Consider the following 57,671-nt stretch of genomic DNA (forward strand, 5'->3'; position numbering starts at 1 on the left):
GTGCGCACGCCGACGCGCAATCCAACGCCTTTCCCGCGGCGGGTCAAATATTTCTGGACGTGCTGTGCTGCCTTTTCGGTCAACGTAATTGCCATAGCGTTTCTCATTGCGCGGCGCGCGCGGCGCACGTTTTAAAGAAACCGTGCTGCCGGCTACGCGCTGCTACCCTGCCTGCTCAAATATCGCTCTTGCGAAATGGCGTGATGCTCATGGCCTGCCCGGCCCGTGCCATCCGCTTCTCGATTTACGCGACGTACCCGAGCGTGCTCAAGCGTGCTGCTTGTCGCCTTCGACCGCCGCTGCTTCGCCGTGACGTTGCTTGTAGTCGGCCACCGCTGCCTTGATCGCGTCTTCCGCGAGAATCGAACAGTGGATCTTGACCGGCGGCAGCGCCAATTCTTCGGCAATCTGCGTGTTCTTGATCGACATCGCCTCGTCCAGCGTCTTGCCCTTCACCCATTCGGTGACAAGCGAGCTCGACGCAATGGCCGAACCACAGCCGTACGTCTTGAACTTCGCGTCTTCGATCACGCCGTCCGCGCCCACGCGGATCTGCAACTTCATCACGTCGCCACAAGCCGGTGCGCCGACCATGCCGGTGCCGACCGTGTCGTCGTCTTTCGAGAACGAACCCACGTTACGGGGGTTTTCGTAATGGTCCAGAACCTTGTCGCTATAAGCCATGATTACACTCCTTGATCCGTTTCAACCTGCAAATGTCCAATCGATGCCATCCACGCGGCGCGTCAGTGCGCTGCCCACTGGATGCTCGAAATATCGATGCCGTCTTTATGCATTTCCCACAGCGGCGACAGATCGCGCAGCTTCGAAATCTTGGTCTTCAACAGGTTGATCACGTAATCGACATCCTGTTCGGTCGTAAAACGGCCCACCGTGAAGCGGATCGAACTGTGCGCCAGTTCGTCGTTGCGGCCGAGCGCACGCAACACATACGACGGTTCCAGCGACGCCGACGTGCACGCCGAACCCGATGACACCGCCACGTCTTTCACAGCCATGATCAGCGATTCGCCTTCGACGAAATTGAAGCTGATGTTCAGGTTGTGCGGCACACGCTTTTCCATGTCGCCGTTCACATACACTTCTTCCATTTCCGACAGGCCGCGCAACAAGCGGTCGCGCAGCATGCGCACACGTTCGTTTTCGGTGGCCATTTCTTCACGCGCGATACGGAACGCCTCGCCCATGCCGACGATCTGGTGCGTGGCCAGCGTGCCCGAACGCATACCGCGCTCATGACCGCCTCCGTGCATCTGCGCCTCGATACGGATACGCGGCTTGCGACGCACATACAGCGCGCCAATGCCCTTCGGACCGTACGTCTTATGCGCCGAGAACGACATCAGATCGACTTTCAGTTTTTGCAGGTCGATTTCGATCTTGCCGGTCGCCTGCGCCGCGTCGACGTGAAAAATAATGCCTTTTTCACGGGTAATCTCGCCAATCGCCTCGATGTCCTGCACCACGCCGATCTCATTGTTCACCGACATGACCGACACGAGAATCGTGTCCGGGCGCAGTGCCGCCTTGAACTTGTCGAGGTCGATCAGCCCGTCGTCCTTCACGTCCAGATAGGTGACGTCGAAGCCTTCGCGCTCGAGCTCGCGGCAGGTGTCGAGCACAGCCTTGTGCTCGGTCTTCACCGTGATGATGTGCTTGCCCTTGCTCTTGTAGAAGTGCGCGGCGCCTTTGATCGCCAGGTTGTCCGATTCCGTTGCGCCCGACGTCCAGATGATCTCGCGCGGATCGGCGTTGACGAGCTTCGCGACGTTTTCGCGCGCTTCTTCGACTGCACGCTCCGCGTCCCAACCATATGCATGGCTGCGCGATGCGGGGTTGCCGAACTGCTCACGCAGGTACGGAATCATCTTGTCCACCACGCGCGGGTCGACCGGAGTCGTGGCGCTGTAGTCCATGTAAATGGGCAGATGGGGAATGTCGTTATTCATCTATCGCTCCGGGGACGTCATATGCTCTGGCTTCTGGATTTCCTGATCGGGCGGCTAACTGCCCGACACCTGGGAACCGGCCATGTTAAAAACGGAATTGGGCCCTTTCGGCGTGACGCGCACTGGCTCGACCGCCGGCGCCTCGCTGCGACGATCGCGCAGCACTGCCGGCGCGCCTTCGCGCGAACGCTGCTGGTCGACCAGATCCTTGAGAGACACCGAATCCAGGTACTCGACCATTTTCTGATTCAGCGTGGACCACAGTTCGTGCGTCATGCAGTGGCCGTCATGCTGCTTGGTGCCCTCGCACGAGCCTTTGCCGCCGCATTGGGTGGCGTCAAGCGGCTCGTCGACCGCGATGATGATGTCGGCCACGGTCACCTCTTCAGCGCGGCGGGCGAGATTGTAGCCGCCGCCCGGTCCGCGCACGGACTCGACGATTTCATGGCGACGCAGCTTGCCAAACAGCTGCTCGAGGTAGGACAGGGAGATATGTTGGCGCTGGCTGATACCCGCAAGCGTCACCGGGCCCTGCTCCTGGCGAAGCGCCAGGTCAATCATCGCCGTGACGGCGAAACGGCCTTTCGTGGTGAGTCTCATATATAGGGGAACCGCAATTCTCGACAAGTTTGGTCAAGTATAAATACATGAGCGATTTAGTCAAGTATCCCTATCGCGATTTGGGTCATTTGCTTAACTGCGTGCGGCGCGTTAAGTGTGCAGCGCGCTCAGCGTGCACCGGCGGTCGGCGGGCGGCTTGGCGGTCGGCTCGGCGTAGGCGCTCGGCCTGTGGCGGAGTTCGCCTACGTAATCAACTGCGGCCGCAATGCGGCGATCAGTCCGCGACACGCTGCTTCGCACTGATCCAGCACCTGTTCGAAGCCCGCTTCCCCGCCGAAATATGGATCGACCACTTCTCGTGCACCATCCCAGCGCTCGTCCGCTTCAGGAACGAATTCCATCAGCAGACGAATCTTGTCGCGCTGTGAAGGTGGGCAGATTTTGCGCAAAGCCGCGACGTTTGCGTCATCCATTGCGATCAGCAGGTCGAAGCGCTCGAAATCCGCCGCGCCAATCTGACGGCCGCGCAATGCGCTCAACTCGTAACCACGGCGACTGGCTGCACGTTGCGCGCGGTCATCCGGCGGCGCGCCGATATGCCAGTCGCCGGTGCCGGCCGAGTCGATCAGAATGCGTTCCGCAAGCTTCGCCTCCCCGACCAGATGGCGCATCACGCCTTCCGCAGTCGGCGAACGGCAGATGTTCCCAAGGCAGACGAAACAGATGGACACGGTTTTCATTGAACGCTTCGGGCGCCTTTACGCGCGTTGACCGGCAGTTGTCAGACGGTGCAGCGATTATATAAAGTTGGACTTTTTTCTGCCCCGGGCGGCGCCGCTGATTAGTCACCACGCGCCGGGATGACGCGAGCGGGGCCTCCCGGCTCACTGGCCGTTGCCACCTGGGACGGCAGACGCCGCGGCGGCCATGAACGAGCGCAGTTTTCCGACGCTCAGGATGCTTCCGGGACAGCCATCACCGGCGCGGTTCGCATTGGCTTGCCGCGCAGCGCCGACGAATCATCGCCGACCATTCCGTACGAAACGGCATGTGCCAATTCTGCCGTGAATTGTTCAGCGGCAAGCGGTGTCTGCGACGCGCGCGACGCGGCATCGCTGCAAATGTGAAGGTAAGCCGCCGCCGCGAGCGGCAGCACGATGGCGAGAGGCCAGTACACCGATATTGTCTTTTTCATGATGTCGATTTCCGATAGAGGGCTTGTGAGCGTATGGCCCGCTATGTCCAGTCGAAATCTTATAGAGATTTTCAATCGGGAAAAAGCCGCTCTTGCGGGATGGACTGTTGCTGAAGGCGGAACAGTCGGTGCCGGCGTGCGCGGTAGGACTGCGGGCCGGCAGCTCGGTCCCGTGTAGATTTCCTTACAAACGCATACAAAGCTCCCGTGACGGCCAGCGATAATGACGGTCTTACAGATACCAAACTTCGCATGGTCGATTACATGAAACGCTTTGCCTGCGCTGCACCCCTTGCTGGAGTCGTTGTTGCCGCACTACTCGGAGGCTGCGCCGTCTACCCCGACGGCACGCCGGCGTACGGAAATGCGTACGGCAGCGGTTATCAGGGCTATGACGGCTATGCCACAGGTGTGCCCGTCGTCCCGCAAACGAATGTTTACATGGGCTACGGCAATTATTCCGGCCCCGGCCCCGGGTATTACGATGGGCCGGGACGCTATTACGGTCAGGGTCGGGGCGACGGTGGCTACCCGGACCGGGGTGGCCGCCCGAACGACGGCAACTACGGCAACAACGGCAATCATGGGAACAACGGCGGCTGGCAGGGTCAGCCGAACGGCGGCTCGCACGGCGGGCCGCCGCCCCAGGGTGCCGTCGGTGGTCCGCGCGGTCCGAGCGGGTCGAGTGCGCCACGCCCCGGGCCGGGCAGTGCGCCCGCGCAACAGCAGCAGGCGGGTAATCAGGGTGGTCACGGCAACGGCGGCGGCGGAGGCGGCGCCGCGCCGGCACGAGGCGCGCCGGGTCGTCAGTCAGGACAGATGACAGATCACTGACCGGCGCGAAGGCCGCCAGGAGCGCAAGGCAGGCGCCGCTCGACGCTTGCCTGAATCAGGCCGCACCTGCGGCCGTTGCTTTAAGCGCTTTAACCGCTGCTTTAACCGCCTGCTTTGACCGCCTGCTTTAACCGCCTGCTTCGACCGCCTGCTTCGACAGCATTAACCGATATGGGTGCGCTGAGCGGCGTATAACTCGCGGAACGTGCGTCCCACCGGTGCAGGCAGATCGCGCGTGTTCGTCCATCCAGCGCCGCCCAACGGCAGCTTCGCGATGGAACGATTGCGTCCGCCCATCTGTTCAAGCACCCGCACCGCCAATCTGGTCAACAGCGCGTAAGCATCGGGATGCAGCGCGAGAAAGCCCCACATGGCGAGCCCCAATCGTTCTTTCCAGGGCCGCAGACGCCGCTCCACCTGCTTCTCGCGCAATTTTCTCAGCAGATCCGACAACGGAATGCCAACTGGACACACGCTATTGCACTCGCCGCACAAGGTGGCCGCTTGCGGCAGATCGAGCGCCTTGTCGATGCCGACATAACTCGGCGTCAGCACCGAACCCATCGGACCCGGATACACCCAGCCGTACGCGTGGCCACCCACCTTCTGATAGACGGGGCAATGATTCATGCATGCGCCGCAGCGGATGCAACGAAGCATCTCCTGGAAGTCGCCGCCGATCAGCCCCGTCCGGCCGCCATCCACCAGCACCACGTACATATGCTCGGGGCCGTCCTGATCGCCGTCAGCGCGTGGGCCAGTCAGCACGGAGAAATAGTTGGAGGTAGCCTGGCCTGTAGCGGAACGTGGCAACAGACGCATCGCGGTGGCAAGATCTTCAAGGGTGGGCAATACCTTCTCGATCCCGGTCACGGCGACATGCACCCGTGGCATCACGGTGCACATTCCTTCATTACCCTCGTTCGTGACGAGCACGACCGAGCCCGTTTCGGCAACCAGAAAGTTGCCGCCCGTCACGCCCATATCGGCGCTCATGAAGTGCGGCCGCAGCATCTCGCGCGCTTCGCGTGTCATGTCGGTGATTTCGGTGAGACGCGGCCGGTCGTGCGTCCTGGCGAACAGGTCCGCGATCTCATCCTTATCCTTATGAACGACCGGGGCGATGATGTGACTCGGCGGTTCGTTGCCGTTGATCTGCAGAATATATTCGCCAAGGTCGGTTTCGATGGATTGCACGCCCATCTGCCCCAGCACTTCGTTCAGGCGCATTTCTTCCGTCACCATCGACTTCGTCTTGATGACCTTCCTGACCTCGTGGCGCCGCGCGATGTCGCCGACGAGCCGCGCTGCTTCTGCAGTCGTTTCGGCGAAAAGCACCGTCACCCCACGGCGCGCGGCCTCGCGCTCGAAGGTTTCGAGCCACACGTCGAGATTCTCCAGCGCGCGGTTGCGGCGCTCCTTGAGCGCGGCGCGCGTGGCGGGAAAGTCGATCGCCGTAATCGCGGCAGCACGCGCCGACACGAACTTGGTCGACAGCTTGGTGAGGTTCTGCTGCAAGCGTTGGTCGGCAAGTTTCTGCCCGGCGCGAGCCTTGAATTGCATCGAATGAACTTGCATGGCGGCCTTGATTCAGAGTCGGCGGATTCAGCGAATTCCGAAGGGTTCAAACGGTCGAGCGGCAGGACCGGCGCGACGCAAACACGCGCGTCCAGACACTGTGGGCAACGCGCTATACGTCTCCGGCCAACACCTGAGCGATGTGCAGCACCCGTGTGGTGGTGTCGCCAGTGCGCCGCAGCCGCCCCTCGATATTGAGCATGCAGCCAAGGTCGCCCAGCACCACCGCGCCGGTGCCGCTTGCGCTGATGTTCGCGCATTTCTCGTCGACGATCGCCGTGGAAATGTCGCCGTACTTGACCGCGAACGTGCCGCCGAAGCCGCAGCAGTGCTCGCAGTCTTTCATCTCGGTCACGGCCACGCCCACTTGTGCGAGCAACGCGCGCGGCTGCGTTTTCACGCCGAGTTCACGCAGACCCGAACAGGAATCGTGATATGTCACGCGGCCCTCGAACTCGCCCGGCTGCAACTGCACCTTGGCGACGTTGACGAGGAAGTCGGTCAATTCGAACACTTTCGGTCGCAGCCGGCCAAACCGGTTCATCAGCTCCGGATCGTCGGCGAACAGGTCGCCGTAATGCGAGCGGATCATCCCGCCACATGAGCCGGACGGCACCACCACGTAGTCGAACTGTTCGAATTCCCGTAGCGTTTTTTCCGCCAGATCACGCGCGATCCGGCGCTCACCCGAGTTGTAGGCCGGCTGGCCACAGCACGTTTGCGCGGGCGGAACCGCGACCTCGAAACCGGCGCCCTCGATCAGCTTGATGACCGAGAATCCAATCTCTGGACGCATCAGGTCGATCAGGCAGGTGACGAACAATCCGACTCGCATGAGCCCTCCTTGGGGAAAACGTGCCTGATTATCCGCTGTTTGCCGCACAATACCAACGTCCCAAATGGCATAGGACGAATGCCGCGTCAATTTGGAACAGGTTTTCCAACCGCTTTCGCTTTTTTCACGATACGAGATACAATCAATTTCCGCTGTTTGACGCGTCAACCAATTCATCCCATGAGCGACACGAACCCGGATCCCAAGACTTCGATCCAGGTGATCGAACGCATGATGCGCCTGCTCGACGCACTGGCTGCGCATAGCGACCCGGTCAGCCTGAAAGAACTCGCCATTCGCACGGAGTTGCATCCGTCCACGGCGCACCGCATTCTGAATGACATGGTGATGTGCCGACTGGTGGACCGGTCGGATCCGGGCACCTACCGCCTCGGCATGCGGCTGCTCGAACTGGGCAATCTCGTGAAGGCGCGGCTGTCGGTGCGTGATGCGGCGCTTACGCCAATGCGCGAACTGCATCGGCAGACGGGGCAAACCGTCAACCTGTCCGTGCGTCAGGGCGACGAGATCGTCTATATAGAGCGCGCGTACTCGGAGCGCTCCGGCATGCAGGTGGTGCGGGCAATCGGCGGCCGCGCGCCGCTGCACCTGACATCGGTCGGCAAGCTGTTCCTCGCCGCCGACGAATCCACGCGCGTGCGCGCCTACGCCACCCGCACCGGCCTGTCGGGCCACACACAGAACAGCATCACGGACCTCGGCAAGCTCGAGCGCGAGTTGTCGCACGTTCGCCAGCAGGCTTGCGCGCGCGATAACGAGGAACTGGAACTCGGTGTGCGCTGCATCGCCGCCGGCATTTATGACGACACCGGCAAACTCGTCGCCGGCTTGTCGCTGTCCGCGCCGGCGGACCGTTTGCAGGACTCGTGGATCGGACAATTGAGCCAGACCGCGCTGATGATCTCCGAGTCGCTCGGGTTCCGTCCGCAGAATGCGCAGGATCACTCGCGCGGTCAGCACGCATCATCCTGAGGCTGCGCGCCTTGAGCGGCACATAATAAAAAAGCCTCGCGAGTGCGAGGCTTGTTTACGTGCTGGGCCTGCGTGAAACAGGCCACGATGTTCAGGTGCCCGGACCGCTGGCATCCGCGCTGGTAATGCGCGGCTGATCCCCACCGTTATCGAGCCATGTACGCAAACGCGTTGCATCCGCGAAACGCGAATATTTCCCTGACGAGTCCAGCAGCACCATGATCATCGGACGGCCATGAATGGTCGCCTGCATCACGAGGCACTCACCCGCTTCGTTGATAAAGCCGGTTTTTTGCAGGCCGATGTCCCACGTCGGGTTACGCACCAGCGCGTTCGTGCTGTTGTACGCCAGCGAACGCTTGCCTGTGTACACCTCGTAACTACGATCCGTGGAGAACTTGCGGATCAGCGGATATTGGTACGCCGCGTTGACCATTTTCACGAGGTCGCGCGCGCTCGACACATTCTGGCTCGTCAACCCCGTCGGGTTTTCAAAGTGCGTGTCGGTCATGCCGAGCTGTTTGGCTTTTGCGTTCATCGCCGCAAGGAAAGCCGGGCGGCCGCCCGGGAAATAGCGCGACAAAGCCGCAGCCGCGCGATTTTCCGACGCCATCAGCGCGATGTGCAGCATGTCTTCGCGCGACAGCACCGAGCCGACCGACAGGCGCGAGCCGGTGTTCTTCTCGTAGTCGCGGTCTTCGTCGGTGACTTCGATCTGGTCGGTCATCGGCTCTTTCGAATCGAGCACCACCATCGAGGTCATCAGTTTCGTAATCGACGCGATCGGCACCACGGCGCGCGAGTTCTTGTCGAATAGCGGCTCGCCGGTGTTCTGGTCGATCACGTAGGCCACGCTCGAGCGGAGCATGAGAGCGTCGGGCGTCTCGTGCAGACCGAATGCCTGCCCGACCGTCGGCTGGCGCGGTTCGTAGGCGACTCGCCGGACCACCGAGTGGTGACGGCCGTTCGACGTATAGGTCACGCGCTTGCGCTTCACGCCAGCGCGGGGCGCGTCGTCGTCAGCGGCGGCGGCGACCGCTTTAGCCTGGGCGCCTTTGGTGGCTTTGGGCGACTTGCTCGACACCTTTTCGGCGGCAGCAGCAGCGGCAGGCTTCCTGGCTTTGGTGTGTTTCGAAGTTTTTGCGGATGCAGCAGGCGTGGCGGCAAAAGCGCTCACGGGTGTGGCAAATGCCGCCGCGATAACCATGGAGGCGGCCACCGATAGTGCGGTGGTGCGGGCCGCGCCGTGGATCACTTTTAGCGACGAAAACATGTCGGTTTTCATGGGTGTTCTAGTGGGAGCGGCAAGAGGTTTCCGCAAGTGTAGTAAAACAACGAAAAATTAGCAATTTGAAGCACTTATAAGCGCTCCTTAAACCGGGTTGTAAGCTCCGATCGTTAAAACGCAAATAAGTGCCGTGCCCGATCGAAAAAATCGATCACGGGCGCGTCTCGCCTCGCCCTTGCTGCGTTACGCCGATAAAAAAGAACGATTCCGCCAGCATAACGGCAATTTCGAGACAAACTTGATCAGGGGAACACGGCCTGCCTACAGCGGGGAGGCATCCCACTGCGCACAACCGTGAGGTGTTCGACAGCAAACTGTTAAACGTCTGCTGCAGAACGACAACGCGCATTCGACTGGGTTCTTGCATTAACGTTCCGTGACACTTCCCGGTTTACACGATTCTCATGAGTGTACGAGTGACAGATGCACCCTCGTCGCACTCGACCGGCGGCAAACAGGGAAACTCGGTCCTGCGACGCCGCAGCAGTGCGATCCAATGGCGCACCCGCGTTGTGCGCCGGCGAAGTCGAATGACGTCACGATGGTGACATGCAACGTGCATAACGCTTTGTTTCTTCTGCACTTTCTTAAAATTGTGCAACGCACAAATATACCTTGACATTCGGCGCAGGCATCTTAAAATAGGCTTCATTGCTGCGACGCACAACGTTCGCAGCCCGGTGAGACGGTCGAATGTCCACCCCCAACCAACGCGGTCCGCGTAGATAGACCGCAATTCAGGAGCGTAAACATGACCCTGCTGACCCCCGAGCAATTCGCCGCAGCCCAGAAAGCTAACTTTGACACCCTGTTCAGCCTGACCACCAAGGCATTCGAAGGCGTCGAAAAGCTGGTCGAGTTGAATCTGCAAGTCGTCAAGTCGACGCTCGCGGAGAGCCAGGAAAATGCCCAACGCGCGCTGTCAGTGAAAGACGCGCAGGAATTGCTGGCGCTGCAAGCAAGCCTCGCCCAGCCGGTGGCTGAAAAGGCGCTGTCGTATGGCCGTCACGTGTATGAAATCGTCTCGGCCACGCAAGGCGAATTCACCCGCGTCGCTGAAGCTCAATTCGAAGAGCAGAACCGCAAGGTGCAGTCGCTCGTAGAAAACGTTGCGAGAAACGCTCCTGCTGGTTCGGAAACGGCCGTCGCCGTCATGAAGTCGGCAATCACCGCTGCGAACACCACGTACGAAACGGTTCACAAGGCAACAAAGCAAGCTGTTGAAATCGCTGAAAGCAACTTCAACGCAGCTGCAACGGCTGCTTCGAAGGCTGCATCGCAAGCCGCCGCACAGGCTTCGCGCACAGCGAAGAAGGCCACGGTCTGAGTTTGACGCAGTATCGCAACACCGCCTGACCGCAGTAGTGCAGTACAAAAACGCCGGCCCAGCGCAATGCTCGGCTGGCGTTTCCGTAAGCAACAGCGTCGTGCCGTTGCCGCTCACACGGTTTCAATTGGCCGAACGCTCCGATACGTCGAAAAAACGTATCGTTTGCCCGGCGACACGGCCGGGATTTTTTTGCCCAGGTCACGCATGGGAACCGGCTGTTCGCTCGAAGCACTGATCCGGCAGGCAACGCCCTGCTCTTGCTGAAACAACAAAAACGGCGCGTCCCGCAAGGGGGCGCGCCGTTTTGTCCTGTTGCGCCGCTAAAGAGACGCGGCGCATCCATCCCGCGTTATTTCTTTCTTTGCGGCGGCAAATCGGTGCAGACGCCTTCATACAGTTCGGCGGCCATCCCGATCGATTCACCGAGCGTGGGATGCGGATGGATCGTCTTGCCGATATCCGTTGCGTCCGCACCCATCTCAATAGCGAGACAGACTTCGCTGATCAGGTCGCCGGCGTTCAGACCCACGATCCCGCCGCCGATCACGCGATGCGTCTCTTCGTCGAACAGCAGCTTCGTGAAGCCTTCGTCGCGTCCATTGGCAATTGCACGGCCCGAGGCAGCCCACGGAAACACCGCTTTGCCGTATTTGATGCCCGCGGCCTTCAGCTGGTCTTCCGTCTTGCCGGCCCATGCCACTTCCGGATCGGTGTAAGCGACCGACGGAATCTGCAGCGCGTCGAAGTACGCCTTCTCGCCATGCGCCGCTTCCGCTGCAACGTGGCCCTCGTGCACGGCTTTGTGCGCAAGCATCGGCTGACCGACGATATCGCCGATCGCAAAAATATGCGGCACATTCGTGCGCATCTGCTTGTCGACGTCGATAAAACCGCGATCCGTCACGGTCACGCCGGCTTTGTCCGCCCCGATCCTCTTGCCATTCGGCGTACGGCCGACCGCCACCAGCACGAGATCGTAACGTTGCGCTTCGGCTGGCGCCTTTTCGCCTTCGAACGACACGTAGATGCCGTCGTCTTTCGCTTCAGCCGCCGTGGTCTTCGTCTTCAGCATCACGTTGGCAAAACGCTTGCTGTTGTACTTCTCCCAGACCTTGACGAGATCACGGTCCGCGCCGGCCATCAGACCGTCCAGCATTTCGACCACGTCGATCTTCGCGCCGAGCGTCGCGTACACCGTCGCCATTTCGAGGCCGATGATGCCGCCGCCGATCACGAGCATGCGCTGCGGAATCTGACGCAGTTCGAGCGCGCCGGTCGAGTCGACCACACGCGGGTCTTCCGGAATGAACGGCAGCTTCACCGCTTCCGAGCCGGCGGCGATGATTGCCTGCTTGAACCTGACGACTTTCTTGCCGCCCTCGGTCTGTACTTCCATGTGATTCGGGTCGACGAACGCGCCGGTGCCCGTGACCACGTCGACCTTGCGCATTTTGGCCATGCCGGCGAGGCCGCCGGTGAGCTTCTTGACGACGCTCGACTTGAAGTCGCGCAGCTTGTCCAGATCGATCTGCGGCTTCGCGAACGTGATGCCATGCGCACCGAGCGCTTCCGCTTCGTCGATCACGAGCGCGGTATGCAGTAGCGCTTTCGACGGAATACATCCCACGTTCAGACATACGCCGCCGAGCGTCGCATAACGTTCGACGAGCACCGTCTTCATGCCGAGGTCGGCGGAACGGAACGCGGCGGAATAACCACCGGGACCGGAACCGAGCACGAGCATGTCGCACTCGAGGTCGGCGTTGCCGGAGAAGCTTCCCGCTTGCGCCGCAGGAGCGGCGGCTTTCGGCGCGGCCGCCTGAGTGGCCTCGGGTGCCCGGGTTTGAGCTTCGGCTTGAGCCGGCGCTTTGCCGGTTTCCCCGGCAGGCGCCTTCGGTGCGTCCTTGGCAGGCGCTGCATCCGCCGACGTTTCAACGAGTGCGATCACCGTGCCTTGCGAGACTTTGTCGCCAGCTTTGACGCGCACTTCCTTAACCGTGCCGGCGGTATCGCTCGGCACTTCGATGGAAGCCTTGTCGGACTCGAGCGTCATGAGTGCCTGTTCGGTCTCGATGACATCGCCCGGTTTGATATTGACTTCGATGACATCGACGTCCTTGAAGTCGCCGATATCCGGCACTTTCACTTCGACGAGACTCATTAGTGTCCCCTTCTCTTATTGACCGTGATGATGGAAAACCCGTGCAATGCGGCCCGGAAGCGGGCGGCGGCCTGAACAGAATCGTCCTTTGCCTTCTGCCCGGAAAGCGCGTTCCACTGCCTGCTTTTCCCTAGAAAACAAAAAGAGCAGGCAATGCCCTGTACAGGGGCGACGCGATAGACCGACAAGGAATCAGGTTCTACCGGCAGACGCGGATCACAGAAGACCCGCGCCCCGCTCAACCATCACCACATCAAAGAATCACACGCCGGAAATCGGCAAGAAGCGCCCCAAGGTACGCATTGAAGCGCGCAGCTTCTGCCCCGTCGATCACACGGTGATCGTACGAGAGCGACAGCGGCAGCATGAGACGGGGCACGAACTGCTTGCCATCCCACACAGGCTTCATGGCACCACGCGACAGACCCAGAATGGCGACTTCAGGCGCATTGATAATCGGCGTGAAGTTCGTTCCGCCAATGCCGCCAAGCGACGAAATCGAGAAGCAGCCGCCCTGCATCTGGTCCGGCTTGAGCTTGCCTTCACGCGCGGCTTTCGACAGATCCGTCATCTCTTTCGCGATCTCGACGAGACCCTTCTTGTCCGCATCGCGAATCACCGGCACGACGAGACCGTTCGGCGTATCGGCAGCAAAACCCACGTGGTAATACTGCTTGAACACGAGGTTATCGCCATCGAGGCTCGCGTTGAACGTCGGGAATTTCTTCAAGGCCGACACGACCGCCTTGATCACGAACGCCAGCATCGTGATCTTGACGCCGGCTTTTTCGTTTTCCTTGTTCAGTTGCACGCGCAACGCTTCGAGTTCGGTGATATCCGCTTCGTCGTTATTCGTGACGTGCGGGATCATCACCCAGTTGCGATGCAGATTCGCGCCGGAAATCTTCTTGATGCGCGACAGCGGCTTCGGATCGATCGGACCGAACTTCGTGAAGTCGACCTTCGGCCACGGCAGCAGATTCAATCCGCCGCCCGCCGCCGGTGCGCCAGCCGCAGCCGCAGCGCCGGCCGGCGCCGCGCGCTGGCCGGTCATCACGCCTTTGATGAATGCGGTGACGTCGGCCTGCGTGATGCGGCCTTTCGGACCCGTGCCCTGCACCTGGGTCACGTCGACACCCAGCTCACGCGCGAATTTGCGCACCGACGGCGAAGCGTGGCTCGCCTGACGACCGCCTTCGCCTGCTGGAATCACCGGAGCCTGGGCGAGCGCCGACGGCTGCGCCGGGGCCGGCGACGGCACGGCCGGCGCATCCGACGGCTTCTCGGCCGGCGCCTTGCCTGCCGCGGGAGCGGGAGCCGGGGCCGGCGCAGCCGCGCCACCTTCGACTTCGACGATCACGATTACCGAGCCTTCCGACACGGTATCGCCCACCTTCACCTTCACTTCCTTGACGACGCCGGCGGCCGAGCTCGGCACGTCCATCGTGGCCTTGTCGGATTCGAGCGTGACGAGCGACTGCTCCTTCTCGACGCGATCGCCGACCTTCACCGACACTTCGATGACGGGAATGTCCTTGTAGTCGCCGATGTCCGGCACCTTGACTTCCTGCGTGCCGCCGCCGGCGGCAGCCGGCGTGGGTGCGGGCGCAGCCGCCGGTGCCGGAGCGGGCGTTGCAGCCGGGGCCGGAGCGGGAGCAGGAGCGGCGGCCGGCGTGGCCGCAGGGGCCGGAGCGGGCGCAGCCGCGCCGCCTTCAGCGCCATCCAGCACGACGATCAGCGAACCTTCCGACACGTTGTCGCCAACCTTGACCTTCACTTCCTTGACGACGCCGGCGGCCGAGCTCGGCACGTCCATCGTCGCCTTATCGGACTCCAGCGTAACGAGCGATTGCTCTTTTTCGACGGTATCACCCGCCTTCACCAGCACCTCGATCACAGGAATGTCCTTGTAATCGCCGATGTCCGGCACCTTGACTTCGATCGCTTGACTCATTGTTAGTGTCTCCTGGGCCGCGCACGCCGCCTGCCCCTACACGTAGGGGCAGGCGCGCACGCCATGGCACACGGGGAATGATGCCTTAGACGGTCATCGGGTTGGGTTTGGCGGGATCAAGGTTGTACTTGCTGAGCGCCTCGGCGACCACCTTGCGTTCGATCGTGCCTTCGTCTGCGAGCGCGTTCAGCGCCGCAACCGTGACCCAGTAGCGGTCGACTTCGAAGAAGTGACGCAGCTTTTCGCGCGTGTCCGAACGGCCATAGCCGTCCGTGCCCAGCACGACGAACTTCTGCGGCACGAACGCGCGAATCTGCTCGGTCAGCGCGCGCACGTAGTCGGTCGAAGCGATGACCGGACCCTGCGCGTCCTTCAGCAGTTTCTCGACGTGCGAGACTTTCTTTTCTTCCGTCGGGTGCAGCAGGTTCCAGCGCTGCACTTCGTGGCCTTCGCGAGCCAGTTCGGTGAAGCTCGGCACGCTCCAGAGGTCGGCGGCGACGCCCCAGTCGTTCTTCAACAGGTCGGCGGCGGCGATCACTTCGTTGAAGATCGTGCCCGCGCCCATCAGCTGAACACGCGGCGCCTTCTTGTCCGCGTCGGCCTTGCGGAACGAGTACATGCCCTTGATGATGTCCGACGCCACGGAGTCGCCCTGCGGGATCGCCGGGTGCTCGTAGTTCTCGTTCATCACCGTGATGTAGTAGTACACGTCCTCCTGATCCGCGACCATGCGGCGCAGGCCGTCCTGCATGATGACCGCGAGTTCGTAACCGAACGTCGGGTCGTAGCTGATGCAGTTCGGCACCGAAGCGGCCCACAGCAGCGAGTGACCGTCTTCGTGCTGCAGACCTTCGCCGTTCAGCGTGGTGCGCCCGGCCGTGCCGCCCAGCAGGAAGCCGCGCGAACGCATGTCGCCCGCGGCCCATGCGAGGTCGCCGATGCGCTGGAAGCCGAACATCGAGTAGAAAATGTAGAACGGGATCATGATCTCGCCGTGCGTCGAGTACGACGTCGCGGCCGCGATCCAGTCACACATCCCACCGGCTTCGTTGATGCCTTCCTGCAGGATCTGGCCGCTTTCCGACTCGCGGTAGAACATCAGCTGATCCGAATCTTCCGGCACGTACTTCTGGCCATCCTGGTTCCAGATGCCGATCTGGCGGAAAAGACCTTCCATACCGAACGTACGCGACTCGTCCGGCACGATCGGCACGACCCGCTTGCCGAGCGCCTTGTCCTTCAGCAGGATGTTCAGGATCCGCACGAACGCCATGGTCGTGGAAATCTCGCGGCCTTCGCCCGTGCCCTTGAGCAGCGGTTCGAACGCGGACAGGTCCGGCACCGGCAGCGATTCAGCCTTCTGGCGACGCGCCGGCAGATAGCCGCCGAGTTCCTGACGGCGGGCACGCATGTACTCCAGTTCCTTCGAACCTTCTTCGAACTTGAGGTACGGCACGTTGACGAGGTCTTCGTCGGAGATCGGCAGGCGGAACTGGTCGCGGAATTTCTTCAGCTGGTCCACATGCAGTTTCTTCTGCTGGTGCGTGATGTTCATCGCCTGGCCGGCTTCGCCCATGCCGTAGCCCTTGATCGTCTTCGCAAGGATGACGGTCGGCTGGCCCTGCGAATTCGATGCTTCCTGGAATGCCGCGTAGATCTTGTGCGGATCATGGCCGCCGCGATTCAGATTCCAGATGTCCTCGTCGGACCATTCAGCGACGAGCGCCTTCAGCTCCGGCGTGTTGAAGAAGTGTTCCCGAACATATGCGCCCGACTCCGACTTGTACGTCTGGTATTCGCCGTCGACCACTTCCATCATGCGGCGCATCAGCGCGCCCGACTTGTCGCGCTGGAACAGCGCATCCCAGCGGCTGCCCCAGATGACCTTGATCACGTTCCAGCCGGCACCGCGGAATTCGCTTTCCAGTTCCTGAATGATCTTGCCGTTGCCGCGCACCGGACCGTCCAGGCGCTGCAGATTGCAGTTGATCACGAACACGAGGTTATCGAGCCGTTCGCGGCCGGCCATGCCGATCGCGCCGAGCGATTCCGGCTCGTCCGTTTCGCCGTCGCCGAGGAAAGCCCAGACCTTGCGGCCTTCGGTCTTCGCAATGCCGCGCGCCTGCAGGTACTTCATGAAGCGCGCCTGATAGATCGCCATGATCGGGCCGAGGCCCATCGAGACGGTCGGGAATTGCCAGAAGTCCGGCATCAGCCACGGGTGCGGATACGACGAGATGCCCTCGCCGCCCACTTCCTGACGGAAGTTGTCGAGCTGGTTTTCGGTCAGACGGCCGAGCAGGAACGCGCGCGAGTACACACCGGGCGACGAATGGCCCTGCACGAACACGAGGTCGCCGCCATGTTCAGCGGACGGCGCATGCCAGAAATGGTTGTAGCCGACGTCATACAGCGTGGCCGCTGACGCGAACGACGCAATGTGGCCGCCGACGTTGGTGTCCTTGCCGGCGCGCAGCACCATGGCAATCGCGTTCCAGCGGGTGTACGAGCGGATCTTGTGTTCGAGGTCCTGGTCGCCGGGAATCTTCGCCTGACGCGTGACCGGGATCGTATTGATGTACGGAGTGTTTGCCGAGAACGGCAGGTGTTCGCCGTGCACGCGGGCGAACTCGATCTGTTTCTCGATCAGGTAGTGAGCGCGGTCAGGGCCCACAGCAGAAATCACGCCATCCAGCGCTTCCAGCCATTCACCGGTTTCCTGGGGATCGTCGTCTTTCTCAGCGGCGACATATTTCATGACTTCGTCGGGTACAGCGGACATGCTCGTCTCCTGGAATTAGAGGAACGCTCTTTGAACAGACGACGCGGACGAAGCACGGCCGCGGCAGCTTCGGCCGATTGTAATAAGGGTCCCGACGTCCGTGCAACAAAATTTTCGAATGACGAGATTGATTCTCACAATACGAAAAATTGCTGCAGCGCAACCTGAATTGACTGCCAATTGACGGTTACGCTGGCTAGTTTGCGCCGATTAATAGTGCTTTCCGCGCTTTTTTGCGTCATTTGACGGTGGCATGCTGCGCTACAATGCCACGCATGTTGACCGAACGGCTTTTCGCACGCTCGGCGCGCACCGCCGGGTCTCCGGCGGATTCGACGCCGTCCTCCCGCTGGCACCACGGACCGTGGTGGTCGAACTCCTATTTGCTCACGCCGCTGTTGTCGATCCTCGTTTTCCTCGTGGTGATGAGCCTGATTTTGTGGAGCCTGAACCGGCGCGAACAGCAGCAACAGGAAGACACGCTTTACCGCAACGTCGCGTGGGCGCAGCAGCAGATCCGCCTGTCCATGACCGGTGCGCAGGAACAGATCCAGGCGCTAGCACGCGACCTCGTCGCCGGCCACGCGGACCCGCATTCGTTCCAGGTGTCCACCACGGACATCATGCAGGGGCATCCGGAAATCCTCTATATGAACTGGTACACCAGCGCGCAGCAGCCGCGCTGGCCCAGTACCGCGCTGCCCGTGTTCGGCCAGCGCCTTGCCAAACCCAACGACGCGCAGATGGACGAAGCGGTCAAGGCCGCCTTTGCCGAAGCGCGCAGCACGCGCCGCCAGGTGTATTCGCCTCTCATTTATGACGACGTCGGCAACGGCTACATCACGCTGCAGACGCCGGTCTACCGGGACCGTGATTTTCTCGGCACGATCGCGGCCGTGTTCTCGGTGGAAGGCATTCTCAAGCATGACATTCCGCCCGAGCTGTCGGCCAAGTACAAGATCTCGATCATCGACGTGAACAATCGCGAGTTGACCACCACGTCAACCCGCCCGCGGCTGCCGCGCGACATGTTCTACGACCTGCCGCTCGACCCGCCGGGCCAGGGCGTCTCGGTGCGCGTCTACGCGTATCCGCAGATGACCAACTTCACCAATAACACGCTCGTCTGGCTGGTCGCGGGTCTGTCGTGCTTCGTGCTGTGGAGTTTGTGGAGCCTGTGGAAGCACACGCGCCAGCGCTTCGAAGCGCAACAGGCGCTGTATGCCGAAGCGTTCTTCCGCCGCGCAATGGAAAACTCCGTGCTGATCGGCATGCGCGTGCTCGATATGCACGGCCGCATTACCCACGTCAATCCGGCTTTTTGCCGCATGACAGGCTGGGACGAAAGCGATCTGGTCGGCAAGAACGCGCCGTTCGCTTACTGGCCGCGCGACGCTTATCCGGAAATGCAACGCCAGCTCGACATGACGTTGCGCGGCAAGGCGCCCTCTTCGGGTTTCGAGTTGCGCGTGCAACGCAAAGACGGCTCGTCGTTCCATGCGCGCCTCTATGTGTCGCCGCTGATCGACAGCTCGGGCCGCCAGACCGGCTGGATGTCGTCGATGACGGACATCACCGAACCGAAGCGCGCGCGCGAGGAACTCGCCGCCGCTCACGAGCGCTTCACCACCGTGCTCGAAAGCCTTGACGCAGCCGTGTCCGTGCTCGCTGCCGACGAAGCCGAACTGCTGTTCGCGAACCGCTATTACCGGCACCTGTTCGGCATCCGGCCGGACGGCCACCTGGAATTGGCGGGCGGCGGGTTCGATAGCGCACAGGCGTCGTCCGATTCGATCGATATGGTGGATACCTATGCCGGCTTGCCGGCAGCCGCCTTGACCGAAAGTACCGCCGACGCGCAGGAAGTGTACGTGCAGAGCATTCAGAAATGGTTCGAAGTGCGCCGCCAGTACATTCAGTGGGTGGACGGCCACCTTGCGCAGATGCAGATCGCCACCGACATCACCACGCGCAAGCAGGCGCAGGAGCTCTCGCGCCAGCAGGACGAGAAGCTGCAATTCACGAGCCGTCTCATGACGATGGGCGAGATGGCCTCGTCGCTCGCGCACGAACTGAACCAGCCGCTCGCCGCGATCAACAACTATTGCTCCGGCACGGTCGCGCTCGTCAAATCCGGTCGGACGACGCCGGACAACCTGCTGCCCGTGCTCGAAAAAACCGCGCAGCAGGCGGTGCGGGCCGGCATGATCATCAAACGGATTCGCGAGTTCGTGAAGCGTAGCGAGCCCAAGCGGCAAGCCACGCGCGTCGCCGATATCGTCGCCGACGCGGTGGGTCTTGCCGAGATCGAGGCGCGCAAGCGGCGCATTCGTATCGTCACGGATCTCCGCTCGCGGTTGCCGGTGATCTATGTCGACCCGGTGCTGATCGAGCAGGTGCTGGTGAACCTGCTGAAAAACGCCGCCGAAGCAATGGCCGAGGCGCGGCCGAACGCGGTGGATCCGGTGATCCGCGTGGTCGTGCGTCTGGAAAGCGGCTTTGTGTGCATCAGCGTCGTCGACCAGGGGCCGGGCGTCGATGAAGCCACCGCCGAGCGTCTGTTCGAACCGTTTTACAGCACCAAGTCCGATGGCATGGGCATGGGGCTGAACATTTGCCGTTCGATTATCGAATCGCACCGCGGCCGTCTGTGGGTGGTCAATAACGTCGAATCAGACGGCCACATCACAGGGGCCACGTTCCATTGCAGTCTGCCCATTGGAGAGCCTGACGGCCCGAGCAACGGCGGGTCCGAGGCGCCGACACCACAAACCGTTACGGGAGAGCTATGAACAGCCCAGTCACCACACAGGAAACTGTCTTTGTCGTCGACGACGACGAGGCCGTGCGAGATTCGCTGCGCTGGCTGCTGGAGGCGAACGGCTACCGCGTGCAATGCTTCTCCAGCGCCGAGCAGTTCATCGACGCATGGCAGCCGCATACGCATCCCGGCCAGATCGCATGCCTGATTCTCGACGTGCGGATGTCCGGCATGAGCGGGCTTGAATTGCAGGAGCGCCTGATCGCCGACAATGCGTCGCTGCCGATCATTTTCGTGACAGGTCATGGCGACGTGCCGATGGCCGTCTCCACGATGAAAAAAGGCGCGATGGATTTCATCGAAAAGCCGTTCGACGAAGCCGAGTTGCGCAAGCTGGTGGAGCGCATGCTGGACAAGGCGCGCAGCGAGAGCACAAGCGTGCAGCAGCAACGTGCCGCCGCGGAGCGCCTGGGCAAGCTGACCGCGCGCGAGCATCAGGTACTGGAGCGCATCATTGCCGGCCGCCTGAACAAGCAGATCGCCGACGACCTCGGTATCAGTATCAAGACGGTCGAAGCGCACCGCGCCAACATCATGGAAAAACTCAACGTGAATACGGTCGCCGATCTCTTGCGACTGGCGCTGTCGAACAAGCCGCAACAACCGGCGCAGTAAAACGGCGGCGGCCGGCGCGCCGCCTTCGTCACCCTCTCCCGCTCGCTCACGCTCGCGGATCAATGGCCGGACTGGCGACAGGTCCGGCCTGCTTTTCTGGCCTGCTTCTCCGGCCTGCCGCCTCTCCATATCTCTTCCATCTTTTCCCGCGTAAGCGTCATGGGTCGCATCCGCGCCGGCTCGTTGCCGTCCTCCGTGGTTTGATCCACTCACTCGGCTGTTTTGCAAAGCAACAAACGTTGTGCTCTCCATAACTTCAGGTGGGCATTCAGTCTGCATCACTCAGCACCTGCTTCACTGAACCGCAAATCAGTCTTTCCTAAGACTTGATTGACAAGCCTGGTCGCGCCGCATAATTTATGAAGAACTCCTTAACGGCTTTCTCCGATGCGCACCCTATGCGGGAACAATAACGCCCCCCGCGTGGGGCTCGTCATCGTCGCGTCACGGAAAGCCGATGCGGCAGCACGCAGGCCGCCAGCCGGCGCTTACCGTGGGCGCGTCCGCTGTTGCGCCGAACCTCGCGCCGTCGCTGCAAGCCGTTGCCTACGCAGTCGCAAACCGGGCGTCGGGGTCGCGCCCTCACCCATCGTCCTCACCGCACGGTGACGCACCAGCGTTGCTTGCGCCGCGCATGGCGTCCCGCTGTCAACATAACGGAGAATCTCATCGTGAAACGATCTGGAGCACACCGCTCGCGTGTGTTGCTTGTTTGCGCCGCCATGACGGGTGCGCCGCCCGTCGGCATCGTGAGCGCCGTTGGCTTGAGTAGTCTCGCCGGGCTGCTCGCGCCGCTCGCCGCGCAGGCGCAAAGCGGGGTGAAGATGTCGAGCCAGCAACTCGACTCGCTGAGCGCACCCATCGCGCTATATCCCGACGCGCTGCTTGCGCAGGTGCTGATGGCGTCCACCTTCCCGCAGGACGTGCAGGCCGCTGCGGCGTGGTCAAAGGCAAACCCGAAGCTGCAAGGCGACGCCGCAGTCAAGGCCGTGGCGTCGGAGCCGTGGGACCCGAGCGTGCAATCGCTCGTCGCGTTTCCGCAGGTGCTTGCCACCATGGCGTCGAAACCAGACTGGGTGTCTCAACTCGGCAACGCCTTTCTCGCCCAGCCAAACGACGTCATGGACTCCGTGCAACGCCTGCGCAAGCAGGCCCAATCGGCCGGCAATCTGAAAACGAACACGCAGCAGAAAGTCGTCGTCGAGCAGAGCACGATTCAGATCGTGCCGGCCAATCCGCAAGTGGTGTACGTGCCCACCTATAACCCGACCGTGGTGTATGGCGCGTGGCCCTATCCCGCTTATCCGCCGGTTTATGTACCGCCGCCGCCCGGCTATGCAATCGCAACGGGTTTCGCCACGGGCCTCGCATTCGGCGCGGGTGTAGCGGTCGCCAATTCGCTGTGGGGCGGTTTCAACTGGAATACCCACGACGTCAATATCAACGTGAACCGGTACAACAGCATTAACGTGAACAACCGGTTGGACGTGAACAGCAACACGACGAGCTGGAATCGCAACGCCAATGTGAACCGGAACGTCAACAACGCGAATTTCAGCCGTACCGGCACCAGCACTATCAACGCTTCGCAACGCGACGCGTACCGGGGCCGCGACGACGCCCGCGCGCAGGCCCAGCAAACGTTGCAGAACCGCACGGGGCAGAATCTGAGCGGCAATGCGAGCCAGCGGGTACAAGGGATTCACCAGGGCGGCACGGCCAACGGCAACTTGCAGAACCGCGCGCAGAACGTCAATCGCGATAATGCGTTGCGCGGCGCGGGCGACGGCAATGCCGCGCGTCAGGACATGCAGCGCGGCGAGGCGAGCCGTCAGGCGCTCGGCAGCGGCGGCGCAGGTCAGCCACGCGCGAGCGGAGCCGGCGGGTTGGGCTCGAACGGCGGCGGCCAGCCACGCCCGGGCGGCGGGTTCGGAGCAAACGGCGGCGGTTTCGAGCGCGGCGGCGGCAGGCTGGGTGGCGGCGGCGCAGGCGAGCGTCACTTCGGCCGCAACCGTTGAACGAACCACAGGAGTCTCACATGATCCGCTCATTCTCATGGCGCACAGTGCGCGTTCACGTGTTGCCGGTCGTTGCCGCACTCGGCGCGGCGGCTTTGCTGACCGGCGCCGGCGGCGCCTACGCCCAGGCCGTCTATCCGAGTGCGGACGACGCCGCCCAGGCGCTCGTCGACGCGCTTGCCAGCAACGACGAACCGGCGCTCAGACACGTGCTGGGCAGCGATTACCACCGCTTCATTCCGGCCGATGACGTCGGCGAGGACGACGTCTATCAGTTCCTCGGCGCGTGGTCGAAGGGGCATCAGATCGTGCCGGATCCGCAATCGGGCAAGGGCCCGTCGCGCGCTCACCTGGTGGTGGGCGACAGCGGCTGGACGTTGCCGATCCCGCTCGTGCGCGCGCCGCACGGCTGGCGCTTCGACCCGCCGGGCGCCCAGAGCGAAATGCTCACGCGTCGCCTTGGCCGCAACGAACGCGCGGCCATTCTGACCGCCCTCGCCTACACGGACGCGCAGAACGATTATCACAATCTGACCCAGCACTATGCGCAGCGCTTTGTCAGCACGCCCGGCCAGCATGACGGCCTGTACTGGGATAGCGCGCCCGGCGAGCCCGAAAGTCCACTCGGGCCGCTCGCCGCCACCATGCCGAACGGCACGTTGCCCAAAGAGGCCTACCACGGCTACCACTACCGCATTCTGACGTCGCAAGGTCCGCACGCAAAAGGCGGCGAAAAGAGCTATGTGCACAATGGCGTGATGGACGCGGGTTTCGGCCTGATCGCCTCGCCCGCCGACTACGGCAGGACCGGCGTCATGAGCTTTATCGTCAATCAGGAGGGTCAGGTGTATCAGAAAAACCTCGGTCCACGCACGGCAAGCGTGGCGGCTGGCGTGCGCTCGTTCGACCCGGATCCGAGCTGGCAGGCCACCCAGCCGTAGGCGCGTGCCATCGGCGGTGCCCCGTCAAATCCGCACGCGGCGCCGCCGACGGGGCCGGTATAATGAGCGACTTCGCAACAGCGCCTATCTCCGATCGGCGCCGCGCGCTTTTCACGTGGCGACCCGTTCGCGTCGGAAAGCGCCAGGGCGCGGCGTCTTCGAACGCCGCGTTCCGCCCCCGCTCCCTACTGCCCATCTCGACCGACCATGACTGCCAAACTGATCGACGGCCTAGCCCTTTCGAAGACTTTGCGTGCCGATGTCGCCACGCGCGCCGCCGCGCTGACCGCCCGCGGGCATCAGCCGGGTCTCGCCGTGGTGCTGGTCGGCGACAATCCCGCAAGCGAAGTGTATGTGCGCAACAAGATCAAGGCGTGCCACGACAACGGGCTTGGCTCGTCATTCGATCGCTACCCCGCCGATCTGCCGGAAGCCGAACTGCTCGAACGCATCGACGAATTGAATCGCGACCCGCAAATTCACGGCATTCTGGTGCAGCTTCCGCTGCCTAAGCATATCGACAGCCACAAGGTGATCGAAGCGATCGCGCCGGAGAAAGACGTCGACGGTTTTCACGTCGCGAATGCCGGCGCGTTGATGACCGGTCAGCCGCTGTTCCGTCCGTGCACGCCATACGGCGTGATGAAGATGCTGGCTGCCTACGACATCGCGCTGCAAGGCGCGAACGCAGTGGTGATCGGCCGCTCGAACATCGTTGGCAAGCCGATGGCGCTACTGCTGCTCGAAGCCGGCGCAACGGTCACGATCTGCCATAGCAAGACGCGCGATCTCGCCGCCCACACGCGCAACGCCGATGTGGTAGTAGCCGCCACCGGCCTGCGCAACATTCTCACCGCGGACATGGTGAAGCCGGGCGCGGCCGTGATCGACGTGGGCATGAATCGCGACGAAGCCGGCAAGCTGTGCGGCGACGTCGATTTTGCAGGTGTGAAGGAAGTAGCCGGCCACATTACGCCGGTGCCGGGTGGCGTCGGCCCGATGACCATCACCATGCTGCTCGTCAATACGATCGAAGCGGCAGAGCGCGAAGCGAACGCGAGCGCCTGATCCAACTCAGGATCAAACGGAACGCCTGAATGGAACAGTTAGCGCGGCCCAACGCCGCGCCGCGCCGCGCCGCGCTGAAAGTAACCGCCGTGCTTTACCGCACAACCTGATCGCGAGTGGCGATACCGGTGGCGAGTGGCGGCTCGCGCCGCGCGAGCCGTCTGCGGCACAGCGTCAAAACCGGCCGCTCGACGAAACGCCACGAGAGCCACGCGCATAGCAGGATGAACGGCGCGGCGACCAGCGCCGCCTGTCCGTGAGTCAGGTGTGGCGCGAGATTCGCCACGCATTGCTGCACCATGAAGCCGTACAGATAGATCCCATACGAGTAATCATGGCGCGGCACGAAGCGGCGCAGTAACGGCGTCGTGCCGATCCACAGCACGCCGTACACGAAAGCCAGATAGAAAAGCGGCTGCGCAGCCGCCATGTCGCGAAACGCAAGAAACACCATCATCAGCGCCAGCGCCGTCAGTCCGCTGAAATCGATCTGTTCGCGCCAGCCGTAGAGCAGCATGCCGAGCATGAAAAACGGCTCGGGCCAGAAAGAAAAGCCACTGGGCATCTCGCCGAACTCACGCAAGCCGACTTCCAGATGCGGCACGTTCACGCGCAGCAGGAACGTCGCGAGGCCCAGCAGCGCCGCCAGCGCAACGCCGCGCCCACTGTACAGCAGGCCGACCATGCCGGTCACCAGCACGATCAGGTAGCAGCGCACTTCGAGCGGCAATGTCCATAACTGTGCGCTGACATCGACTGGAACCCGATTGTGCTCGAACACGCCGGGCAGCGCCCAGACGGGCTTCAGCACGATGGTGGAAAAATTGTCGAGGTTCGCCCATGTCATGCTGGACGCGAAGTAGTCACGCAGCGGCAAGGTCGTGAACAGCGGGCCGATGACGAACACCGTCACCAGCGAGCCCACCGCGAGCGCGGGCCACAGGCGGGCGATCCGCAGCACCGCGAAGCGCGGCACCGAGCGCTGCCGCGCGAAGCTCGCGGTCACGAGCATCCCGCTCAGCAGAAAAAAGACATACACACCGAGCGCGCCCAGGCCGTCGAAGCCGAGCGCGTTGCGCACCCAGTCCGTCGAGCCGTCCGGCGCCTGCAGCAGGTAGGCGTGCCCATACACGACGGCGACGGCGGCAAGCAGCCGCACGAGGTCGAAGTTGTTGCCGTTGCGCGATAGAGCGTGCGAAAGCGGGTTCATCGAAACCTCTTCACAAAATTGCTGTCCGTGGCGACAGCCAAGATTGCGGCAGGGCAGCAATTCGCACCGTGCGGTCTCCCACAGAATTTTGCGCTGACCAGACTACGCGCTCGCCGGGCAGACGGCTAACGAACGGTTTAGCGTCATGCCGCGCACGGAACCGCCACATCTGATAATTTGTCCGGCAACGGATTGGAATCGGCGCGCCCTGCCCCAATAATGTCCGTATGGGGTGTCTCCAGCCGCGCCGCCCGCGTCGATCGCGCAGGCACGCTGGAAACACCGTGTCGAAGCATCGTTCACCCCCGCGTCAGACAGGAAGCCTTATGTCCACTACTCAATCGACTCACGACAATCCGCTCCTCGATTTCTCCGATCTGCCGCGCTTTGGCGAAATTCGCCCCGAACACGTCACGCCCGCGCTCGACGTGCTGCTCGCCAACGCGACAGCCGCCGTCGAACGTGCCGCGCTGCCCATCACGCCCGCTTCGTGGGCCGATGTCGTCGAGCCGGTCGAGCGCGCTACCGAGCCGCTGTCACGCGCGTGGAGCGTGGTCGGCCACCTGAATGCCGTCGCCGATACACCCGAGCTGCGCGCCGTGTACGGCGAAAACCTGCCGCGCGTGACCGAGTTCTGGTCGAGCGTCGGCCAAAACCTGGCGCTGTACGAAAAATACAAGGCGCTCAAAGCCAGCGACGATTTCGCCGCGCTCACCGGCGAACGCAAAAAAATTCTCAGCAACGCGCTGCGCGATTTCCGACTTTCCGGCGCCGAATTGCCGGAAGACCAGAAACCGCACTTCGCTGAATTGCAGGAACGCCAGGCGAACTTGTCGAAGGCGTTTTCCGATCACGTGCTGGATGCGACGAATGCATACGCGTATGTCGTGGAAGCGGGCCAGGAAGCGCAACTGGCCGGCCTGCCGGAAGACGTGATTGAAGCCGCAAAGGAAGCCGCCGAACGCGAAGGCAAGACGGGCTACAAATTCACGCTGCACTTTCCGTCGTATTTTCCGGTCATGCAGTACTCGGAAAATCGTTCGATGCGCGAGGCGATGTACCGCGCCTATGTCACGCGCGCGTCCGAACTCGGGCCGCAATACGGCAGTGGCAAAGCGGAGTGGGACAACACCGGCGTGCTGGCCGATCAGCTGAAGCTGCGCGCCGAAGAGGCACACATGCTTGGCTACAACAATTTCGCCGAAGTCTCGCTTGCGCCAAAGATGGCCGAATCGCCCGCGCAGGTGATGGCGTTCCTCGAAGACCTCGCCACGCGCGCACGTCCGCATGCCGAACAGGACTGGAAGGAGCTGCGCGAATTCGCCGCAAACGAACTCGGCATGACCGACCTGCAACCGTGGGACATGACGTTTGCCGCTGAACGTCTGCGTCAGAAGCGCTATTCGTTCTCTGAAAACGAGGTCAAACAGTACTTCCCCGAAGACGCCGTGTTCAAGGGCCTGTTCAAGGTGACCGAAACGCTGTTCGGCGTGCGTATCCGTCGTGACGAAGCGGCCGTGTGGCACCCGGACGTGCGCTTTTTCCGCGTCGAGAATCAGGACGGCGGCCTCGTCGCGCAGTTCTATCTCGATCTGTATGCGCGCGAAGGCAAACGCGGCGGCGCATGGATGGACGACGCGCGCGGCCGTCACAAAGGCACGCTCGGCAGCGTGCAGACGCCGGTCGCGTATCTGACCTGCAACTTCTCGGCGCCGGTTGGCGGCAAGCCTGCCTGCTTCACGCACGACGAAGTCATCACGCTGTTTCATGAATTCGGCCACGGTCTGCATCACATGCTCACGCGTGTCGACGAACTTGGCGTGTCGGGTATCAACGGCGTCGAGTGGGACGCGGTCGAACTGCCGTCGCAATTCATGGAGAACTTCTGCTGGGAGTGGGACGTGCTAAGCGATATGACCTCGCACGTCGAAACGGCCAAACCTTTGCCGCGCGACCTGTTCGACAAGATGCTCGCCGCGAAGAATTTCCAGAGCGGTCTCGGCACGCTGCGCCAGATCGTGTTCTCGATGTTCGACATGCAGTTGCACACCGGCTTCGATGCGTCCGGCACGAAAAACGCCACGGAACTCGCGAGCGAGATCAACGCGCGTTTCCACGTCGTGCCGCAGGCTTCGTTCTCGCGCTGGCCGAACACATTCAGCCATATTTTCGCGGGCGGCTATGCGGCGGGCTACTACAGCTACAAGTGGGCCGAGGTGCTGTCCGCCGACGCTTACGCCGCGTTCGAAGAAGCCGCGCATGCGGCGAGCGGCAGCGTGCTCGATCAGGCCACCGGCATGCGGTATCGCAGGGAGATTCTGGAAGTGGGCGGCAGCCGGCCCGCGATGGAATCGTTCAAGGCGTTCCGCGGACGCGAGCCGAACATCGACGCGCTGTTGCGTCACAACGGCATGGCGCCCGGCGCCGCGCATTGACAGTGTTCTGCCTTTGAGACGGCGTGCGCAGGGGTACGCTGTGCGCCCCTGCCCCGTGGCGTTTGCGTCTGAACGCTACGGACAGCCAGGTGAATGATTGAATGAACGGACAAAGCCGGTGACTGCGAAAGCTAGCGCCGGCTTTTTTCATGCAAGGTTTTCATGCAAGCAGATCAAACCGCAAGCTGGAACACAACCTCAGGCCTCGCTCTGGCCTTGGCCTTGCCCGCGGTGCAGCTTGAAATCCACTTGCGCCGGCCGTCCTTCGAGCGACAGCGACGCGCGCGCTGCCGGCGCACGGCTCACCACCTTGCCTCGACTCACTACCGCGAGCCGCGCCGCGCGCAAACGGATCGCTTCGACCGGATCGCGCGCGTCGAGCAGCACGAGGTTTGCCGCGCAGCCCGGCTCGATTCCATAGCCTTCGAGCCCGAGAATGCGCGCGGCGTTGACCGTCACTGCGTCGAAGCACGCGCGCATACCGTCGACGCCCGTCATCTGCGCGACGTGCAAGCCCATATGCGCGACCTCGAGCATGTCGCCTGAGCCGAGGCTGTACCACGGATCCATCACGCAATCGTGGCCGAACGCGACGTTGATGCCCGCCGCCATCATCTCCGGTACGCGTGTCATGCCCCGCCGCTTCGGGTACGTGTCGCTGCGGCCTTGCAGCGTGATGTTGATTAGCGGATTCGCGATCGCCGACACGCCGGCTTCACGGATCAGCGGAAGCAGCTTGCTGACGTAGTAGTTGTCCATCGAGTGCATCGAGGTCAGGTGCGAGCCGGTGACGCGGCCGTGCAAACCGAGCCGGTGCGTTTCGGCCGCCAACGTTTCGATGTGACGCGACATGGGGTCGTCCGATTCGTCGCAATGCATGTCGACACGCAAGCCCTGCTCAGCCGCGTACTCGCACAACAGCCGCACGGACTGCGCGCCGTCGGCCATGGTGCGCTCGAAATGCGGAATGCCGCCAACCACGTCGACGCCCATGCCGATTGCACGCTTCAGATTCTCGAATGCGCCCGCGCTGCGCAGTACGCCATCCTGCGGAAACGCAACGAGTTGCAGGTCGAGGTAAGGCGCGACGCGGCGCTTGACTTCCACGAGCGCTTCGACTGCGAGCAGACGCGGGTCGCACACATCCACATGGCTGCGGATTGCCAGCAGACCGCGCGCCACGGCCCAGTCGCAATACTGCAACGCGCGCTCGACCAGCGCTTCCTGCGTCAATTCAGGCTTCAGTTCGCCCCATAGCGCAATGCCTTCGAGCAACGTGCCCGACGCATTCACACGCGGCAAACCGTATGAGAGCGTCGCGTCCATGTGGAAATGCGGATCGACGAACGGCGGCGTGACAAGTGAACCGTCGGCCTCGATTTCCTCGTGTGCTTTCGCGGCAAGATTCGGTTCGACGGCGACGATGCGGCCCGCGTCGATACCAATGTCGACCGGCTGCTGCGTGGCCTGTTGCGGCGCCGTTCCCGCCGGCAACACCGCGCGACGGATGATCAGATCCATATTCGCTCCCTGTGACCTTCGCTGATTGCCTACGATTCTAGCGGCGTCAGAATGTGTCTGCCCACGTTTTATCGGGACGCGCGTACCGGCGAGCGGCTGCGAATCCGTACCGGCGATGCCGATAGCACGGCGCCTATACTCGTTGCTCCACTCGGGCGCGTTGCACGCGCGCCCTGTCTTGACGGAGCAGGCAGATGAAAACAATCGGCGTGATTGGCGGGATGAGCTGGGAATCGTCCACCGAGTATTACAGGCTTCTGAACCGTCACGCCAAAGCGCGTCTCGGCGGCCACCATAATGCGCGCAGCCTGATGTTGACCGTCGACTTCGCGCCGATCGAGGCGAGCCAGCGTGCGGGCGACTGGGCCGCGCTCGGCGAGCAGATGGCCGATGCCGCGCGCCACCTCGAACGCGGCGGCGCCGACCTCGTGATGCTCGCGACCAACACGATGCATCGCGTTCATGAGCAGATCGAGCAGGCGATCAGCGTGCCGTTCCTGCATATCGCCGACCCAACGGGCGAGGCGCTGCGCGCGGCGGGCGTCGAACGGGTGGCTCTGCTGGGCACGCGCTATACGATGGAGCAGGATTTTTATATTGGGCGTCTGCGCGAGCGTTACGGCCTCGAAACGCTCGTGCCCGATGACGCGCAGCGCGCGGACGTGCATCGCATCATTTACGACGAGTTGTGTCACGGCAAGGTGGCCGACGCATCACGCGCTGCGTATCAACGCGTGATCGAAACGCTCGCGGCACGCGGCGCACAAGCGGTGATTCTCGGTTGCACGGAAATTACATTGCTGATCAAGCCGGAAGATTCCGCACTGCCGGTGTTCGACACGACGGCGCTGCATGCACAGGCTGCAGTGGAATGGGCGATCGACTCGGCGTGAAGCCCGGCGCGAGAACGGTGCAATTGAGACTATTGCAACGTCGCTGATCCTGACCAGCGTGGAAGAAAAAGAAGCAGGTTGTTTTGCGCCTGCTTTGGCTCTGGTACGCCATTTTTCAGCAATGCTCGATAGGACAACTCTGATTTGCTTTGAACCGTTGTATATAGCTCAAGGCTGACAATCGTTTCGAGCCTGTTCGTTTCATCTGGCGCTAGTTTACGCCACGTCAAAATAAGTACAACGAACAGGCCAGATGAACAAGAACAACTTCCGGCTGGTATTCAGCCGACTGAGAACCATGCTTGTCGCCGTCGAGGAAACCGCCACGGCGACGGGAAAGGAAAGCGAACAGACTACGGCGCGCCGCGGCGTTAATCCCGCGCGTCACGGCGCTCGAATGACTTTGCGGCAGATCGCGTTCGCCGCCCTCTCGCTACTCGGCGCACTGCCCTCGTTCTCGGGTGCACAGCTTGTACCGGGTGGCGCACACGCGCCTTCCGTCGTGCAAACGCCGAACGGCCTTGAACAGGTCAACATCAACCGGCCGTCTGGCGCCGGCGTTTCGATGAACACATACGGCCAGTTCGACGTGCTGCAGAAAGGCGCGATCCTGAACAATTCGCCTGTGATGGTGCAGACGCAGCAGGCCGGCATGATTAACGGCAACCCAAAGTTCGGTCCCGGTCAATCCGCGCGCGTCATCGTCAATCAGGTCAACAGCAGCGCGGCGAGCCAGATCAATGGACATCTGGAAGTCGCCGGCCAGCGCGCGGAAGTCGTGATTGCGAACGGCTCGGGAATCAGCGTGAACGGTGGTGGTTTTATCAATACATCGCGCGCGATCCTGACAACGGGAACGCCAAACTTTGCACCGGACGGTTCGCTCGCTGGTTTCAATGTGACAGGCGGGAATATCACGATTCAGGGCGCGGGACTCAATGCGGGCGATTCCGATCAGGTTGACCTGCTCGCTCGCGCCGTGCAGGCTAATGCCGCGATCTACGCGAAGAACCTGAATGTCATTACGGGCGCGAACAGCGTCGACCACAACACGTTGAACGCGACTCCGATCGCGGGCACGGGTTCCGCGCCGGGCGTTTCTATTGACGTGAGTAATCTGGGTGGGATGTACGCAAATCGCATCGTACTCGTGGGGACCGAGGCAGGCGTCGGGGTGTCCCTGAAGGGTGTCGTAGCAGCCAATGCCGGCGACCTCGTGCTGACATCGGCGGGCAAGCTGGTACTGGCGGGACAGACGAATGCAAGCGGAAACATCATCGCGAGCGCACAGGACATCGACAACAGCGGTACGACTTACGCGCAGCGGAACGCCAACCTTTCCGCGTCCGGAGCGCTGACCAATAGCGGCATGATTGCCGCGCAGCAGAACACGACAGCAAACGCCGGTTCGGTGAGCTCGACCGGTACACTCGCATCTGGCGTGAACGGCGACGGCTCGCTCGCGCAGATGGGCGACCTGACTATCAACGCGTCCGGCACTGTCGTCGCGTCAGGCAGGAATGTCGCGGGCGGCAATGCAAGCGTGAGCGGCGTGGCGGTCGATCTTGCGGGCGCGACCAACTCCGCGAGCGGCGCGCTCGTGCTTGCCGCAAACGGCGGCGACCTGAACGTGACGGGCGCGACCACGACCGCGGGCAGCTCACTCGACGTACGCGCCGCGGGCACGCTCACGAACGACAATGGCACCATGTCGTCGGGCGGCGCGCAGGTCATCACGGCGGGCGCCCTCTCGAACCGCGGCGGTCAGATCGTCTCGGGTAGCACGCTGACGGAAAACGTCGCGGGCCAGACGCTCAACCAGGCCGGCACGATGCAGGCCGCGGGTGCGCTCGCGTCGTCGAGCGCGGCGCTCGACAACTCGGGCGGTCACATTGCGTCGCTGAACGCAGATGGCGTTTCCATCACGACGACCGGCCTGCTCAACAACGGCGCGAGCGGCACCGGGGCCGGCAGTATAGGCGGCAATGGCGACGTCGCACTGCAAGCTGGACAGATTGCTAACGCCGGGTCTATCACGGCTGTCCAGAACCTGATTGCGGCGGCCGTGCAGACCCTGTTCAACAGCGGCACGTTCGCGACCAACGCGGACCTGACGATCTCTGGCGGGTCGATGCTCACAAACGCGGGCCAGTTCGGCACGGTAGGCGCGCTTACGCTTTCGGCTGCTACGTTCGACAACAGCGGCGGCACCGCCACTACCAGCCAGTTCACGCTGCACGCCGCCAACCTCCTTAATCACGGCGGCACGATCACGCAGACCGGAACTGGCGCGATGACGCTCGACGTGACCGGCACGCTTGACAATTCGGCGGCCGGCACGCTGCAAACCAACAGCAAGGACCTGACACTTGCGCCGGACACGCTCGACAATGACGGCGGCACGATTACGCACGCCGGCACGGGCAAGCTGACGATCAATGCGGGCAACGGCGCCGGCGCGATCTCCAACGTCGGCGGCAGGATCGCCACGAACGGCCAAGGCTCGATTCAGGGCGGCGCGCTGAATAATGCGTCGGGTTCGATCATCGGACAGAACGGCCTGACGGCAACGGTCGGCGGCGCACTGGACAATGCGAACGGCAAACTGCTGTCGAACACGGTTACGAACGTCACGAGCGCCACGCTGAACAACAACGGCGGCCAGATCGGCGCAGGCACGAAGGAAACAATCCGCACGGGAACGCTCACGAATAGCGGCGGCTCGATTGCCGCACCGGACCTGGCGCTGACGACCGGCGCGACGCTCGATAACAGTGGTGGCGATATCGAAGCCAACCAGCTCGCGCTGAGTGCAACAGACCTCGTCAACCGCGCGGGCACAATTACGCAATACGGCCTGTCGCCGATGGGCTTTAACGTCAGCGGCACGTTCGACAACTCGAACGGCGGCACATTCCAGACCAACAGCACCGACCTGACGCTTGCCCCTGTCTCGCTCATCAACGACGGCGGGTCCATCATCGACGCCGGCACGGGTACGCTGACGATTGCACCGGGCAATGGCGCGGGGAGTTTCTCGAACGCCGGCGGCAGGATCATTTCGGCGGGACAGATCGCGGCACGCGCGGCGAGCCTGAACAACGCCAGCGGCGTGCTCGCTGCGCAAGGCAGGATCGCAGCGAACATCGCGGGCGATCTGAACAACGCGCAAGGCTCGGTTCGCTCGCTCTCGTCGCTGACGCTCGCGAGCGGCGGCACGCTGACGAACACCAACGGACAAATCCAGTCCGGCACGGGCGCGGCTGGCGACACCAGCACGCTTGCGATTCAGGCCGCGTCGGTCAACAACACGAACGGCCTCGTCGGTGATCTCGGCACGGGCGACATGACCGTGCAAGGTGGCAGCCAGATCGTGAACAGCGGCGGCGTCATGACAGGCAATGGCAATGTTGCCGTAGACACGTCGGCGCTCGTCAATACGCAGAACGGTCAGCGCGGTGGGCAGGTCAGCGGCGCGGGCGTCACGGTGCAAGGCGATACCGTCGACAACAGCGGCGGCCAGATTGGCAACCTGGCCGGTACGAATGGAGATGTCACAATCACAACAACCGGCGCGGTCACGAACGCAAACGGCCAGATTGGCGCGGCACATAACCTTGCCGTGAATGCCGCGACCCTCACGGGCGGAGGCAGCTACAGCGCAGCCAACGATGTTGCTGTGACTGTGCAGGGCGATTTCGCACCCACGCCCAACATCCAGTTCAGCGCCGGTCATGACCTGTCCTTTACCCTGCCCGGAACATTCAGCAATGGCACGCTCGTCGAAGCGGCGAACAACCTGAACGTCAACGCGGCCGACGTGCAGAACAGCGGCGTCATGATGGCGGGCGGCACGCTCTCGACGCACTCGAATACGCTGGAAAACACAGGCACGATGGTCGGCGGCAGCGTCTCGCTCAACGCGACGCAGTCGATGACGAACACCGGGCCGACCGCGCTGATTGGCGCGACCGACAGCAACGGCACGCTCGAACTGCTATCCAACGACATCGAAAATCGCGACGACACGACGGTGACCGACACGCAGGCGACGACGGCGATTTATGGTCTCGGCAAGGTCGTGCTGGCGGGTGGCAAAAACACGGACGGCAGTTACACCAACGCGAAGCTGATCCGCAACCAGTCGGGCCTGATCGAGTCGGCGGGCGACATGGAACTGCACGCTGCTCAGGTGACGAACACCCGCACGACGATGACGACGACCGGCCTGAACCAGTCCGTCGATCCGGCTTTGCTGGAACAACTGGGTATCAGCATGTCCGGCTGCACGGCGGTCAATATGGCCGCCTGCTCCGGTCAGACTGTGGGCTGGTCCAATGCGGACCCGACCATGATCGGCGGTGTCGATGTTGAGCCGCCACACGGCGGCCAGTGGAACAGCGGCTACCAGTACACCACCTACACAGGCGTCGCGCTGGCGAACCTGATCGCAGGTATCAGCCCGCTGGCGCAGATTATCGCGGGCGGCAATCTCGACGCGTCGAACGTAGGACTGTTTCAGAATTATTGGAGCGCGGTCGCAGCGGTCGGCAATATCGCGGCGCCCGTGACGCTCGACCAGAATAGCTGGCAGGGTCAGACGGCGCCTGAGGTGCAGGTCACGTACTCCGGGTACTACCACTACACGAACTACGACCATAGCATTGCAGACTGGACCTTGCCGTTCGGCAACGCGCCGTTTGTCGGCTCGAATCCGGGCGGGTATCAGGCAGCGCCCGCCGATGTCCGCTATTACGCCCTCCCCGCCTACGAATCTAGCTTTGTGGCGGGCGGCACGCTTTCCGGCAACGGTATCAGCATCGGTAACACGGCAGGCAACGCCGGCATTCCATCGCTAAATCTTGCGCCCGGTCAGGCCATGTCGGGCGTGAATATCAACGGTATCAGCGGTAACGCGAGCGGCGGCAAGTCTGGCGCGGGGTCAGTCAATGGCGACAGCAGCATGGTCGATCCGGCCATTGCGAGCGCCACAGCCCAGAACGTGCTGCAGAACCTGTCGATTCCCCAGGGTGGACTGTTCAGCCCGGCGAGCGCACCGGGCGCGACGTACCTCATCGAAACGAATCCGGCGTTCACGAACCAGAAGACGTTCGTTTCGAGCGACTACTACCTGCAACAGCTTGGCCTCAATCCACAGACGACAATCAAGCGTCTTGGCGATGGCTTCTACGAACAGCAGCTTGTCCGCAACCAGATTACGTCACTGACCGGCAGGTCGGTACTCGGCCCGTACACCGACCTTCAGGGCATGTATGAGTCGCTGCTTGCGGCGGGCGCGTCGCTGTCGAAGTCGCTCGACCTGCCGCTCGGCATGAGCCTGTCGCCCGAACAGGTGGCGGCGCTCACCAGCAACGTCGTCATCATGCAGACCGAGACCGTCAACGGTCAGCAGGTACTGGTGCCCGTCGTCTACCTCGCGAAGGCCAGTCAGCAGAATGTGAATGGGCCGCTGATCGCCGCAACGGATATCGACATCCAGAACGCGCAGACCTTCACGAACAGCGGCACGGTGCAGGCTGGAAACACGATGTCGATTCAAGGCAACGAGATCAGCAACGCATTCGGTACGCTGCAAAGCGGCGGCCTGATGTCGCTGAACACGAAAGGCAATATTGATCTGACTTCAGCGACCGTGAACGCGGGAAAGCTCGCGCTGAATGCGGGCGGCGACCTGCTGCTAAACACGGCGGTCAGGACGGTTGACCAGGTCAGCGCAACCGGCGCGACGCGCACCACGACCACGCTCGGGCCCATTGCGAACCTGAATGTCGCTGGCAATGCGGTGATCGCTGCGGGCGGCAACGTCGAGCAGAACGCGGGCAATCTGAATGTTGGCGGCAACCTCGGTATGGCAGTCGGCGACAACTATTACCTCGGTTCTGTGCAGACCGGCGAACACAAGGTCGTCGAGCGCGCGAACGGTGTGTCGAACACCGACGTCAACCAGACGACCGGCAGTTCCATCAAGGTCGGTGGCGTTTCGCAGATCGGCGTGGCTGGCGACCTGACGGCGACGGGTGCGCACATCAGCCTGGGCGGTGGCGGCGTCGTCGCAGCAAACGGCAACGTCACGCTCCAGGCAGCGAAAGCGACCTCTACCACCGACAGCAACAGTTCGGGTAGCGACAGTCACGGCAGCTACTCGGAGTCGTTGCACCGTTCGGACGACACGCTGACGGCCACCACGGTCAACGCCGGCAATTCGCTGACCGTGGCGTCAGGCAAGGACATCAGTGTCACCGGCAGCGCGATCAGTCTCGACAAGGGAACTGCAACGCTTGCCGCAGAAGGCAACGTCAACATCGGTGCCGAAACGGAAAACCACGTCGATAATTCGCAGGAACAGCATAAGCACAGCAATGTCGTGAGCGGCAAGGAAGTGGCGAGTTCGAGCAACACCAGCGCCACGCTCTCTCAAGGCAGCGTGGTTTCGGCCGATGCCGTGACCATCGCCAGCGGCAACGACATCAACGTGAAAGGCAGCACGATCGTTGGCACGAACGATGTCGCGCTCAATGCGGCGCATGACGTGACTATCACCACGACGCAGGACGCCATGCAGTCGTCCAGCAGCTATCAGGAAAAGCGCACGGGCCTGGGGACGAGCGGCCTGAGCGTGACTGTCGGCACCAACAAACTCGCAACGACGAATGAAGCGTCGAGCGTCACGAACAACGCGAGCACGGTCGGCTCGATCAACGGCGACCTGTCGATCCAGGCGGGCAATACCCTGCACGTCACGGGTAGCGACCTTGTCGCGGGCGGCAATCTTGCGGGCACGGCGGCGAACGTCATCATCGACGCGGCAACGGATACGTCGCACCAGGCACAGACGCAGAAGACCAGCAGCAGCGGCCTCACGATTGGTCTTGCGGGCTCGGTCGGCGACGCGATCAATAACGCCTATTCGGAAAGTCAGGCGGCCAAAAACTCGACCAGCACTGGCAACGACCGTGCGGCGGCGCTGCACAGCATTGCCGCAGCGGGCGATATCGGTCTGGCGGGTTTGACCAAGGCAGGCGTAACACCGGATGGCAAACCGGATATCGGCATCAAGGTCAGCATCGGATCGAGCAAAAGCGAAAGCCAGTCGTCGGAAGACCAGACGACGCACCGCGGCTCCGATGTGCAGGCAGGCGGCACAGCCGGGTTCGTGGCGACGAGCGGCGACCTGACTATCGCCGGGTCGAACGTGAATGCGAGCGACGTCATTCTGGCGGCGAAGAACCAGGTGAACGTCATCAACACGACGGACACGGATTCAACGCGCAGTTCGAACAGTTCGAGCAGCGCGAGCGTCGGCGTGCAGTACACCCTGGGCGGCGGCTTTGGCGTTTCCGCTGCGATGGCGAACGCGCATGGCGATGCGAACAGCGACGCGTCGATCCAGAACGCCTCGCATGTGAACGGTACGAACAGCGTCACGGTGATATCGGGTGGCGACACGAACATTATCGGCTCGCAGATCAACGGCAAGCAGGTCGCGGCAGACGTGGGCGGCAACCTGAATATCGTCAGTGTGCAGGACGTGACGAATAGCGCCGCGCACCAGAGCAGCGCGGGCGGCGGCTTCACCATCAGCCAGGGCGGTGGCAGCGCGAGTTTCAGTGCGCAGAACGGCCATGCGGATTCGAACTATGCGGGCGTGAACGAACAGGCTGGCATCAATGCGGGCGACGGTGGGTTTAACGTCAACGTCAGGGGCAATACGGGTTTGACCGGCGGCGTGATATCGAGCACGGCCGACGAGTCGAAGAACAGCCTGACGACCGGCACGCTCACGTTCAGTGACATCCAGAACCAGTCGCATTACAGCACGAACAGCAACGGAATCAGTGCGGGCATGGGCGTCGGACCGAGCACAGGCAAGGCGGTCGGACCCGGCTCGGTGCCGGGTTCGGGCGGCTTCACGCCAATGGTCTCGCAGAACGAAACCGGCGATTCGAACGCGACCACGCGCAGCGCAATCAGCGCGGGCACGATCAACGTGACTAACGGTGCGGGCCAGATCCAGGACATCGCGGGCCTGTCGCGTGACACGACGAACACCAACGGCACGGTTGCCAAAACGCCGGACGTGAACAACATCCTGAACCAGCAGGCCGACACGATGGCGGCGGCACAGGCTGCGGGTCAGACAGTGTCACAAGGCATTGGCGCGTATGCGGACATGAAGCGCGACGACGCGGCGGCAGCCTACAAAGCCGCTTCTGACCGCGGCGATAGCGCGGGCATGGCTGCCGCGGCTGCGGACTATAACAACTGGGATGAGGGTGGGACTAACAGAACAGCGTTGCACGTTGCTGGTGGTGCGCTCATTGGTGGGCTCGGTGGCGGCGGTATCGGAAGTGCGGCAGCTGGGGCAGCGGGTGCGGGCGTCGCGGCATGGGCAGCGGGGGATCTGAACCGGCTGGCCAACGGCACGCGTGACGCGCTGGGTGGTGGCGATGCGGCGCAACTGGCGGGCAACGTGCTGTCCAACGTCGTGGCCGGTGCGGGCGGGTTCCTGATCGGCGGCACGACGGGCGCATTCACGGCGAGCAATGCGGACCTCTACAATCGAAGCACGGGCAACGATGATGGCCAGGGAAGCACGGCTAATTCGGCGCTCGGCTGGATTGGCGATCAGCTAGCTAGCGCAGGACGTGGTGCGGAGAATCTTGCGAACCAGTTCGCGGCGCTGGTGAATGCAAACGGTCCGCAAGGTCCATACGTGAACCCTGATGATCTGAACGGGCCGGGTGGCAATTCGCAGCCGCCTGCGGCTGGCGGTTCGGCTGTTCCTGTTACGGTGTGTGTGCCGCCAGTGTGTGCGGTTGCGGTGGTGCCGACGCCGGGAACGCCGGGGTATGGGGCGGGTAATACGACGCTCAATAGTGGGAACAAGGACGAAACCGTAGGTAGCCCTGTCTATAATCAGAAAGGTGCAGATCGCGCTACTGCACATAGCTCGAACTGGTCAGATGCTTCGTTGGATCAAGCGGTTAACGAAATTGCAGGACCGAATCCTCAGGTTAAATACACGCAGTCCGGAAAGACTGTGTACACGAATCCGGTGACCGGCGACTCAGTGGTCTACGATAACGCTGGAAATTACTTTAGAGTTGAGGGCGCGAATGGTCAGTATCTTGACAAGAGTGGCAATCAGATTCCGAACAACGTTCCGTTGATAAAGCCAAATAAGACGACTCAGACGGGTATGTCATCTGGCATAAGAAATGGCTTGACCCATTTCAATAACGTCGATCCAGTGAAAAAGTGAGGATAATCGTGAAGCTGAAGGAATCGTCTGTGTCTATCGTCGGCGACGAGGATAATTCAAAAACACTTCGATTATCGGGCGCGCTGTCTGAATGGTTATTTGCGACTGGCTTCTGGTCTGAGGTGAATGCAGTTTGCGGAACAATGTTCGATCAATATGAAGAGGACATGGCGGACTCTGGCGTTCTGAATGTTATTCAGCAAAAAATAGACCAAAGGGTGAGTGAACTCCGAAGCGCTGCTACATCGACAGTCGAGTTCGTGCACGGTTGGTCTGCTGATCGGACACCGCTAACTGCTACCGCCAAGACGCAAGAATTTGCGGATGAATTGATCAAACTTCGGGACTTTCTGCGGGAGGCTATCTCAGAGGATTCGAGTGCTTACTTCTCTCTTTGACTGGGTTAATCGGGGTATGGGCCGGGTAATGCGACGCTGAATAGTGGGAACAGTGATAGCGGATCAGGGGGCACTGATCCAGGCGATGTCAATCTGGCGTCGCCTGATCGAACGACTCATATACTCACTGGGGACTCAACGGGCGGAGGTCATCAGTGGCCAGGTGGTCCCGGTAAGTCAGTGTTCCCAGAGAATTGGTCTGCCTCGCAGATCATGGCCACCGTATCCGATATTGCTACAGATCCATCCATTCCTGAAACAGTTCAAGCCAATGGCAGAATAGTCAAGAATGGCTCTCGCGATGGTATCGATATTCGTGTGGTTATCGAACCGGCTAGCAAGGGCGGCGGAATCGTTACGGCGTTCCCAACAAATGTTCCCAGAAATCCAAAATGATGATGCAGCAAGAACCTTATGACGAGATTGAGCGATTAATGCGTGAATCGCTCGCGCTAGTTGAGAGAGAAATCTCTGAACAGGATCGCAACGACGTTGCCGAATATATTGACTTCGGTGAGTATGGGGTCGCTTATGAGCTACTGACCTGTGTTCTTGACAAGCAGCAGGCTGCTCACCCGGAATCATTAACGTCTGCTGGAAAAATGATGGGGATGAGTTGTTGATGTAGCTAGTGACAAACCCGGCTGCGGCCGGGTTTGCTGTTTGTGGGTTGTTCAGTTGCGTTTGCTGCGTCGTTGCAGCATGGCTTCGGTCTCTGGCGCGCTCATATATCTGCCGGCGATCCTGTAGTCATAGTCCGGGGTAATGGTGATGTGTCCGTGCCGGTAGTCGATGCTGAACAGGACCTGGTTGCCCGGCAGGAAGCCCGCGTGTTCGAGCATGGCATCGGTGATCTGCATCCAGGGAAAGGTCATACGCCTGGCGTGTTCGTGCGTGTGGTCAGCTTCAAGCGCGACGGAAATGCGCGTGACGTGTTCGTCGCATGCGCGACGTGGTTTAAGATTGGCATCAGCCATACAGTGGTTTCGGAACAGCCCTTCAGGGTGCAGCGGGCGCGGGACTGTCGGCAGTAATGGCGAAGCAGCTGGAAGATATCTACAAGGGCGTGGGCTCAGCTACCGGTTCGGAACTGCTGGGCAACATTGCAGCCAATGTGGTTGCCGGCGTCGGCGGTGCGCTGGTCGGTGGCGGCGTTGGGGCGAGCACTGCATCGAATGTTGAGTTGTATAACCAGTCGGCACACCGGAAACCGAGAGATCTGGTATCACAGGTTTGCGGTGCGGGCGCGCAGTGCAGCGATGCAACGCTGAATGCGGCGATTCAGGCTCAGGGAGCAATTGCAGATACTGCCGCTGCTACTATCCAGCCCAATTACGCGACCGCGAACGGAGGCGTACTATCAGCGAATGGGACGTTTGCGGTGAACCTGTATGACGGCCAACGGTATGTTGGTGGTGGAGTATCAATGACTAATCCATCGGCCGTTTCGTGGATGCCGAGCGGCACCGCAACGCTGGGATGGATATTTGGCGCGCAAGATGCAGGTTCAACCAATTCATTTCTGAACGGTGATGGTAGTCAATACTTTGTTTCAGTGCCAACGCCCCTTGGTGTCAATGCGTTCGGCGCGATTACCCATGCGTATGGCGGTAGTACGGCCGTCGAAATTGGATTTGGGTCACCTGGTGGAAAGACCATCGGAGTAATGCCTTGGGGTCATTCATCCCCTGTGGGTGCCAAGTAAAGGAGGTCGATATGGCAACTGGCGGAGGGCCGTCGCCCGAACAGTGGGCGCGCATGAGTAAAAAGCAAAAGACTTTTTACTGGGTATTTATCGCTGTGATCGCGGCAGTTATAGGGAGCGCCGTAGTTGAGAAGCTAATGCGATAGAGCGGGCAATAGCAACCCCGCCTTGCTCAATTGCTCATCTTCTAAAACAAACCCGGCGCTGGTCGGGTTTGCCGTTTATGGGTGTTGTTCAGTTCTGTTTGCTGCGGCGCTGCAGCATGGCCTCAGTCTCTGGTGCGGTCATATATCTGCCGGCGATCCTGTAGTCATAGTCCGGGGTGATGGTGATGTGTCCGTGCCGGTAGTCGATGCTGAACATGACCTGGTTGCCCGGCAGGAAGCCCGCGTGTTCGAGCATGGCATCGGTGATCCGCATTCACGGAAAGGTCGTACGCCTGTCGTGTTCGTGGTCAGCTTCAAGCGCGACGGAAATGCGCGTGACGTGTTCGTCGCGTGAGCGCCGTGGTTTAAGATTGGCGTCAGCCATAGTCAACTCCTGTATTGAGTTGGTGGTGGTCAGCGGGTCGTGAGTGTTGGCGCATTCACGGCCCGTGCTTCGTTTTCTAGCGTGCCCCTCCTCTCTATTAGCCAGTGCTACTTGCGCGTGTTTCGTGTTGGCTTCTCGTTGATGGCTACGCGTGCAATGGCCCCGGCTACCTGGTTCTTGACAATCAACGCTTCGAGCAGTTCGCGCACAAGCTGCTGCTCGTGCGCTGACATGCGCGTGACGGTTTCGAACTGGTAGCGCAGCGCGTCATCAGGGCCACGTTCACCGGGATCGAACACCAGGGCATCGGCACTGACACCAAACGCGATTGCCAGTCAGGCGAAACCCGTTTGCAAGTGGTTGTTGCATCAGGGAAAAACGCGATTCGACAACGGAGTACGTGTCGGGAGTTGGCAACTGGGATGAGGGTGGGGGAAACCGTATAGCCCTGCACGTTGTTGGGGGTGACCATCGACCCGCCTGGAGCACGCGCAATAATTCAGGCAAGACACGCCCGGAAGTTCTCGACGACTTTAACAGCGAAACACGCTTAGAGTGTCCGAGCTGCAACCGCTCACGCGGTGCGAAACCGGCAGGCCAATAACATGACAATCATCGATCATCTGGAAACGAATCTTGGCCTTATCGCTGAAGGCTGGAAGAACGATTCGGCAGTCGGCGACATGCTCCAGGTTGTGCGTTTCGCAGATCAACCATTCAAAGGTGCGTCAACGTACTCAACGATTGGCCTGAGCGAATCCAGGGTCTTGCTCCCCAAAGGTACGTATTGCCGCCAGGAATTCATATTCGCTGCATGGGAGAACTACTTGGCCGCGCACGTTGCATCCTTCTTGCTGACCTTCGCCGATTATGTCAGAGGCAAGCAACGGCCATTACTGCGCGGCGACGTGGTCGGCCCAAGTGTTCCGGTGATACCGGGCGTGACGGCGAATTCCGTCTATGCGACAAACCCGGTCATTTTTCCGGAGACGCTGGCTTGTTACGATGGCGACGAAACTCCGACAGTAATCGTCTGGTTACTGCCATTGATGGAAGCGGAATGCTCGTTCGTCAAAGAGCATGGATGGGACCGATTCGAAGATGCGCTTGAAAATGCGAATCCCGATCTGCTACTCCTGAATCGACCATCCATCATTTGAGACTGGTGGCGGGTCGACGTTGATTGGCTACTGCCCCAATCGTTGCGCAATTCTGCTTTAGAAAGACTTCTCGCAATGAAAATCACAAAGAGCCTGGCGGCGCTGCCGCTATCGGCTTTGGCCGCGCTCGCGCCCAATGTTCAGGGGCAAAGCCTCAGCGGTATAGAAACCGAACAGAACCAGCAGCAGCGACGCGACGCGCAGCAGCGCGAAGCGGCAGTATCAGCGCCCGTCGTGCGCTCCGATTTGCCGAAAATCACAGCGTATCCCGCACTTCCGCAGGAGTCGCCATGCTTTCGCATCGACTCGTTCTCCCTCAACGTGCTTGAATCCCTGCGGGCATCGACACAGAAGAAAGGCGCGTCGGCGTTGCCGCTCGCCCCGTTCGCGTTTGCGCGCGAATGGCTCGACCATTGCAGAGGTCAATGCGTTGGGAAGCCGACCAAGGAGAAGGAAACGCTAAAACGGACGCTCACAGAAAACCAAGTCAATGCCAGTCAGTTTGCGGATATCGCTAAACGGGTTCGCGACAAGACGATGGAATTACGGGAAGCGTTATCAGGAGACGCAACAGCCGAAGCGCGACAGACTATTGCGAAGCTGATGGGACCGATTGGGATTGAACTGCGAGACGGCGCGTACTTCGCGACCTACGACGACGTTTCCGAACAGCTGCTCGTCTGTGCTGCCGGAAATGTCTTTGTAGGTGTGGTTGCGGGGGTAGGATTTGAACCTACGACCTTCGGGTTATGAGCCCGACGAGCTGCCAGACTGCTCCACCCCGCGTCAGAGAGAACGGATTGTATAGAGATGTTTGCAGTACGTCAAACGCATGAACCAGATGACCCACGCTGACGCCAGACTTAACGTGTTGTTCAGAGATCTTCGACTGTCGCCCCTTCAACCTTGCCGTCGATGATATCCGCGCCATACTGCCTGGCACTGCGTTTCGCTACGCCAAAATCGGAGAACGTGGCAGGCAGCACGAGGCGAAACACGCGGCTCGCTTTCGACCCGCTGATTGCGCCCGGGCGGCACACGCGCACCGCGACGTCGTAACCTTCGGCATGACGCTTGTGACCGTCGAATTTATCGAATGCCCGCGAGAACACCAGCGGATGCACTTCGAAGTCCTTATAAAGGGCGGGATAAATCAGTTCGGCCATGTTGCCTCCCCGGTGCGCTGGGCGCGAGTGTGTGTGATCCCACTATACGCCGCAGCCCGACCGGCTAGCGCTTTTATTTTTTTGCGGCGCATGCCGGCAGGACGAGACGCGGCGTCACTCGCCACGCGGTCGCGCGGCAGCCGTCCCGCCGTCGCCATCCCTTCACGCCACGTTGCCGCGCGCGATAAGATGCAGGACTACCGGCCAGGCCCGAACTCCCGGCATCCGCATAGGCGTGGTCGCGGAGCGGGCCATGCGCATGACAACAAGAGGATCGAGGCCCGTCACGCTTCGACCGGAAAGGATCTGAGGTTTATGAAAATCGCCACGTGGAACGTCAATTCGCTGAAAGTTCGTCAGCAGCATGTGATCGACTGGCTCGAAACGAGCGGCACTGACGTGCTATGCCTTCAGGAACTGAAGCTGCCCGATGAAAAGTTTCCGCGCGCCGAACTGGCGGAAAGAGGCTACCGCAGCTGGTTCGCCGGTCAGAAGACATATAACGGCGTCGGCATTGTCGTGCGCGACGGGCTCGCGGTCGACGAAAGCAGCGTCCTGCGCAACATTCCGGGCTTTGAGGATTCGCAGCAGCGTGTGATCGCCGCGACGATCGAAGGTATTCGCGTCATCTCCGCGTATTTCCCGAACGGCCAGGCGCCGGGCACCGACAAATTCGCGTACAAGCTTCGCTGGCTCGCGGCGCTCCATGACTGGATTGCCGGCGAAATGGCACAGCATCCGAAGCTCGCGCTGCTCGGCGACTACAACATCGCACCCGACGATCGCGACGTGCACGATCCCGCCGCATGGGAAGGCCAGAATCTGGTGTCGCCCGAAGAACGCGCGGCATTCGTGCGGTTGATCGAGCTGGGTCTCGTCGACGCGTTCCGCCGTTTCGATCAGCCAGAGAAAATCTATTCGTGGTGGGACTACCGGATGATGGCATTCCGCCGCAACGCGGGCTTGCGCATCGACCACATCCTGCTGTCCGGCGCGCTTGCCGACGTCTGCCGATCATGCAGTGTCGACAAGGCGCCGCGCAAGTGGGATCAGCCTTCAGATCACGCACCCGTGGTGGCGGAACTCGGCTGAAAGAGTGCGGCCGTGCAGCGGAGGTCGCCGGCCGTTACGACGACGAAGCGCCACTGAGGCAATGCCACAAAAATTCGAAGACCATCGCGTCATGCGCGGCCTGCTCCAGCTCGTCGGAACCGCCGTGTCCGCCTTCAATGTTCTCCCAATACCATACGTCCGCTAAACCCAATGCCTGCATGCGTGCGGCCATCTTGCGCGCATGGCCGGGGTGCACGCGGTCGTCGGCGGTCGATGTGGTGAACAGCACCGGCGGATAGGTCACCCCCGCCTTCACGCGATGGTACGGGGAATACGCGGCCAGCACGCGCGCCTCGTCCGGCTCGTCCGGGTCGCCGTATTCATCGATCCATGATGCACCTGCATGCAACAGGTGATAACGGCGCATGTCGAGCAGCGGCACTTCACACACCACCGCACCGAACAGCTCGGGCCGCTGCACCATGCACGCCGCGACCAGCAAGCCACCGTTACTGCCGCCCTGAATGCCGAGTTGCGCGGCGCTCGTCACGCCCGAGTCGATCAGCGCCTCGGCCACGGCGATGAAATCGTCGAATGCGCGCTGGCGATGCTCGCCCTGCGCCGCCGTATGCCAGGGCGTGCCGAACTCGCCGCCGCCACGAATATGCGCGACCACGTACGCGCCGCCGCGCGCAAGCCAGCCGATGCCCTGCCCCGTCAGATAACCGGGCAGCAATGGAATAGCAAAACCCCCGTAGCCGTTGAGCAGACACGGACGCGGTTGCGGCGCATCGCCTGATTCTGGTGATGCGCGCGGACCGATCACCGTGTAGGGCACGCGCGTGCCGTCGGCGGACACTGCATGGCCGCGCGTCACGCCGTATGGCGCTGCATCGAACTGGGTCGGCCAGCGGTCGAGCAACTCCCAGTCGCCCGGATTCTCGCGCGCGAGATCGGTCAGCCAGTAAGCGGGCGGCTGCAGATAATCGTCGGTATCGACGAACACTTCATCGTTCAACGTGGGCTCGACAGGCGACACGTCGCACTGCGTGTCTGCGTGCGATGGAAAGAGCCGCTGCTGCCAACGCCACGTCTGATCGGCTGGCTGCGACGGGGTCCACACCACCGTCCTGCTCTGCACGTCTTCCAGATATGACACGATCAGGTGATGACGCGTGGTGGACCACTCGCAGGTCGAGGTCAGCGAGGTCGGCGTGAAAAGCGGTACGACGCTCCGTTCGCCGCGCAAAAACGCGTCCTCGCGGATGGCCAGCAACGCACCGCCCGGATAGTGCGCGCCGCCGCACGCCCAGTCCAGACGGGGCTCGAGAAAAAGCCACCCTTGCCAGCCGCCTACCGCAACATGCGCCGGCACGTCATAGCGGCGCCATGCGTGCGGAGCGTCGGCCGCTTCGTCGAGGTAGTACGTCTGTGAATCGAAAAAATCGACGCTGCTGACCACCGTATGCCGCGCTTCGAGCGGATCATAATGCGCTTCGACGCCAATATCACTGAATGCGGCCTTGAACACGACCGGCGCATCGGCGAGCCGCGTGCCGCGCGTCCAGCGCCGCACTTCGCGTGGATAACCCGAGCGCGTCAGACTCTTGCGGCCGTTGTCCCATCCAACATAGAGCGTATTCCGGTCGATCCACGCTGCCGTGTGCTTGCCCGCCTTCGCGATCGCAAAGCCGTCGTCGACGAAACGCTGCGCGGTCAGATCGAACTCGCGCACGACGAGCGCGTCCGAGCCGCCCGGCGACATGGTGATCAACGCGCGGTCGCCATCGGGATAAAGAATATCGAGTTCGGCGCATACCCACGGTGTGCCCTCGGCCGCGCCGAGCGCATCGAAGTCGAGCAAATTCTGCCAGACTGGCGCGCCGCTACGCCACGCCGCCCACGGAGTGCGCCGCCAGATGCCCCTGGGATTGTGCTCGTCCTGCCAGAGGTCGTAAGCCCAGTCTTGCCAGCGATCCGGAATCACCGGACGTTCGCGCGGCAGGTAGGCGTTTGCAAGACGTTGCCTCAACGATTCGAACTCCGCGCTGCTGCACCACGCGGCGCGCGTGCGGGCGTTCTGCTGGTCGACCCAGGCGAGCGCGTCGGGGTCGTCGAGCGCCTCGAGAGATAGATGCGGATCGGGAGTGAGCGGCCAGACAAAGGAGGAAGAAGAAGCGGGCATCGTCAACTGTTCAGTAAAACCAGTGTCGATTATGCCTTGCTGGCGCCTGGGGCTGAATGTTGCGGTGGTTTGACGCCGCTGGATGAGTGTAGCGGCGAGTCAGACGCAAATCCATTGCGGAGTCGCATTGAACCGCAGACAAGGTGGGCAGGAAGCGCGCGAACGGACTGCGAATGTCTCTCGAATCGAATAGCCACAACTGGCCGTGCCGGTCGCACATCCCGCAGCAAGGCCGCCGCGCCGCCCTCCTCCCCGCGAAAATGAAAACGTCAACCACTCACGGCTCGAGATTGAGCTCCTGAATCTTGCGCGTGATCGTATTGCGGCCAATGCCAAGACGCTCCGCCGCTTCGACCTTGCGACCGCGTGTGAAGTCGAGTGCCTCACGAATCACCGCGGCTTCGAAACGGCGCGCGAGTTCGTCCATGACGTCCGCGGCGTTTTCGCGCAGCATGCGCGCAACTTCCGTGCGCAAGCCACCTTCCCACGCGCTCACTGGCGACGCCACAGGCGCGCCACCAGCGGAAGGGTGAGCCGTAGCGGCCGCTCCATTCACGGGCGCCGTGCCCGCCAGCCCCGCTTCCCCCATTCCGATCACACCCGTGCCGCCGCCGGCCAGATCGGTCACGCCTGCTTGGGCCGGGCCAAGGTCAGGCGGCAGGTCCTTGATCTCGATGGTCTGCGCAGGCGCCATCACCGTCAACCAGTTGGCAAGATTCTCCAGTTGACGCACGTTGCCCGGAAACGGCAACGACGCAAGATAGGCAAGCGCCTCCTCGGACACGCGCTTAGGTTCGACACCAAGATCGCGCGCACTCTTCTGGAGAAAATGCCGCGTGAGCAGCGGGATATCTTCGCTGCGTTCGCGCAACGCCGGCAGGCGCAAACGGATCACATTGAGCCGGTGGTACAAGTCTTCGCGAAAGAGTCCTTGCCGCACGCGCGATTCGAGATTCTGGTGCGTCGCCGCGATCACGCGAACATTTGCGCGCAACGGGTTATGGCCGCCGACCCGATAGAACTGCCCGTCCGACAACACACGCAACAGACGCGTCTGCAGATCGAACGGCATATCGCCGATTTCGTCGAGAAACAGCGTACCGTTTTCAGCCTGCTCGAAGCGCCCCTGGCGCATGGCCTGCGCGCCAGTGAACGCGCCGCGCTCGTGACCGAATAGTTCGGATTCCAACAGATCTTTCGGAATCGCGGCCGTGTTCAATGCAATGAAAGGACCGTTCGCGCGTGGGCTATGTCGGTGCAACGCGCGCGCGACCAGTTCCTTCCCGGTGCCTGATTCGCCGGTAATGAGCACGGTTGCCGCGGAATGGGACAAACGGCCGATCGCACGGAACATGTCCTGCATTGCCGGCGCCTGCCCGAGCATTTCGGGTGCTTCGGCGACGCGATCGTCCCACGTCTGCTCGCCGCGCATGCTTTCGTCGACTGCCCGGCGGATCAGCTCGACCGCCTTGTCGACGTCGAACGGTTTCGCGAGATATTCGAACGCGCCGCCCTGAAAGGCCGCCACCGCGCTATCGAGGTCGGAAAACGCCGTCATGATGATGACGGGCAAGCCCGGCACCTTGTCGCGCACGGTTTGAAGAAGTTCGAGACCCGAGCCGCCGGGCATCCGGATGTCGGACACCAGCACCTGCGGACTGTCGTGATCGAGCGCCGCCGATGCGTCGCGCACATTCGCGAAGCTGCGGGTCGCGAAGTTTTCGCGCGCGAGCGCTTTTTCGAGCACCCACCGAATCGATTGATCGTCGTCTACTATCCAGATCGGCTTCATATAGGTCGGTCAGAAGTCTTGAGATACTTGTCGTGTTAGCAGTCGAGCGGCAGCAGAATCTGAAACTCGGTGTGGCCCGGCCGGCTTTCCACTTCGATCAGCCCATCGTGCTGCTGCACGAAGGTCTGCGCGAGCGTCAAACCGAGACCGCTACCGTCCTCGCGCCCCGACACGAGCGGATAGAAAATGCGGTCACGGATTTCTTCGGGAATGCCGGGTCCGTTATCCGTGATATGCAAGTCCAGTGCCAGCTTACATAAACGTTTCGACACCGTAATCTTGCGCGCCACGCGCGTGCGTAACTCGATGCGCGCGTCGCCTTGCGAGATGCGTTCGCGTAATGCTTCGGCCGCATTGCGCACGATGTTCAGCAACGCCTGGATCAGTTGTTCCTTGTCGCCGCGCAAGTCCGGCACGCTTACGTCGTAATCGCGTTCGATCGTGAGGCCACGCGGAAACTCCGCGAGAATCACCTGACGCACGCGCTCGCAGACCTCGTGAATGTTCACGTCGCCCACGATATGCGGGTGACGATGCGGCTCCAGCAGGCGGTCCACCAGCGTCTGCAGGCGGTCCGACTCCTTGATGATGACCTGCGTGTATTCGCGCAGCTCGTCGCGCTGACGCTCGCCGAGTTCGAATTCCAACAGTTGCGCCGCGCCGCGAATGCCGCCCAGCGGATTCTTGATTTCATGCGCGAGATTGCGGATCAGTTGCTTGTTGACCGCCGTGAGGTCGTTGATCCGCTCCTCGCGATCGGTCCGTAGATGACGCTCGTTCTCGAACAGTTCGAGCAGCACATAATCCTGTGCGCCTTCGAGAAAGCCGACAATCGCATGGACATGCAGCGGCTCGTGGCCCGGACGTTCGAGCACGGCGTCAAGGTGGGTGGCGTGAAAGCGGTGAGCGGCAATCGCGGAAATGGTCGCGACCAGCTCGTCCGCGTTCGAAAAGATGTCCGGCCACGCCATCTGCGTCAGCTGGCGGCGCGACAGCTCCAGCATGGACTCCGCCGACGGGTTCGCAAACGCCACGCGCAGCGTGCGTTTATCGAGCACCAGCACGACCGTGGGCAGCGCCTCGAAGCCCGGCAGCAGACCGGAACTGACGAGCTGCGCGTCGTCCGAAAGCGTCTGCTCGTGTCCTTTTCTTGCCTTGATCAGATTCTTCAGAACCATCTTGCAGTCCGGCTTATAGGAGATGGTGATAAATCGGGTGAAGCGCTCAGGTATTGCGTCTGCTTTTTTACCGTGCCGCGCCGTAGTACACCGCGGCACGCTCGCTCAGAACGAAAAAGGGACGGCGCCGCCGTCCCTTCGTGACCGATCGCGAGCGTCGCGCCAAGCGCCTCGCCGTATGAAGGGCGAAGCGCCACGGCCGCTTACAGCGAGTAGTACATTTCGAATTCGATCGGGTGCACCGACTGACGATAGCGTTGCAGCTCGCCCGTCTTCAGTTCGATGTACGCGTCGAGCATCGAATCCGTGAACACGCCACCGCGCGTCAGGAACTCGCGATCCGCGTCGAGCGAATCCAGCGCCTGGTCGAGGCCGGCACACACGGTCGGGATCTTTGCATCCTCTTCCGGCGGCAGGTCGTACAGGTTCTTGTCGGCGGCTTCGCCCGGATGGATCTTGTTCTGCACGCCGTCCAGACCGGCCATCATCAGCGCGGAGAAGCACAGGTACGGATTGGCCATCGGGTCCGGGAAGCGCGTTTCGATACGGCGGCCCTTCGGGTTCGACACGTGCGGAATACGGATCGATGCGGAACGGTTGCGAGCCGAGTAAGCCAGCTTCACCGGCGCTTCGAAGTGCGGCACGAGACGCTTGTACGAGTTCGTCGACGGGTTCGTGATCGCGTTCAGCGCGCGAGCATGCTTGATGATGCCGCCGATGTAGAACAGCGCGAATTCCGACAGCCCTGCGTAACCGTTGCCTGCGAACAGGTTCTGGCCGTCTTTCCAGATCGACTGGTGAACGTGCATGCCCGAACCGTTGTCACCCACCACCGGCTTCGGCATGAACGTAGCGGTCTTGCCATACGTATGCGCGACGTTGTGGATGATGTACTTCATCTGCTGCAGCCAGTCGGCGCGCTGCACCAGCGTCGAAAACTTCGTGCCGATTTCGTTCTGGCCTTGACCCGCGACCTCGTGGTGATGCACTTCGACCGGAATGCCGATCTGTTCGAGCAACAGGCACATTTCCGAACGGATGTCCTGGAACGTGTCGACCGGTGCCACCGGGAAGTAGCCGCCCTTCGTGCCCGGACGGTGGCCGGTGTTGCCGCCTTCGAAGTCCATTGCCGAGGACCACGGTGCTTCTTCCGAGCCGATCTTGACGAACGTGCCCGACTGGTCCGTGCCCCACTTGACCGAGTCGAAAATGAAGAATTCCGGTTCCGGGCCAAAAAACGCCGTGTCGCCGAGGCCCGTGCTCTTCAGGTACGCTTCAGCGCGCTTGGCGAGCGAACGCGGGTCGCGCTCGTAGCCCTTGCCGTCCGACGGTTCGACAACGTCACACGTCAGCACGAGGGTCGATTCTTCGTAGAACGGGTCGATGAAAGCCGTGTTCGCGTCCGGGACCAGCAACATGTCCGAGGCTTCGATGCCTTTCCAGCCGGCAATCGATGAACCGTCAAACGCATGGCCGCTTTCGAACTTGTCTTCATCGAATGCCGACACCGGCACCGAAACGTGTTGCTCCTTGCCGCGCGTGTCGGTGAAACGGAAGTCGACAAACTTGACGTCTTCGTCTTTGACGAGTTGAACGACGTCGGCCACGGATTTACTCATAACCTATCTCCTGATTTAACGAATTCGGCGGATTCAGCCGCCGCCCAATCTAGCTGACCCGACCCGGCGCGTCCACCCCGTTCGGTGAAGGACAACCATAACAAGCCGCCGTGACAAAATCGAACGGCACCACTAAAGCAGCTTCTGTGCCATCTATGCTCCAACCCGGCGCAACTCCGAACTGCACGCGCATTTGCGGGGAATATGCGCACCGCGCGATGATCAATCTTTCGAACGTTAGACGGTTGAAAGCACCATATTAGTGCATTCTCGCGGCGCTAGCCGTTGGGGGATCCAGAACTGGTGCATAGAGCGTGTTGCGCACCATTTTCGGGCATCGGCGCGCACGGTCAGCGCGGCGTTTGCCGGTTCACAAGAGCCGCGCTTCGTACCCTCCCTGCGCGCTAGAATGGTCTTTTGGCCGTGTGGAGATTAGCGCTCATGAGCACACTCGAACAGTTGTACGCCCGGGCAGACAAGCGCCGAACCGAGAATCAGTTGCCCTACGCGGGCGCCATCTCGCCCGCTGAAGCGTTCGAACTGCTGCAACTCGATCCGCGAACGCGTCTCGTCGACGTGCGTACACGCGCAGAGCTCGACTGGGTCGGCCGGCCAGTGGTCGGCGACGGCCAGTACGCGCATGTGGAATGGACGCGCTATCCAGGTGCCGTGCCGAACCAGGAATTCGTACAGCAACTCAGAGAGGTGGCTACGCCGGATACGCCGGTGCTGTTCCTGTGCCGCAGCGCCGCGCGCTCGAAGCTCGCCGCAATCGCCGCGACGCAAGCCGGCTTCACTCACGCGTATGACCTGCTGGAAGGTTTCGAAGGCGACAAGGATGGCCAGGGGCATCGAAAGACCGTGTCGGGCTGGTGCTTTCGCGGCTTGCCGTGGATTGGCGCGTGAGTGCGGCGGGTTGCTCCGGCGTCATAATCCGGCCGGTTCGAAGCAGGGTTTGATCGATAGTGCGACACACGTGGCCGTGGCGGCCACAGGTGAGCCACCCGCCCGGCTCATCGTCGCGTGCGAAAGGACAGGCCGATGTCGCGCACGCCTCGCGTCGAAAAAGCCCGCGCAGTGTAGGTCAGCCGCGCGGCTTGACCACCTCGGCATCCGGCTCGACGATATCTCCGCCCAGCAGATGCACGCCCTCTCTCAGCTTGACGAACGCCGCCGCCACCGCTTCCGGCTCGCCCTTCACACCCAGATCGATGTGATGCCGCGCGTAGACACCGCCGCGCTCGGCGTCGCCGACGCTCGGCAAGCTGAACACGCGCACACCTGGAAAATCGTGCTGGATTTTTTCCATCAGAGGCGTGACACGTGATTCCGGCAATTCGAACACGAGGAGCGACTTTTCCGCGTGCGGCATCGCATGATGCAGATGCGCATATTGCGTGTCGAGCACCCACTCGATCATGGGCCACGCCATGACCGGGAAGCCCGGCACGAAGTGGTGCTGCCTGATCGAGAAACCGGGAATCTTGTTGTAGCCGTTGGGAATGATCGACGCGCCCTGCGGGTACGTACCCATGTTCAGACGATGCCGGTTCTCGGGCGAATCCAGATCGGGCGGCGTGGCCGCGCTCGCCGGATGCATGTCGAGAATACGCTCCTGAATCAGTTTCTTCGCTTCCGGGTTCAGTTCGAGCGGCACGCCAAGCGCAGCGGCCGCGCACTGGCGTGTGTGGTCGTCCGGCGTGGCGCCGATGCCGCCCGTCGAAAACACGATATCGCCTGATTCGAACGTGCGTCGCAACGTCGCCGTGATGCGCGCCGGATCGTCGCCGATATACTCCGCCCAGCCGAGCGACAGTCCGCGCGCGCCCAGCAATTCGATGACCTTCGGCAGGTGCTTGTCGATGCGCCTGCCCGACAGGATTTCGTCGCCGATGATGATGACGCCAAATGCCATTGCCGCCTCTTCGCTTGTCAGTAATGCATCAATAGGGAACCGGCGCCGCCTGCCGCGCGCCGCCGTGCTCTTCCGCGCGCATGCGCTGTAGCGCGCGCAGACAGTAATAGCCGAACCACAGTGCCGAAAACACGAGGATGAACGCGTAAATCCAGATCGTCACCGCGGTGACCACCGGAAACAGCACGATCAGCCAGACCGACGACGCCCATAGCAACGTGGGCACCGATCCCAGCAAACCGCTTGCGATACCGATCAGCAGCAACGGCAGCCGGAAGCGCCGCACCAGCGCGCGCCGCTCGTCGCGCGTGGCGTGCAGCGCGAGCGCGTCGTAACTCATTACGCGGTACGTCAGCCAGCCCCACAGCAGCGGCGGGATCAACGCAAAAAACGGCGGCACGAGCCACAGCGGCAGCGTGACGACGAGTAGCACGAGACAGACCAGCGTCGTCCACAACGCCTGCCCGAGACTACCGTACCACGTTCCGCCGCGGCGCATTTCGAGGCTCGCGAACTGCCTCGCCGACAGGAACCGGATGACCGAAGGCATCGACAACGTAGCGATCAGCAGCAGCACCGTCACCACGATCAGCGGGATCGCCACCGCAATCACGATGAATGGCGCGATCACAGCATGCAGCGACGAAAAGCCGAGCCAGTCGAACAGTTGGTACAGCGTGAGGGTGAACGACCAGCTTTCGAGCCACACCCGGGTCGAGCCGATCAGCGTTTGCCATGAGAACCACAGGATCACGCCCCAACCGACCGTCGCCGCGAAAAACGGCATGAAGGTCAACCAGAGCATGCGCGGATGGAGCGCGCTGGCGAGCGCGCGCCCGAACGAGCGCAACAGATCATTCATGCGAGTCAGTGCCGGTGAACGAAACGATAGGACAAGGCGAAACACGCCACGTACCAGCCAGTCTGGCTGCCCGTTGCGTGCGAATGGGGAGAGGATAAACCACGTGACGCGTCACCGGGGCATCCGGCGACGCGAGGGAAAATAGATCAGGCAGGCGCGTCAAACGGCAGCGGTGTCGCTGCCCCGATTGCGGCGGCGTTTCGACGACAGCCGCGCGCTGATTCGTGCAAACGCGAGCCAGTGCTGCGCCCAGAAACCATCGCCATACCGGCGGCCTTCGAGTTGGTCCCGGATGCCGGTCGGCTCCATCTCACGGTTCCACGAGACGCTACCAAACAGCATGTCCCACCACGGAAACAGTACACCGAAATTGCAGCCGTATTTCAGCCCTTCGTGCCCATACCCGACTGCATGGTGACGACGGTGGAAAGTCGGGCTGACCAGCAGGCGCTCGCCGAGCCACCCGAAATAAAGACGGATATTGGCGTGTTGCACGCTTTGCGCGAGATTCGTGATGGCCACCAGCACAACGAATTGCGACGGCGGCACACCGATCACCAGCGCGATAATCGCGAAGAACGATGCCTGCAGCAGATCGTCGAGCAGATGGTTGCGGTCATCGGACCAGAGCGACATCTGTTGCTGGCTGTGATGCACCGCATGCAGTTCCCACCACAAACCGATACGGTGCTCCCAGCGGTGATACCAGTACCCGGCGAAATCGAGCACCAGCAGATACATCACGAATGTAACGAGCGGCTGCGTGGTCACGCCCGGCCACAGATTGTCGAACTCGAAATTCGAGATGTTGTGCAGATGCAGCCACGCCTGGACGTTGTCGAACAATGGCTGGAGCGCGAAGAAAAAAAACAGGTTGAGAAGGCCCAGCTTGGCGATCCACGTGTAGATCACGTCGACGCGCACCGCCTTGCGGTCCTGCCATTGTTCCGCGGGACGCAGCGCCTCCAGCGGGCGCAGCACCGCGTACATGGCGAGCACTTCGAGCACGCCGACGATCACCCAGTAGAGACTGTCGTACGTGTCTTCGTCGTAGTCCATCAGGTTGACGCGAAACAGCAGCGGCTGCACCACGTCAACGTACAGCAGCGTCTGCACGGCCGAGACGAAGCTGTCGAGGGAAGAAAAAATCAGATGGAACATGGTGCTGGCCTGTTACTTCATGTCTGACGGGATGCCTGCATGCCGGCTCACGCCCCGTTCGGCGCCGTGACCGGCGCGCGGTTGAAGAAATAGATCCCGTGCGGCGAACGGCCGACGGCAATCGTCTGTATCAGCTTACGCGTATTCAGATCGATGATGCCGATATGCTTCGCGAAGCGGAACGTCACCCAGAGATAGCGTTTGTCGGCGGAAAGTTCCATGTCATCCGGTCCTGGCATTAAGCCAGTGATGTCGCCCACGTTAGTGAGCGTGTCTTCATCGATGATGCTGATCGTGCTCGCCACGCGGTTCGACACCGCGACATGCTTGCCGTCTGCCAACGACCGGAAGTTGTGTGCGCCGTTACCCGTGTGAATGGTCTTGACGATCTTCTGGTTGCGCCAGTCAACCACCGCGACGTAATCGGACCCGGTCATGCCGATCAGCAGGTACTTGTCCCCCGGCGTCAACCACAGACCCGCCGGCACCTTGCCGACTTTCATCTTCCACTTGACGGTTTGCGTAGCGAGGTCGATTGCGGCCAGTTCGCCCGACACCTGCAGCGTGACGAACACCGTTTTGCTGTCGGCAGTGAACGCCATGTGGCTCGGCATGACCGCGAGCGGCAGGCGCGACGCCAGCGTCATCTGGTTCCTCTGG

The 57,671-nt window shown here is 61.8% G+C and carries 44 protein-coding genes and 1 tRNA gene (2 of these 45 running past the window's edge); 18 read left to right on the plus strand and 27 right to left on the minus strand.

Features of this window, described 5'->3' with window-relative positions; genetic code table 11:
* The 6 genes from iscA to AAGS40_RS08970 form a co-directional block, all read right to left on the minus strand.
* Positions 1 to 95, minus strand: the 5' portion of a protein-coding gene (iscA, locus tag AAGS40_RS08945; RefSeq protein ID WP_345810925.1) for an iron-sulfur cluster assembly protein IscA. 229 nt of this gene lie to the left of the window's left edge; only the first 95 of its 324 coding nucleotides appear in the window; it begins with the start codon at positions 93 to 95; its stop codon lies off the left edge, out of view.
* Positions 96 to 267: 172 nt separating this feature from the next.
* On the minus strand, positions 268 to 684 hold the full coding sequence (iscU, locus tag AAGS40_RS08950; protein ID WP_345810926.1) for a Fe-S cluster assembly scaffold IscU: 417 nt from the start codon (positions 682 to 684) through the stop codon (positions 268 to 270).
* 62 nt (positions 685 to 746) lie between these two features.
* Positions 747 to 1,970: an IscS subfamily cysteine desulfurase gene (locus tag AAGS40_RS08955; RefSeq protein WP_345810927.1), complete on the minus strand. Its 1,224-nt coding sequence runs from the start codon at positions 1,968 to 1,970 to the stop codon at positions 747 to 749.
* Positions 1,971 to 2,024: 54 nt separating this feature from the next.
* On the minus strand, positions 2,025 to 2,570 hold the full coding sequence (gene iscR, locus AAGS40_RS08960; RefSeq protein ID WP_345810928.1) for a Fe-S cluster assembly transcriptional regulator IscR: 546 nt from the start codon (positions 2,568 to 2,570) through the stop codon (positions 2,025 to 2,027).
* 203 nt (positions 2,571 to 2,773) lie between these two features.
* Positions 2,774 to 3,271 carry a low molecular weight protein-tyrosine-phosphatase gene (locus AAGS40_RS08965; protein ID WP_345810929.1) on the minus strand — a complete coding sequence of 166 codons (498 nt, stop codon included), beginning with the start codon at positions 3,269 to 3,271 and terminating at the stop codon, positions 2,774 to 2,776.
* Between the two features lie 212 nt (positions 3,272 to 3,483).
* Positions 3,484 to 3,726 carry a hypothetical protein gene (locus AAGS40_RS08970; protein WP_345810930.1) on the minus strand — a complete coding sequence of 81 codons (243 nt, stop codon included), beginning with the start codon at positions 3,724 to 3,726 and terminating at the stop codon, positions 3,484 to 3,486.
* Between the two features lie 264 nt (positions 3,727 to 3,990).
* On the opposite strand from AAGS40_RS08970, the gene AAGS40_RS08975 reads away from it, so the two are divergent.
* Positions 3,991 to 4,560: a hypothetical protein gene (locus tag AAGS40_RS08975; RefSeq protein WP_345810931.1), complete on the plus strand. Its 570-nt coding sequence runs from the start codon at positions 3,991 to 3,993 to the stop codon at positions 4,558 to 4,560.
* Between the two features lie 162 nt (positions 4,561 to 4,722).
* Here AAGS40_RS08975 and AAGS40_RS08980 read toward each other — a convergent pair whose 3' ends face one another.
* Positions 4,723 to 6,138: a lactate utilization protein B gene (locus AAGS40_RS08980; protein ID WP_345810932.1), complete on the minus strand. Its 1,416-nt coding sequence runs from the start codon at positions 6,136 to 6,138 to the stop codon at positions 4,723 to 4,725.
* 112 nt (positions 6,139 to 6,250) lie between these two features.
* The gene (locus AAGS40_RS08985) at positions 6,251 to 6,973 is read right to left on the minus strand and encodes a (Fe-S)-binding protein (protein ID WP_345810933.1); all 723 of its coding nucleotides are present in this window, start codon (positions 6,971 to 6,973) and stop codon (positions 6,251 to 6,253) included.
* 180 nt (positions 6,974 to 7,153) lie between these two features.
* Here AAGS40_RS08985 and AAGS40_RS08990 point away from each other — a divergent pair, with 180 nt between their 5' ends.
* Positions 7,154 to 7,966, plus strand: a complete 813-nt coding sequence (locus AAGS40_RS08990; RefSeq protein ID WP_345810934.1) for an IclR family transcriptional regulator — start codon at positions 7,154 to 7,156, stop codon at positions 7,964 to 7,966.
* 91 nt (positions 7,967 to 8,057) lie between these two features.
* Here AAGS40_RS08990 and pbpG read toward each other — a convergent pair whose 3' ends face one another.
* On the minus strand, positions 8,058 to 9,251 hold the full coding sequence (pbpG, locus tag AAGS40_RS08995) for a D-alanyl-D-alanine endopeptidase (RefSeq protein WP_345810935.1): 1,194 nt from the start codon (positions 9,249 to 9,251) through the stop codon (positions 8,058 to 8,060).
* A 754-nt stretch (positions 9,252 to 10,005) separates the two neighbouring features.
* Here pbpG and AAGS40_RS09000 point away from each other — a divergent pair.
* A complete protein-coding gene (locus tag AAGS40_RS09000; RefSeq protein ID WP_345810936.1) occupies positions 10,006 to 10,581 on the plus strand; it encodes a phasin family protein in 576 nt (191 codons plus the stop codon).
* Positions 10,582 to 10,933: 352 nt separating this feature from the next.
* On the opposite strand, the gene lpdA is transcribed toward AAGS40_RS09000, so the two are convergent.
* The 3 genes from lpdA to aceE all read right to left on the minus strand — a co-directional run bounded on the left by lpdA (position 10,934) and on the right by aceE (position 17,481).
* Complete coding sequence (gene lpdA, locus AAGS40_RS09005) at positions 10,934 to 12,745, minus strand: dihydrolipoyl dehydrogenase (protein ID WP_345810937.1); 1,812 nt, start codon at positions 12,743 to 12,745, stop codon at positions 10,934 to 10,936.
* Positions 12,746 to 12,998: 253 nt separating this feature from the next.
* Entirely contained in the window at positions 12,999 to 14,699 is a 1,701-nt protein-coding gene (gene aceF / locus AAGS40_RS09010) for a dihydrolipoyllysine-residue acetyltransferase (protein ID WP_345810938.1), read from the minus strand.
* A gap of 85 nt (positions 14,700 to 14,784) precedes the next feature.
* Positions 14,785 to 17,481: a pyruvate dehydrogenase (acetyl-transferring), homodimeric type gene (gene aceE / locus AAGS40_RS09015; RefSeq protein WP_345810939.1), complete on the minus strand. Its 2,697-nt coding sequence runs from the start codon at positions 17,479 to 17,481 to the stop codon at positions 14,785 to 14,787.
* Between the two features lie 275 nt (positions 17,482 to 17,756).
* Between aceE and fixL the strand changes: the two genes are divergently transcribed.
* From fixL to folD, 5 genes are all read left to right on the plus strand, one after another.
* Complete coding sequence (fixL, locus tag AAGS40_RS09020) at positions 17,757 to 20,273, plus strand: oxygen sensor histidine kinase FixL (RefSeq protein WP_345814335.1); 2,517 nt, start codon at positions 17,757 to 17,759, stop codon at positions 20,271 to 20,273.
* On the plus strand, positions 20,270 to 20,917 hold the full coding sequence (fixJ, locus tag AAGS40_RS09025; RefSeq protein ID WP_137958937.1) for an oxygen response regulator transcription factor FixJ: 648 nt from the start codon (positions 20,270 to 20,272) through the stop codon (positions 20,915 to 20,917). The genes fixL and fixJ overlap by 4 nt, the downstream gene beginning before the upstream one ends.
* Positions 20,918 to 21,588: 671 nt before the next feature.
* Entirely contained in the window at positions 21,589 to 22,935 is a 1,347-nt protein-coding gene (locus AAGS40_RS09030) for a DUF3300 domain-containing protein (protein WP_345810940.1), read from the plus strand.
* A 20-nt stretch (positions 22,936 to 22,955) separates the two neighbouring features.
* Entirely contained in the window at positions 22,956 to 23,876 is a 921-nt protein-coding gene (locus tag AAGS40_RS09035) for a DUF2950 domain-containing protein (protein ID WP_345810941.1), read from the plus strand.
* Between the two features lie 207 nt (positions 23,877 to 24,083).
* Entirely contained in the window at positions 24,084 to 24,944 is an 861-nt protein-coding gene (gene folD, locus AAGS40_RS09040; protein ID WP_345810942.1) for a bifunctional methylenetetrahydrofolate dehydrogenase/methenyltetrahydrofolate cyclohydrolase FolD, read from the plus strand.
* A gap of 94 nt (positions 24,945 to 25,038) precedes the next feature.
* On the opposite strand, the gene AAGS40_RS09045 is transcribed toward folD, so the two are convergent.
* Positions 25,039 to 26,154 (minus strand): acyltransferase, encoded by a 1,116-nt coding sequence (locus AAGS40_RS09045; protein ID WP_345810943.1) that lies wholly within the window; start codon positions 26,152 to 26,154, stop codon positions 25,039 to 25,041.
* A 326-nt stretch (positions 26,155 to 26,480) separates the two neighbouring features.
* On the opposite strand from AAGS40_RS09045, the gene AAGS40_RS09050 reads away from it, so the two are divergent.
* Positions 26,481 to 28,589 carry a M3 family metallopeptidase gene (locus AAGS40_RS09050; RefSeq protein ID WP_345810944.1) on the plus strand — a complete coding sequence of 703 codons (2,109 nt, stop codon included), beginning with the start codon at positions 26,481 to 26,483 and terminating at the stop codon, positions 28,587 to 28,589.
* 198 nt (positions 28,590 to 28,787) lie between these two features.
* Here AAGS40_RS09050 and AAGS40_RS09055 read toward each other — a convergent pair whose 3' ends face one another.
* Positions 28,788 to 30,110 (minus strand): amidohydrolase family protein, encoded by a 1,323-nt coding sequence (locus AAGS40_RS09055; RefSeq protein WP_345810945.1) that lies wholly within the window; start codon positions 30,108 to 30,110, stop codon positions 28,788 to 28,790.
* Positions 30,111 to 30,304: 194 nt separating this feature from the next.
* Between AAGS40_RS09055 and AAGS40_RS09060 the strand changes: the two genes are divergently transcribed.
* The 5 genes from AAGS40_RS09060 to AAGS40_RS09080 all read left to right on the plus strand — a co-directional run bounded on the left by AAGS40_RS09060 (position 30,305) and on the right by AAGS40_RS09080 (position 41,307).
* Positions 30,305 to 31,003, plus strand: coding sequence for an aspartate/glutamate racemase family protein (locus AAGS40_RS09060; RefSeq protein ID WP_345810946.1), 699 nt, complete (start codon positions 30,305 to 30,307; stop codon positions 31,001 to 31,003).
* A gap of 253 nt (positions 31,004 to 31,256) precedes the next feature.
* The gene (locus AAGS40_RS09065; protein ID WP_345810947.1) at positions 31,257 to 40,286 is read left to right on the plus strand and encodes a hemagglutinin repeat-containing protein; all 9,030 of its coding nucleotides are present in this window, start codon (positions 31,257 to 31,259) and stop codon (positions 40,284 to 40,286) included.
* Positions 40,287 to 40,294: 8 nt separating this feature from the next.
* Positions 40,295 to 40,684: a hypothetical protein gene (locus tag AAGS40_RS09070; protein ID WP_345810948.1), complete on the plus strand. Its 390-nt coding sequence runs from the start codon at positions 40,295 to 40,297 to the stop codon at positions 40,682 to 40,684.
* A 120-nt stretch (positions 40,685 to 40,804) separates the two neighbouring features.
* On the plus strand, positions 40,805 to 41,080 hold the full coding sequence (locus AAGS40_RS09075) for an EndoU domain-containing protein (protein WP_345814336.1): 276 nt from the start codon (positions 40,805 to 40,807) through the stop codon (positions 41,078 to 41,080).
* Positions 41,077 to 41,307 carry a hypothetical protein gene (locus AAGS40_RS09080; protein WP_345810949.1) on the plus strand — a complete coding sequence of 77 codons (231 nt, stop codon included), beginning with the start codon at positions 41,077 to 41,079 and terminating at the stop codon, positions 41,305 to 41,307. The genes AAGS40_RS09075 and AAGS40_RS09080 overlap by 4 nt, the downstream gene beginning before the upstream one ends.
* A gap of 51 nt (positions 41,308 to 41,358) precedes the next feature.
* Here the strand turns inward: AAGS40_RS09080 and AAGS40_RS09085 are convergent, their stop codons facing one another.
* Positions 41,359 to 41,559, minus strand: a complete 201-nt coding sequence (locus AAGS40_RS09085) for a hypothetical protein (protein WP_345810950.1) — start codon at positions 41,557 to 41,559, stop codon at positions 41,359 to 41,361.
* Positions 41,560 to 41,717: 158 nt separating this feature from the next.
* Between AAGS40_RS09085 and AAGS40_RS09090 the strand changes: the two genes are divergently transcribed.
* The gene (locus AAGS40_RS09090) at positions 41,718 to 42,389 is read left to right on the plus strand and encodes a polymorphic toxin type 22 domain-containing protein (RefSeq protein ID WP_345810951.1); all 672 of its coding nucleotides are present in this window, start codon (positions 41,718 to 41,720) and stop codon (positions 42,387 to 42,389) included.
* A gap of 234 nt (positions 42,390 to 42,623) precedes the next feature.
* Here the strand turns inward: AAGS40_RS09090 and AAGS40_RS09095 are convergent, their stop codons facing one another.
* Both AAGS40_RS09095 and AAGS40_RS09100 read right to left on the minus strand, forming a co-directional pair.
* Positions 42,624 to 42,809 (minus strand): hypothetical protein, encoded by a 186-nt coding sequence (locus tag AAGS40_RS09095; RefSeq protein ID WP_345810952.1) that lies wholly within the window; start codon positions 42,807 to 42,809, stop codon positions 42,624 to 42,626.
* 218 nt (positions 42,810 to 43,027) lie between these two features.
* Positions 43,028 to 43,219: a hypothetical protein gene (locus tag AAGS40_RS09100; protein WP_345810953.1), complete on the minus strand. Its 192-nt coding sequence runs from the start codon at positions 43,217 to 43,219 to the stop codon at positions 43,028 to 43,030.
* A 306-nt stretch (positions 43,220 to 43,525) separates the two neighbouring features.
* On the opposite strand from AAGS40_RS09100, the gene AAGS40_RS09105 reads away from it, so the two are divergent.
* Positions 43,526 to 44,080 (plus strand): suppressor of fused domain protein, encoded by a 555-nt coding sequence (locus AAGS40_RS09105; protein ID WP_345810954.1) that lies wholly within the window; start codon positions 43,526 to 43,528, stop codon positions 44,078 to 44,080.
* Positions 44,081 to 44,789: 709 nt separating this feature from the next.
* Here AAGS40_RS09105 and AAGS40_RS09110 read toward each other — a convergent pair.
* Positions 44,790 to 44,866 (minus strand) — tRNA-Met (locus tag AAGS40_RS09110).
* 89 nt (positions 44,867 to 44,955) lie between these two features.
* Entirely contained in the window at positions 44,956 to 45,246 is a 291-nt protein-coding gene (locus tag AAGS40_RS09115; protein ID WP_345810955.1) for a hypothetical protein, read from the minus strand.
* A 315-nt stretch (positions 45,247 to 45,561) separates the two neighbouring features.
* Here AAGS40_RS09115 and xth point away from each other — a divergent pair, with 315 nt between their 5' ends.
* Positions 45,562 to 46,338 carry an exodeoxyribonuclease III gene (gene xth, locus AAGS40_RS09120; RefSeq protein WP_345810956.1) on the plus strand — a complete coding sequence of 259 codons (777 nt, stop codon included), beginning with the start codon at positions 45,562 to 45,564 and terminating at the stop codon, positions 46,336 to 46,338.
* Positions 46,339 to 46,372: 34 nt separating this feature from the next.
* Here xth and AAGS40_RS09125 read toward each other — a convergent pair whose 3' ends face one another.
* From AAGS40_RS09125 to glnA, 4 genes are all read right to left on the minus strand, one after another.
* Positions 46,373 to 48,484, minus strand: a complete 2,112-nt coding sequence (locus tag AAGS40_RS09125) for a prolyl oligopeptidase family serine peptidase (protein WP_345810957.1) — start codon at positions 48,482 to 48,484, stop codon at positions 46,373 to 46,375.
* A gap of 277 nt (positions 48,485 to 48,761) precedes the next feature.
* Entirely contained in the window at positions 48,762 to 50,276 is a 1,515-nt protein-coding gene (gene ntrC / locus AAGS40_RS09130; RefSeq protein WP_345810958.1) for a nitrogen regulation protein NR(I), read from the minus strand.
* A 35-nt stretch (positions 50,277 to 50,311) separates the two neighbouring features.
* Complete coding sequence (glnL, locus tag AAGS40_RS09135; protein WP_345810959.1) at positions 50,312 to 51,454, minus strand: nitrogen regulation protein NR(II); 1,143 nt, start codon at positions 51,452 to 51,454, stop codon at positions 50,312 to 50,314.
* A 203-nt stretch (positions 51,455 to 51,657) separates the two neighbouring features.
* The gene (gene glnA / locus AAGS40_RS09140) at positions 51,658 to 53,073 is read right to left on the minus strand and encodes a type I glutamate--ammonia ligase (RefSeq protein ID WP_345810960.1); all 1,416 of its coding nucleotides are present in this window, start codon (positions 53,071 to 53,073) and stop codon (positions 51,658 to 51,660) included.
* A 441-nt stretch (positions 53,074 to 53,514) separates the two neighbouring features.
* Here glnA and AAGS40_RS09145 point away from each other — a divergent pair, with 441 nt between their 5' ends.
* Positions 53,515 to 53,979 carry a rhodanese-like domain-containing protein gene (locus AAGS40_RS09145; protein WP_345810961.1) on the plus strand — a complete coding sequence of 155 codons (465 nt, stop codon included), beginning with the start codon at positions 53,515 to 53,517 and terminating at the stop codon, positions 53,977 to 53,979.
* 178 nt (positions 53,980 to 54,157) lie between these two features.
* On the opposite strand, the gene AAGS40_RS09150 is transcribed toward AAGS40_RS09145, so the two are convergent.
* The 4 genes from AAGS40_RS09150 to AAGS40_RS09165 form a co-directional block, all read right to left on the minus strand.
* Positions 54,158 to 54,988, minus strand: a complete 831-nt coding sequence (locus AAGS40_RS09150; protein ID WP_345810962.1) for a molybdopterin-binding protein — start codon at positions 54,986 to 54,988, stop codon at positions 54,158 to 54,160.
* A 28-nt stretch (positions 54,989 to 55,016) separates the two neighbouring features.
* Positions 55,017 to 55,850 carry an EI24 domain-containing protein gene (locus tag AAGS40_RS09155; RefSeq protein ID WP_345810963.1) on the minus strand — a complete coding sequence of 278 codons (834 nt, stop codon included), beginning with the start codon at positions 55,848 to 55,850 and terminating at the stop codon, positions 55,017 to 55,019.
* Positions 55,851 to 56,009: 159 nt separating this feature from the next.
* The gene (locus tag AAGS40_RS09160; protein ID WP_345810964.1) at positions 56,010 to 57,011 is read right to left on the minus strand and encodes a sterol desaturase family protein; all 1,002 of its coding nucleotides are present in this window, start codon (positions 57,009 to 57,011) and stop codon (positions 56,010 to 56,012) included.
* A 47-nt stretch (positions 57,012 to 57,058) separates the two neighbouring features.
* Positions 57,059 to 57,671, minus strand: the 3' portion of a protein-coding gene (locus AAGS40_RS09165; RefSeq protein ID WP_345810965.1) for a beta-propeller fold lactonase family protein. It continues 407 nt past the right edge of the window; the window shows 613 of its 1,020 coding nt (coding positions 408-1,020); its start codon lies beyond the right edge, outside the window; it ends in the stop codon at positions 57,059 to 57,061.

Origin of the sequence: Paraburkholderia sp. PREW-6R (assembly GCF_039621805.1) — a bacterium.
Taxonomy (GTDB): domain Bacteria; phylum Pseudomonadota; class Gammaproteobacteria; order Burkholderiales; family Burkholderiaceae; genus Paraburkholderia.

What these genes read in the sequence shown, in the direction of transcription:
- AAGS40_RS09150 (WP_345810962.1), bottom strand. Translation starts at nt 54,988, where the DNA reads ATGGCATTTGGCGTCATCATCATCGGCGACGAAATCCTGTCGGGCAGG.
- AAGS40_RS09065 (WP_345810947.1), top strand. Translation starts at nt 31,257, where the DNA reads ATGAACAAGAACAACTTCCGGCTGGTATTCAGCCGACTGAGAACCATG.
- folD (WP_345810942.1), top strand. Translation starts at nt 24,084, where the DNA reads ATGACTGCCAAACTGATCGACGGCCTAGCCCTTTCGAAGACTTTGCGT.
- AAGS40_RS08980 (WP_345810932.1), bottom strand. Translation starts at nt 6,138, where the DNA reads ATGCAAGTTCATTCGATGCAATTCAAGGCTCGCGCCGGGCAGAAACTT.
- AAGS40_RS09085 (WP_345810950.1), bottom strand. Translation starts at nt 41,559, where the DNA reads ATGACCTTTCCCTGGATGCAGATCACCGATGCCATGCTCGAACACGCG.
- aceF (WP_345810938.1), bottom strand. Translation starts at nt 14,699, where the DNA reads ATGAGTCAAGCGATCGAAGTCAAGGTGCCGGACATCGGCGATTACAAG.
- fixL (WP_345814335.1), top strand. Translation starts at nt 17,757, where the DNA reads ATGTTGACCGAACGGCTTTTCGCACGCTCGGCGCGCACCGCCGGGTCT.
- AAGS40_RS08985 (WP_345810933.1), bottom strand. Translation starts at nt 6,973, where the DNA reads ATGCGAGTCGGATTGTTCGTCACCTGCCTGATCGACCTGATGCGTCCA.
- AAGS40_RS09080 (WP_345810949.1), top strand. Translation starts at nt 41,077, where the DNA reads ATGATGATGCAGCAAGAACCTTATGACGAGATTGAGCGATTAATGCGT.
- AAGS40_RS09160 (WP_345810964.1), bottom strand. Translation starts at nt 57,011, where the DNA reads ATGTTCCATCTGATTTTTTCTTCCCTCGACAGCTTCGTCTCGGCCGTG.
- AAGS40_RS08970 (WP_345810930.1), bottom strand. Translation starts at nt 3,726, where the DNA reads ATGAAAAAGACAATATCGGTGTACTGGCCTCTCGCCATCGTGCTGCCG.
- AAGS40_RS09105 (WP_345810954.1), top strand. Translation starts at nt 43,526, where the DNA reads ATGACAATCATCGATCATCTGGAAACGAATCTTGGCCTTATCGCTGAA.
- glnA (WP_345810960.1), bottom strand. Translation starts at nt 53,073, where the DNA reads ATGAGTAAATCCGTGGCCGACGTCGTTCAACTCGTCAAAGACGAAGAC.
- AAGS40_RS09090 (WP_345810951.1), top strand. Translation starts at nt 41,718, where the DNA reads ATGGCGAAGCAGCTGGAAGATATCTACAAGGGCGTGGGCTCAGCTACC.
- AAGS40_RS09035 (WP_345810941.1), top strand. Translation starts at nt 22,956, where the DNA reads ATGATCCGCTCATTCTCATGGCGCACAGTGCGCGTTCACGTGTTGCCG.
- AAGS40_RS09050 (WP_345810944.1), top strand. Translation starts at nt 26,481, where the DNA reads ATGTCCACTACTCAATCGACTCACGACAATCCGCTCCTCGATTTCTCC.
- iscU (WP_345810926.1), bottom strand. Translation starts at nt 684, where the DNA reads ATGGCTTATAGCGACAAGGTTCTGGACCATTACGAAAACCCCCGTAAC.
- AAGS40_RS09055 (WP_345810945.1), bottom strand. Translation starts at nt 30,110, where the DNA reads ATGGATCTGATCATCCGTCGCGCGGTGTTGCCGGCGGGAACGGCGCCG.
- AAGS40_RS09000 (WP_345810936.1), top strand. Translation starts at nt 10,006, where the DNA reads ATGACCCTGCTGACCCCCGAGCAATTCGCCGCAGCCCAGAAAGCTAAC.
- aceE (WP_345810939.1), bottom strand. Translation starts at nt 17,481, where the DNA reads ATGTCCGCTGTACCCGACGAAGTCATGAAATATGTCGCCGCTGAGAAA.
- xth (WP_345810956.1), top strand. Translation starts at nt 45,562, where the DNA reads ATGAAAATCGCCACGTGGAACGTCAATTCGCTGAAAGTTCGTCAGCAG.
- fixJ (WP_137958937.1), top strand. Translation starts at nt 20,270, where the DNA reads ATGAACAGCCCAGTCACCACACAGGAAACTGTCTTTGTCGTCGACGAC.
- glnL (WP_345810959.1), bottom strand. Translation starts at nt 51,454, where the DNA reads ATGGTTCTGAAGAATCTGATCAAGGCAAGAAAAGGACACGAGCAGACG.
- AAGS40_RS09145 (WP_345810961.1), top strand. Translation starts at nt 53,515, where the DNA reads ATGAGCACACTCGAACAGTTGTACGCCCGGGCAGACAAGCGCCGAACC.
- AAGS40_RS08965 (WP_345810929.1), bottom strand. Translation starts at nt 3,271, where the DNA reads ATGAAAACCGTGTCCATCTGTTTCGTCTGCCTTGGGAACATCTGCCGT.
- AAGS40_RS09060 (WP_345810946.1), top strand. Translation starts at nt 30,305, where the DNA reads ATGAAAACAATCGGCGTGATTGGCGGGATGAGCTGGGAATCGTCCACC.
- AAGS40_RS08990 (WP_345810934.1), top strand. Translation starts at nt 7,154, where the DNA reads ATGAGCGACACGAACCCGGATCCCAAGACTTCGATCCAGGTGATCGAA.
- AAGS40_RS09125 (WP_345810957.1), bottom strand. Translation starts at nt 48,484, where the DNA reads ATGCCCGCTTCTTCTTCCTCCTTTGTCTGGCCGCTCACTCCCGATCCG.
- ntrC (WP_345810958.1), bottom strand. Translation starts at nt 50,276, where the DNA reads ATGAAGCCGATCTGGATAGTAGACGACGATCAATCGATTCGGTGGGTG.
- AAGS40_RS09095 (WP_345810952.1), bottom strand. Translation starts at nt 42,809, where the DNA reads ATGCGGATCACCGATGCCATGCTCGAACACGCGGGCTTCCTGCCGGGC.
- pbpG (WP_345810935.1), bottom strand. Translation starts at nt 9,251, where the DNA reads ATGAAAACCGACATGTTTTCGTCGCTAAAAGTGATCCACGGCGCGGCC.
- AAGS40_RS08955 (WP_345810927.1), bottom strand. Translation starts at nt 1,970, where the DNA reads ATGAATAACGACATTCCCCATCTGCCCATTTACATGGACTACAGCGCC.
- AAGS40_RS08975 (WP_345810931.1), top strand. Translation starts at nt 3,991, where the DNA reads ATGAAACGCTTTGCCTGCGCTGCACCCCTTGCTGGAGTCGTTGTTGCC.
- lpdA (WP_345810937.1), bottom strand. Translation starts at nt 12,745, where the DNA reads ATGAGTCTCGTCGAAGTGAAAGTGCCGGATATCGGCGACTTCAAGGAC.
- AAGS40_RS09115 (WP_345810955.1), bottom strand. Translation starts at nt 45,246, where the DNA reads ATGGCCGAACTGATTTATCCCGCCCTTTATAAGGACTTCGAAGTGCAT.
- AAGS40_RS09155 (WP_345810963.1), bottom strand. Translation starts at nt 55,850, where the DNA reads ATGAATGATCTGTTGCGCTCGTTCGGGCGCGCGCTCGCCAGCGCGCTC.
- AAGS40_RS09045 (WP_345810943.1), bottom strand. Translation starts at nt 26,154, where the DNA reads ATGAACCCGCTTTCGCACGCTCTATCGCGCAACGGCAACAACTTCGAC.
- iscR (WP_345810928.1), bottom strand. Translation starts at nt 2,570, where the DNA reads ATGAGACTCACCACGAAAGGCCGTTTCGCCGTCACGGCGATGATTGAC.